At 64.0% G+C, this 55287-nt stretch carries 56 protein-coding genes (2 of these 56 only partly in view); 26 read left to right on the forward strand and 30 right to left on the reverse strand.

The features are described from left to right. Positions 1–206, forward strand: partial view of a tautomerase family protein gene (locus AC1RRE_RS00845; protein WP_492979150.1) — the 3' portion only. 202 nt of this gene lie to the left of the window's left edge; the window shows 206 of its 408 coding nt (coding positions 203–408); the start codon falls outside the window, past its left edge; its stop codon occupies positions 204–206. 36 nt (positions 207–242) lie between these two features. Here the strand turns inward: AC1RRE_RS00845 and AC1RRE_RS00850 are convergent, their stop codons facing one another. From AC1RRE_RS00850 to AC1RRE_RS00870, 5 genes are all read right to left on the reverse strand, one after another. Next, a complete protein-coding gene (locus AC1RRE_RS00850; protein WP_492979151.1) occupies positions 243–1205 on the reverse strand; it encodes a DUF2333 family protein in 963 nt (320 codons plus the stop codon). 79 nt (positions 1206–1284) lie between these two features. Then, positions 1285–2295 carry a tryptophan--tRNA ligase gene (gene trpS / locus AC1RRE_RS00855; protein ID WP_492979152.1) on the reverse strand — a complete coding sequence of 337 codons (1011 nt, stop codon included), beginning with the start codon at positions 2293–2295 and terminating at the stop codon, positions 1285–1287. A 117-nt stretch (positions 2296–2412) separates the two neighbouring features. Continuing rightward, the gene (gene murJ / locus AC1RRE_RS00860) at positions 2413–3981 is read right to left on the reverse strand and encodes a murein biosynthesis integral membrane protein MurJ (protein WP_492979153.1); all 1569 of its coding nucleotides are present in this window, start codon (positions 3979–3981) and stop codon (positions 2413–2415) included. A 31-nt stretch (positions 3982–4012) separates the two neighbouring features. After that, the gene (locus tag AC1RRE_RS00865) at positions 4013–6814 is read right to left on the reverse strand and encodes a [protein-PII] uridylyltransferase (protein WP_492979154.1); all 2802 of its coding nucleotides are present in this window, start codon (positions 6812–6814) and stop codon (positions 4013–4015) included. A gap of 39 nt (positions 6815–6853) precedes the next feature. Further along, complete coding sequence (locus AC1RRE_RS00870) at positions 6854–7651, reverse strand: SDR family NAD(P)-dependent oxidoreductase (RefSeq protein ID WP_492979155.1); 798 nt, start codon at positions 7649–7651, stop codon at positions 6854–6856. Between the two features lie 116 nt (positions 7652–7767). Between AC1RRE_RS00870 and AC1RRE_RS00875 the strand changes: the two genes are divergently transcribed. Together AC1RRE_RS00875 and AC1RRE_RS00880 are read left to right on the forward strand one after the other, a co-directional pair. Next, the gene (locus AC1RRE_RS00875) at positions 7768–8256 is read left to right on the forward strand and encodes a hypothetical protein (RefSeq protein WP_492979156.1); all 489 of its coding nucleotides are present in this window, start codon (positions 7768–7770) and stop codon (positions 8254–8256) included. Positions 8257–8397: 141 nt separating this feature from the next. Further along, positions 8398–8907: a hypothetical protein gene (locus AC1RRE_RS00880; RefSeq protein WP_492979157.1), complete on the forward strand. Its 510-nt coding sequence runs from the start codon at positions 8398–8400 to the stop codon at positions 8905–8907. 220 nt (positions 8908–9127) lie between these two features. On the opposite strand, the gene AC1RRE_RS00885 is transcribed toward AC1RRE_RS00880, so the two are convergent. Next, on the reverse strand, positions 9128–9757 hold the full coding sequence (locus tag AC1RRE_RS00885; RefSeq protein WP_492979158.1) for a LysE family translocator: 630 nt from the start codon (positions 9755–9757) through the stop codon (positions 9128–9130). Positions 9758–9896: 139 nt separating this feature from the next. Between AC1RRE_RS00885 and AC1RRE_RS00890 the strand changes: the two genes are divergently transcribed. The 6 genes from AC1RRE_RS00890 to AC1RRE_RS00915 all read left to right on the forward strand — a co-directional run bounded on the left by AC1RRE_RS00890 (position 9897) and on the right by AC1RRE_RS00915 (position 15477). Beyond that, positions 9897–10496, forward strand: coding sequence for a TetR/AcrR family transcriptional regulator (locus tag AC1RRE_RS00890; protein ID WP_492979159.1), 600 nt, complete (start codon positions 9897–9899; stop codon positions 10494–10496). A 46-nt stretch (positions 10497–10542) separates the two neighbouring features. Beyond that, positions 10543–10965 carry a DUF1127 domain-containing protein gene (locus AC1RRE_RS00895; protein WP_492979160.1) on the forward strand — a complete coding sequence of 141 codons (423 nt, stop codon included), beginning with the start codon at positions 10543–10545 and terminating at the stop codon, positions 10963–10965. A 264-nt stretch (positions 10966–11229) separates the two neighbouring features. Further along, entirely contained in the window at positions 11230–13284 is a 2055-nt protein-coding gene (locus tag AC1RRE_RS00900; protein WP_492979161.1) for a TRAP transporter permease, read from the forward strand. Positions 13285–13318: 34 nt separating this feature from the next. After that, on the forward strand, positions 13319–14473 hold the full coding sequence (locus AC1RRE_RS00905) for a TAXI family TRAP transporter solute-binding subunit (protein ID WP_492979162.1): 1155 nt from the start codon (positions 13319–13321) through the stop codon (positions 14471–14473). A gap of 76 nt (positions 14474–14549) precedes the next feature. Further along, positions 14550–14891: a bleomycin resistance protein gene (locus tag AC1RRE_RS00910; protein WP_492979163.1), complete on the forward strand. Its 342-nt coding sequence runs from the start codon at positions 14550–14552 to the stop codon at positions 14889–14891. A 73-nt stretch (positions 14892–14964) separates the two neighbouring features. After that, complete coding sequence (locus AC1RRE_RS00915; protein WP_492979164.1) at positions 14965–15477, forward strand: DinB family protein; 513 nt, start codon at positions 14965–14967, stop codon at positions 15475–15477. On the opposite strand, the gene AC1RRE_RS00920 is transcribed toward AC1RRE_RS00915, so the two are convergent. The 4 genes from AC1RRE_RS00920 to AC1RRE_RS00935 all read right to left on the reverse strand — a co-directional run bounded on the left by AC1RRE_RS00920 (position 15458) and on the right by AC1RRE_RS00935 (position 18298). Next, positions 15458–15901: a PaaI family thioesterase gene (locus AC1RRE_RS00920; protein WP_492979165.1), complete on the reverse strand. Its 444-nt coding sequence runs from the start codon at positions 15899–15901 to the stop codon at positions 15458–15460. The genes AC1RRE_RS00915 and AC1RRE_RS00920 overlap by 20 nt on opposite strands. A 77-nt stretch (positions 15902–15978) precedes the next feature. After that, entirely contained in the window at positions 15979–16482 is a 504-nt protein-coding gene (locus tag AC1RRE_RS00925; RefSeq protein ID WP_492979166.1) for a PAS domain-containing protein, read from the reverse strand. Between the two features lie 40 nt (positions 16483–16522). Then, entirely contained in the window at positions 16523–17026 is a 504-nt protein-coding gene (locus tag AC1RRE_RS00930) for a hypothetical protein (protein ID WP_492979167.1), read from the reverse strand. 21 nt (positions 17027–17047) lie between these two features. Further along, positions 17048–18298 carry a threonine synthase gene (locus tag AC1RRE_RS00935; RefSeq protein ID WP_492979168.1) on the reverse strand — a complete coding sequence of 417 codons (1251 nt, stop codon included), beginning with the start codon at positions 18296–18298 and terminating at the stop codon, positions 17048–17050. A 192-nt stretch (positions 18299–18490) separates the two neighbouring features. On the opposite strand from AC1RRE_RS00935, the gene AC1RRE_RS00940 reads away from it, so the two are divergent. The 3 genes from AC1RRE_RS00940 to AC1RRE_RS00950 all read left to right on the forward strand — a co-directional run bounded on the left by AC1RRE_RS00940 (position 18491) and on the right by AC1RRE_RS00950 (position 19815). Further along, entirely contained in the window at positions 18491–18850 is a 360-nt protein-coding gene (locus AC1RRE_RS00940; protein WP_492979169.1) for a hypothetical protein, read from the forward strand. Beyond that, positions 18847–19359: a hypothetical protein gene (locus AC1RRE_RS00945; RefSeq protein WP_492979170.1), complete on the forward strand. Its 513-nt coding sequence runs from the start codon at positions 18847–18849 to the stop codon at positions 19357–19359. The genes AC1RRE_RS00940 and AC1RRE_RS00945 overlap by 4 nt, the downstream gene beginning before the upstream one ends. A 90-nt stretch (positions 19360–19449) precedes the next feature. Next, on the forward strand, positions 19450–19815 hold the full coding sequence (locus tag AC1RRE_RS00950; RefSeq protein WP_492979171.1) for a GFA family protein: 366 nt from the start codon (positions 19450–19452) through the stop codon (positions 19813–19815). Here AC1RRE_RS00950 and AC1RRE_RS00955 read toward each other — a convergent pair. Together AC1RRE_RS00955 and AC1RRE_RS00960 are read right to left on the reverse strand one after the other, a co-directional pair. Continuing rightward, a complete protein-coding gene (locus tag AC1RRE_RS00955; RefSeq protein WP_492979172.1) occupies positions 19812–20108 on the reverse strand; it encodes a YkgJ family cysteine cluster protein in 297 nt (98 codons plus the stop codon). The two genes, AC1RRE_RS00950 and AC1RRE_RS00955, sit on opposite strands and share 4 nt — an antisense overlap. A gap of 20 nt (positions 20109–20128) precedes the next feature. Beyond that, complete coding sequence (locus AC1RRE_RS00960) at positions 20129–20338, reverse strand: cold-shock protein (protein WP_492979173.1); 210 nt, start codon at positions 20336–20338, stop codon at positions 20129–20131. A gap of 228 nt (positions 20339–20566) precedes the next feature. On the opposite strand from AC1RRE_RS00960, the gene AC1RRE_RS00965 reads away from it, so the two are divergent. Beyond that, a complete protein-coding gene (locus AC1RRE_RS00965) occupies positions 20567–21094 on the forward strand; it encodes a mismatch-specific DNA-glycosylase (RefSeq protein WP_492979174.1) in 528 nt (175 codons plus the stop codon). 3 nt (positions 21095–21097) lie between these two features. Here AC1RRE_RS00965 and mutS read toward each other — a convergent pair whose 3' ends face one another. Continuing rightward, positions 21098–23707 (reverse strand): DNA mismatch repair protein MutS, encoded by a 2610-nt coding sequence (mutS, locus tag AC1RRE_RS00970; RefSeq protein ID WP_492979175.1) that lies wholly within the window; start codon positions 23705–23707, stop codon positions 21098–21100. A gap of 193 nt (positions 23708–23900) precedes the next feature. On the opposite strand from mutS, the gene AC1RRE_RS00975 reads away from it, so the two are divergent. The 3 genes from AC1RRE_RS00975 to AC1RRE_RS00985 all read left to right on the forward strand — a co-directional run bounded on the left by AC1RRE_RS00975 (position 23901) and on the right by AC1RRE_RS00985 (position 28669). Beyond that, positions 23901–26177, forward strand: coding sequence for an NADP-dependent malic enzyme (locus tag AC1RRE_RS00975; RefSeq protein WP_492979176.1), 2277 nt, complete (start codon positions 23901–23903; stop codon positions 26175–26177). A 99-nt stretch (positions 26178–26276) separates the two neighbouring features. Then, positions 26277–27401, forward strand: coding sequence for a serine hydrolase domain-containing protein (locus AC1RRE_RS00980; protein WP_492979177.1), 1125 nt, complete (start codon positions 26277–26279; stop codon positions 27399–27401). 74 nt (positions 27402–27475) lie between these two features. Next, positions 27476–28669 carry a branched-chain amino acid ABC transporter substrate-binding protein gene (locus AC1RRE_RS00985; protein ID WP_492979178.1) on the forward strand — a complete coding sequence of 398 codons (1194 nt, stop codon included), beginning with the start codon at positions 27476–27478 and terminating at the stop codon, positions 28667–28669. 15 nt (positions 28670–28684) lie between these two features. On the opposite strand, the gene AC1RRE_RS00990 is transcribed toward AC1RRE_RS00985, so the two are convergent. Further along, positions 28685–29437 carry a FadR/GntR family transcriptional regulator gene (locus AC1RRE_RS00990; protein WP_492979179.1) on the reverse strand — a complete coding sequence of 251 codons (753 nt, stop codon included), beginning with the start codon at positions 29435–29437 and terminating at the stop codon, positions 28685–28687. Positions 29438–29640: 203 nt separating this feature from the next. On the opposite strand from AC1RRE_RS00990, the gene AC1RRE_RS00995 reads away from it, so the two are divergent. The 6 genes from AC1RRE_RS00995 (at position 29641) to AC1RRE_RS01020 (ending at position 36254) form a co-directional block, all read left to right on the forward strand. Further along, positions 29641–30921, forward strand: coding sequence for a serine hydrolase domain-containing protein (locus AC1RRE_RS00995; protein WP_492979180.1), 1281 nt, complete (start codon positions 29641–29643; stop codon positions 30919–30921). Positions 30922–31131: 210 nt separating this feature from the next. Continuing rightward, positions 31132–32385, forward strand: a complete 1254-nt coding sequence (locus tag AC1RRE_RS01000) for a branched-chain amino acid ABC transporter substrate-binding protein (RefSeq protein WP_492979181.1) — start codon at positions 31132–31134, stop codon at positions 32383–32385. A gap of 132 nt (positions 32386–32517) precedes the next feature. Beyond that, positions 32518–33468, forward strand: coding sequence for a branched-chain amino acid ABC transporter permease (locus AC1RRE_RS01005; protein ID WP_492979182.1), 951 nt, complete (start codon positions 32518–32520; stop codon positions 33466–33468). Positions 33469–33472: 4 nt separating this feature from the next. Beyond that, positions 33473–34777 (forward strand): branched-chain amino acid ABC transporter permease, encoded by a 1305-nt coding sequence (locus AC1RRE_RS01010; protein ID WP_492979183.1) that lies wholly within the window; start codon positions 33473–33475, stop codon positions 34775–34777. After that, on the forward strand, positions 34774–35544 hold the full coding sequence (locus AC1RRE_RS01015; RefSeq protein ID WP_492979184.1) for an ABC transporter ATP-binding protein: 771 nt from the start codon (positions 34774–34776) through the stop codon (positions 35542–35544). Before AC1RRE_RS01010 ends, AC1RRE_RS01015 begins: the two co-directional genes overlap by 4 nt. 2 nt (positions 35545–35546) lie before the next feature. Further along, positions 35547–36254 (forward strand): ABC transporter ATP-binding protein, encoded by a 708-nt coding sequence (locus AC1RRE_RS01020; protein WP_492979185.1) that lies wholly within the window; start codon positions 35547–35549, stop codon positions 36252–36254. 9 nt (positions 36255–36263) lie between these two features. Here the strand turns inward: AC1RRE_RS01020 and sugE are convergent, their stop codons facing one another. From sugE to AC1RRE_RS01040, 4 genes are all read right to left on the reverse strand, one after another. Further along, positions 36264–36584, reverse strand: coding sequence for a quaternary ammonium compound efflux SMR transporter SugE (sugE, locus tag AC1RRE_RS01025; RefSeq protein ID WP_492979186.1), 321 nt, complete (start codon positions 36582–36584; stop codon positions 36264–36266). Positions 36585–36728: 144 nt separating this feature from the next. Then, positions 36729–39272 (reverse strand): methyl-accepting chemotaxis protein, encoded by a 2544-nt coding sequence (locus tag AC1RRE_RS01030; protein ID WP_492979187.1) that lies wholly within the window; start codon positions 39270–39272, stop codon positions 36729–36731. Positions 39273–39607: 335 nt separating this feature from the next. Next, positions 39608–40174, reverse strand: coding sequence for an alkylhydroperoxidase, AhpD family (ahpD, locus tag AC1RRE_RS01035; protein ID WP_492979188.1), 567 nt, complete (start codon positions 40172–40174; stop codon positions 39608–39610). A gap of 70 nt (positions 40175–40244) precedes the next feature. Next, complete coding sequence (locus AC1RRE_RS01040) at positions 40245–40787, reverse strand: peroxiredoxin (RefSeq protein ID WP_492979189.1); 543 nt, start codon at positions 40785–40787, stop codon at positions 40245–40247. A gap of 204 nt (positions 40788–40991) precedes the next feature. Here AC1RRE_RS01040 and AC1RRE_RS01045 point away from each other — a divergent pair, with 204 nt between their 5' ends. The 3 genes from AC1RRE_RS01045 (at position 40992) to AC1RRE_RS01055 (ending at position 44676) form a co-directional block, all read left to right on the forward strand. Beyond that, a complete protein-coding gene (locus tag AC1RRE_RS01045) occupies positions 40992–41939 on the forward strand; it encodes a hydrogen peroxide-inducible genes activator (protein WP_492979190.1) in 948 nt (315 codons plus the stop codon). 6 nt (positions 41940–41945) lie between these two features. Then, entirely contained in the window at positions 41946–42461 is a 516-nt protein-coding gene (locus AC1RRE_RS01050) for a GNAT family N-acetyltransferase (protein WP_492979191.1), read from the forward strand. 172 nt (positions 42462–42633) lie between these two features. Further along, positions 42634–44676 (forward strand): ATP-binding protein, encoded by a 2043-nt coding sequence (locus tag AC1RRE_RS01055; protein WP_492979192.1) that lies wholly within the window; start codon positions 42634–42636, stop codon positions 44674–44676. Between the two features lie 77 nt (positions 44677–44753). Here AC1RRE_RS01055 and AC1RRE_RS01060 read toward each other — a convergent pair whose 3' ends face one another. The 7 genes from AC1RRE_RS01060 to AC1RRE_RS01090 all read right to left on the reverse strand — a co-directional run bounded on the left by AC1RRE_RS01060 (position 44754) and on the right by AC1RRE_RS01090 (position 50619). After that, the gene (locus AC1RRE_RS01060; protein WP_492979193.1) at positions 44754–45596 is read right to left on the reverse strand and encodes an MlaA family lipoprotein; all 843 of its coding nucleotides are present in this window, start codon (positions 45594–45596) and stop codon (positions 44754–44756) included. A 210-nt stretch (positions 45597–45806) separates the two neighbouring features. Then, positions 45807–46022 carry a DNA gyrase inhibitor YacG gene (gene yacG / locus AC1RRE_RS01065; RefSeq protein WP_492979194.1) on the reverse strand — a complete coding sequence of 72 codons (216 nt, stop codon included), beginning with the start codon at positions 46020–46022 and terminating at the stop codon, positions 45807–45809. Between the two features lie 10 nt (positions 46023–46032). Continuing rightward, entirely contained in the window at positions 46033–47604 is a 1572-nt protein-coding gene (locus AC1RRE_RS01070) for a ribonuclease E/G (protein WP_492979195.1), read from the reverse strand. An 8-nt stretch (positions 47605–47612) separates the two neighbouring features. Then, positions 47613–48203 (reverse strand): Maf family protein, encoded by a 591-nt coding sequence (locus AC1RRE_RS01075; protein WP_492979196.1) that lies wholly within the window; start codon positions 48201–48203, stop codon positions 47613–47615. A 15-nt stretch (positions 48204–48218) separates the two neighbouring features. After that, on the reverse strand, positions 48219–48437 hold the full coding sequence (infA, locus tag AC1RRE_RS01080; protein WP_492972493.1) for a translation initiation factor IF-1: 219 nt from the start codon (positions 48435–48437) through the stop codon (positions 48219–48221). A gap of 257 nt (positions 48438–48694) precedes the next feature. Continuing rightward, positions 48695–49264, reverse strand: coding sequence for a putative pterin-binding protein (locus tag AC1RRE_RS01085; RefSeq protein ID WP_492979197.1), 570 nt, complete (start codon positions 49262–49264; stop codon positions 48695–48697). A gap of 128 nt (positions 49265–49392) precedes the next feature. Then, on the reverse strand, positions 49393–50619 hold the full coding sequence (locus AC1RRE_RS01090; protein WP_492979198.1) for a GAF domain-containing sensor histidine kinase: 1227 nt from the start codon (positions 50617–50619) through the stop codon (positions 49393–49395). Between the two features lie 316 nt (positions 50620–50935). Between AC1RRE_RS01090 and AC1RRE_RS01095 the strand changes: the two genes are divergently transcribed. Beyond that, positions 50936–51574 (forward strand): VOC family protein, encoded by a 639-nt coding sequence (locus AC1RRE_RS01095; protein ID WP_492979199.1) that lies wholly within the window; start codon positions 50936–50938, stop codon positions 51572–51574. On the opposite strand, the gene AC1RRE_RS01100 is transcribed toward AC1RRE_RS01095, so the two are convergent. From AC1RRE_RS01100 to hisG, 5 genes are all read right to left on the reverse strand, one after another. Beyond that, positions 51571–52320 carry an SIMPL domain-containing protein gene (locus AC1RRE_RS01100; protein WP_492979200.1) on the reverse strand — a complete coding sequence of 250 codons (750 nt, stop codon included), beginning with the start codon at positions 52318–52320 and terminating at the stop codon, positions 51571–51573. The genes AC1RRE_RS01095 and AC1RRE_RS01100 overlap by 4 nt on opposite strands. Positions 52321–52389: 69 nt before the next feature. Further along, positions 52390–52821: an arsenate reductase ArsC gene (locus AC1RRE_RS01105; RefSeq protein WP_492979201.1), complete on the reverse strand. Its 432-nt coding sequence runs from the start codon at positions 52819–52821 to the stop codon at positions 52390–52392. A gap of 5 nt (positions 52822–52826) precedes the next feature. Then, positions 52827–53318, reverse strand: coding sequence for a UPF0262 family protein (locus tag AC1RRE_RS01110; protein WP_492979202.1), 492 nt, complete (start codon positions 53316–53318; stop codon positions 52827–52829). Further along, entirely contained in the window at positions 53315–54610 is a 1296-nt protein-coding gene (gene hisD, locus AC1RRE_RS01115; protein ID WP_492979203.1) for a histidinol dehydrogenase, read from the reverse strand. Before hisD ends, AC1RRE_RS01110 begins: the two co-directional genes overlap by 4 nt. Continuing rightward, positions 54610–55287, reverse strand: partial view of an ATP phosphoribosyltransferase gene (gene hisG / locus AC1RRE_RS01120; RefSeq protein ID WP_492979204.1) — the 3' portion only. Its footprint extends 39 nt past the window's final position; only the last 678 of its 717 coding nucleotides appear in the window; the start codon falls outside the window, past its right edge; its stop codon occupies positions 54610–54612. The genes hisD and hisG overlap by 1 nt, the downstream gene beginning before the upstream one ends.

Below are 55287 nucleotides of genomic sequence, written 5' to 3' on the forward strand. Positions count from 1 at the left end.
TGGTGGAACTGACCATGCGGCGGGGCCGCTCTGACGCGATGAAGCGCGACCTGTACGCGGCCATCGCCGCCAACCTGGAACGGGACGCCAAGGTTAGCCCGCGCGACATCTTCATCTTCACGCATGAAAACGACTATTCCGACTGGTCGGTCGGCAACGGCAAGTTCGCCATGGCGATCGCGCAGCAACGCGGCACCGATAACTGAGGTGAGCCGACGCGGATCGCGCCCCCGCGATCCGCGTTACTTCTGCAGGATATTGATGATCTCGTAGATCTGGGTGCGGGCGCGCTCGACATAGAAGCCCATCGAGGCGAGGTGATTGGGCAGGATCACCGCATCAGGCTTGGCATTCGAGACGATCAGTGGCTTCAGGCTGGCGCCGGCTGCAAACGACTCCAGCATCTGATCCCAGGTCGCGCCCATCTCGCGGTCGCGCACCAGGTTGGGATAATCCTGCTTCAGCTCGCGCAGGATCATGTAATAGGCATAAAGCTGGCCCTTCACGCTGTGGAAGACGTCGTCGCCTTCCCAGTCGAGGAAGGCATTGCTGCCGTCCTGGATGCGGCGATCCAGCGCCGCAGCACTGGAACCGATGTCCAATGCAATGCGATCTAGCGTTGCCTGAAGGTTGTCGGCGCGGCGCTCGAATACCGCCTGGCCGGCGGAGAGACGCTGGTTGTAGGCGAGCAGCGAGGCGCGGGCCTTGCGATACTGCTCTTCCGATTTCGCGGTCGGCAGCAGCGAGGTCGAGAAATCGAAAATCCACTTGGTGCCGGAATACTGCAGCAGGCCGGCGGCCTCCTGCAGGTCGCGGTCGGTCTGGCTGGAGCCGCGCGTGCGGCCAATCTGGTCGACAAGCTGGAAGGCAAACCGCCCCATGGCATGGATCATGCCGAGCTGGTAGTTCGGCATGTTGTCGAGCATCGAGCCCGGCATGAAGAAGGGATCGTTGGCGACCCAGCCGTTGCGGTTGACTTCGCGGTCGATCAGCGCGGCGGCCATCGCCACGGTGCGGCTGCCGCCCGGCGGCATGTCGGGGGCCGCGATCTGGTAATCGAGGCGATCATCGATCTTATGCGCCAGCAGCATGCCGACCGGATAATACAGGCCGAAGATCAGGATGACGGCGATCACGCCGACCGGCAGCCAGCGGGCGCGCAGCCAGGCCTTGATGGAAGCGCCGGTATTCGCGTCGTCGAGCATGGGATCACTGCCGTTCAGAAAAAAAGGCGGGCCCCTAATGTGGGCCCGCCCGGTTACGCATTCAAGATGTCAGTGCTGATTACGGACGCAGGAAGCCGACCGTGTCGTAAACGTCGCGGATGATCGGCGCCGACAGCGCGCGCGCCTTTTCGCCGCCCTCGCGCAGGATGCCGTCGACATAGGCCTGATCGTCCATCAGGCGGCGCATCTCGGCCGTGATGGGCCCCAGCACGGACACCGCCGTCTCGGTCAGCATCTTCTTGAAATCGCCCCAGCCCTTGCCGGCGGTGGCAGCGACAGCCTGTTCCAGCGTCTGGCCCGACAGCGCGGCAAAGATACCCATCAGGTTCTGCGCCTCCGGACGGCTTTCCAGACCCTCGATGGTCTCGGGCAGCAATTCCGGATCGGTCTTGGCGCGCTTGATCTTGTCGGCGATCTGCTCGGCCGTATCGGTCAGGTTGATGCGCGACTGGTCCGAGGCATCGGACTTCGACATCTTCTTGGCGCCATCACGGAGCGACATCACGCGCGTCGCCGTGCCGAAGATCAGCGGCTCGGTCAGCGGGAAGAACTCCTGGCCGTAATCGTGGTTGAACTTCTGCGCGATGTCGCGCGTCAGCTCCAGATGCTGCTTCTGGTCTTCGCCGACCGGCACATGGGTCGCCTTGTAGGCAAGAATATCTGCAGCCATCAAAGCGGGGTATGCATAGAGACCGAGCGAGGCATTCTCGCGGTCCTTGCCGGCCTTTTCCTTGAACTGCGTCATGCGGTTCATCCAGCCCAGGCGGGCGACGCAGTTGAAGATCCAGGCCAGCGTGGCGTGATCGGGATTCTGCGACTGGTTGAACAGGATGTTCTTCTTCGGGTCGATCCCCGAGGCGATCATGGCGGCGGCCAGTTCGCGCGTGCTGCGGCGCAGCTCGTCGGCATCCTGCAGCGATGCCGTGATGGCGTGCATATCCACCATGCAGAAGATGCACTCGTATTCGTTCTGCAGCGCGACCCAGTTGCGCACCGCGCCGAGATAGTTGCCGAGATGGAGATTGCCGGTGGGCTGGATGCCCGAGAAGATGCGCCGTTGGAAGGCCATGAAGGTCCCTGATGATGTGGGGCGGTGGAAGGCCCCGGTTATGGGAATGTCCCACATGTGGGACGATAAGGCGGCCGGTTATCGCCGGAGCCGCCCCGAGACGTCAATAGCCGGCCATCAGGCAGGCGGCAGTGATTTCGGCGGCTTGCGCAGCATGGCTTTCCATTCCGCCGGCCGGGTGGCGCGGACGGCCAGCGCCGCCAGCAGGAAGGTGAGCCCGCCGCCCAGCACCAGCACCACCAGCGCCAGAAGCCGCAATGTCTCGCCGCCGGCATACCAGGGCGGCAGCAGGAAGCGGTCGAGGCCCCAGAGCACCAGCGCCATGGCCAGGGCTGCGGCAAGAATGCGCCAGGCCCGGCTTTTCAGCCGCGCATCCGGCCGCCAGTGGCCGCGCCTGTGCAGCAGCCAGCCAAGCAGCAGCGTGTTGACGATGGCGGCGATGGCGGTGGCCAGCGCCAGACCGACATGCTGCATCGGACTCATCAGCGCCGCGCCAAGGCCAAGATTGACGGCGATGGTGACAAGGGCGATGCGCACCGGGGTTTTCGTATCCTGGCGCGCATAGAAGCTGGGCGTCAGGCTGCGCGACAGCACATAGCCCGGCAGGCCGACCGAATACGCGAGCAGCGCCGCCGCCGTGGCCTGCGCCGAGGCCAGATCGAATTCACCGCGCTGGAACAGGATTGAGATGATCGGGAACGGCACAACGATCAGCGCGGTGGCCGCCGGCAGCGACAGCAGCAGGCCGAATTCCAGCGCGCGGTTCTGATTGGCGATGGCGGCTTCGGTTTCACCGCGCGCCAGCTGCGCCGAGATGGTGGGCAGCAAAGCCGTGGCGATGGCAACGCCGACGACGCCGACGGTGAGCTGGTTGATGCGGTCGGCATAGAACAGGAATGACACCGCGCCGGCCGGCAGCAGGGATGCCAACATCAGGCCGACGATCAGGTTGACCTGCGTCGCGCCGGCACCGATGGCGACAGGCAGCGTGAGGCGGAACAGCTCGCGCACCTTCGGGCTGAGCACCGGCAGGCGCAGCGGCAGGCTTAAGCCCGCGCGATGCGCCTCCCAGGCGAGCCAGAGGAACTGCACGATGCCGCCGATCAGTACCGACCAGGCCAGTGCATAGCCCGGCCCGCCGACATGGGCGTTCATCAGCGGCAGGCCGGCGATCATCACCAGATTGAGCAGGATCGGCGTCGCCGCCATCGCGGCGAAACGCCCGATGCTGTTCAGCATGGCGCCATAGAGGGCCGCGAGGCTGACAAAAACCAGATACGGGAAGGTGATGACGGTGAGCGCGACGGCGAGATTGAAGCGCGCGGCATCAGCCGCGAAGCCTGGCGCCAGCACGAAGATCACCGCCGGCATGGCGATCTGCGCCAGCACCGAGAAGAGCAGCGTCGCCGGCAGCAGGATGCCGAGCGCCTGCTCGGCGAAGGTCTTTGCCGCAGTTCGGCCTTCACTGGCCTCGGTGCGGGCGAAGATCGGCAGGAAGCCCGCCGTGAAGGCACCCTCGGCGAACAGCGAGCGGAAGAAGTTTGGCAGGCGCAGCGCGACGAAGAAGGCATCGGCCAGCGGCCCGGTGCCGAGATAGCGCGCGATCAGCAGATCACGCACAAAGCCGGCGATGCGACTGACCATGGTCAGGCCGCCGACAGTGGCGATGGCGCGGAAGAGAGACATGCGGGCGGGATTCGCTGTGACGATGCAGTCGCTACGCCGCCCTGGCGGCGGCGGCAGCAGTCTTGCCAGCAGGCTTTTCCTCGGCGCCGGGCGTGATCTTCTTGAGCAGATGCTTCTCGACCTGCTGCAGCCGGCGCTTGTCGGTCAGCTTCATGCCGGTGAGATCCTGCACATAGAAGACGTCGACGGCGCGTTCGCCATAGGTCGCGATATGGGCCGAGCCGATAGTGAGGTTGAGATCATACAGCCCGCGCGTCACGTCATAGAGGAAACCCGGCCGGTCGCGGCCGTTCACCTCGATGACGGTGTAGCGGTTGGATGCCGTGTTATCGACCAGCACGCGCGGCGCCACCTTGAAGACGCGGGTGCGGCTGTTCTGGCCTGGCTTCTCCAGCGCGATGGCCGAGCGCAGCTTGAGGTCACCCGACAGCGCGCGCTCGATGGCGGTGCTGAGCTTTTTCAGACGGTCGGGCTTCTCGAAGGCTGCCCCTTCCATATCCTGGATATAGAAGCTGTCGAGCGCCATACCGTCATTGGTGGTGAAGACCTTGGCGTCCACGATATTGGCGCCGGCCGCCGCCATCGCGCCGGCGACGCGGGCAAACAAACCCGGATGGTCAGGCGCATAGAGCGTGAATTCGGTGACCGAGCGGAACTTGTCAGACCGCGTGGTGGTGGTCAGCGTACGGTTGGCGGCATCGGCCTCGCGCATCATCTGCGCATGGCGCAGGATCGCGTCGGCCTCGTTCGAATACCAGTAATTTTCGTAATGGCGCTTGAGCAGGCGGTCGGCCTCGGCCTTGCTCCAGCCGCTCAGACCCGCACGCACCTTTTCCTTGGTCTCGGCGATGCGCTGGTCGCGACCACGGCCGGTGAAGCCGCCCGACAGATATTCCTCGGCGCGATAATACAGTTCGCGCAGCAGCTGGCCTTTCCAGCCGTTCCAGATCGTCGGCCCGACGGCGCGGATATCGGCAACCGTGAGGCAGAGCAGCAAGCGCAAACGTTCCGGGCTCTGCACCAGCTGCGAGAAATCGACGACGGTCTTGGCATCGCCCAGATCGCGCTTGAAGGCGGTGGCCGACATGGCGAGATGCTGGCGCACCAGCCAGGCCACGGTTTCGGTTTCGCCGGCATTGAGGCCGAAGCGCGGCCCGAGCTTCTCGGCCACCTTCTCGCCCAGCATGGAATGATCGCCGCCGCGGCCCTTGGCGATGTCGTGCAGCAGCACCGCGACATACAGCACGCGACGCGAGATCACTTCCTTGATCACGTTGACCGAAAGCGGATGATCCTCTTTCAGTTCACCGCTCTCGATCTTCGACAAGAGGCCGATGGCGCGGATGGTGTGCTCGTCCACCGTATAGGTGTGATACATGTCGTGCTGGGTCTGCGCCACCACGCGGCCGAAATCGGGCACGAAGCGCCCGAGCACGCCGGCCTCGTTCAGGCGACGCAGGGTCGTTTCCGGATCGTGCGTCGAGCAGAGCATGTCCATGAACAGCTGGTTGGCGTCCGGGTTGTTGCGCATCTTGCCGTCGATCAGCTTGAGATGGCGACGCACCAGCCGCAGTGCTTCGGGATGGATGTCCAGCCCGTGTTCCTGCGCCACATGGAAGAGCTGCAGCATCTTCATCGGCTGCGTCTCGAACAGGTCGGCCTTGCCGGCATTCAGACGGCCGTTGTCGACCTCGAAGCCGTCGAGCTGCTTGGGCCGCTTGATCTTGGCGCGGATGGCGGCCAGCGGTTTCTTCTTCTTGTGGCGTTCTTCCAGGGCGGCGGCGAAGATGCGCGTCAGGTCGCCGACTTCCTTGGCGACCAGATAATATTTCTTCATGAAGCGTTCGACGTCGCTGCGACCCGGGCGGTCGGCATAGCCCATGGCCTTGGCGATCTCGACCTGCATGTCGAAGGTCAGTCGCTCTTCCGGCCGGTTGGCCAGGTAGTGCAGGTGGATGCGCACGGTCCAGAGGAATTCCATCGCCTGCACATAAGAGCGCTGCTCTTCGGGCAGCAGCAGGCCGCGCACCACCAGCTCGCTGGCGTCATCGATGCCGTAGACATACTTGTTGATCCAGACCAGCGTGTGCAGGTCGCGCAACCCGCCCTTGCCTTCCTTCACATTGGGCTCGACGACATAACGACTGTCGCCCATGCGGCGGTGGCGCTCGTCGCGCTCGGCCAGCTTCTTCTCGATGAACTCCGGCCCGGTCTTGGTCACCACGTCGCTCTGGAAGCGCGTCTTGAGTTGCACCGCCAGGTCCTGGTCGCCCCAGATCCAGCGCTGTTCCAGGATCGCCGTGCGGATGGTGATGTCGCTTAAAGAGAGGCGGATGCATTCATCCACCGAGCGCGTGGCATGGCCGACCTTCAGGCCGAGATCCCACAGCAGGTAGAGCATGTATTCCACCACCTGCTCGCCCCAGGGGGTCTGCTTGTAGGGAAACAGGAACAGCAGGTCGACATCGGAGAACGGCGCCATCTCGCCGCGGCCATAGCCGCCGACGGCGACGACCGACAGCTTCTCGGCCGCCGTGGGATTGGGCAGGCGATAGACGCGGTTGACGGTGAAGTCATGCGCCAGCCGGATGATCTGGTCGGTGAGGAAGGCCAGCGACTGGCGCGTGGCCAGGGCGGGAGCGCCAGCCTCGAAACGCGCGCGCACCACCTGCCGGCCCTGGTTGAGCGCGGCCTTCAGCAGCACCAGCGCCTGGGTGCGCTGTTCCTTGGTGCCATGGGTCCCCTCGCCGCCCAGCGCATCAAGCTGCAGCGTCAGCGCCTTGCGGTCGATGATCTGGCGCGGATCGGGAATGAGGGGTCGGAACGAGTTCATGCCCTTCTATATAAGGCTTTTCCTTACCGATCCCTATATTCAGACCGACTGGAAATTCACCATGCCGCCGCCATCGATCACCATGGTCTGGCCGGTCATGAAGCGGCCCGCGGCGGAGCCGAGGAATACCGCCGCCCCGGCGATCTCGTCGGGCTCGCCGATGCGGCGCAGCGCATAGCCCTTGGTCGCCTTCTTGGCGATATCGGGGTTCTCCCACAGCGCCCGGGCGAAATCGGTGCGGATCAGGCCCGGGGCGATGCAATTGGCCCGCACATTCTGCGGTCCCCATTCCACGGCCAGATTCCGGACCAGCTGCATGTCGGCGGCCTTGGAGATGGCATAGGCGCCCAACGTGTTGGAACCGAACAGCCCGCCCACCGACGAGATCACGATAATCGCACCGTCGCCGCGCTCGGCCATGCCCGGCGCCACCATGTTGGCCAGCCAATGGTTCGACTTGATGTTGACGGCCATGATCTTGTCGAAGGCATCGTCGGGGATGTCCTTCGAGGGACCGAAGAAGGGATTCACGGCGGCGTTGCAGACCAGGATGTCGACACGGCCCCACTGCTTCACGGTGGCATCCACCAGCGCCTGCAGCTGTGCCTTGTCCGACACGTTGCAGGGCACGACGATGGCCTGTCCCGATTCTCCATGAATAGTTTTGGCGGCCTTGATCTCGTTGGCCACGGTCTCGCAGGCATCCGCCTTGCGGCTCGACACCACCACTTTCGCGCCCTGCTCGGCCATGCGCAGCGCGATGGCGCGGCCGATGCCCCGGCTGGAACCAGTGATGATCGCGACCTTGTCCTTGAGATCGAACAGCGTGCCAGACATGACGTTTCCCTTGGTTTTTCCCAGTGGGTATGGGGTTTTTTGAGGATTAAGGCCGCAGCTTAAACACAGCGTGAGGGCTCTGGGAACCCGCGGGCGGAGCCCCTATATAGGATGTCATGACCTTCCGTAGCGTCCTCGCAGTCTTGTCACTGGTTGCCCTGGCCGCCTGCTCCAAGCCCGAGCCGGTACCGCCGCGCGTGGCCGTGTGGCAGGGCGAGCAGAGCGGCCTCCTGTTCATGCGGGTGATCTCTGAACAGCCGCTGCGCGACGCCCGCCTGACCATGCCGGACGGCCGCCATATCCTGACCCAGCGCCTGAGCCAGCCCGAGAGCGTGATGGCGGCGGGCAGCGACAGCTGGAACCGGCCAACGGTCGGCGTCGGCGGCTCGACCGGATCGAGTGGCGGCTTCGGCACCGGGGTCGGCATCAGCTTTCCCTTCGGCGCCGGCGGCGGCGCCCGCCCGGTCGGCCAGTCAACCCAGGCCGAATTCGCCCTGATGCCGGACCAGATCGCGCAGTATCGCGCCCGGACCAAGGACTGGGTGCTGGAACTGCGCTTCGACAACCGGATCGCCAGCATGCCGGCGCCGGCCCTTGTCCCGTAATGCCCCTCCTGTCCGGCAGAATCTGCCGCCGGGCCGGCCAAGCCTCAGAAAATAATCTCAGAAATCCGCCATTTTAACCATGGCACGCGGCTTGCTCCGTCCTGACTGCAGAAGTCAGATCGGGATTGAGGAGCTGTTGTCATGGGAATTGCCTTGTTGTCGTTGCGCCAGGCCGAGAAGGCCGAACCCCAGCTCCGCGCCGCCCTCAAATCGGCCGCCGATGCCATCCCGCAAAAGATGGCCAGCGCCAAATCGATGGCCGAAGCCGGCCTGAGCGCCCGCGAACGCCTCGCGCTCCGCGAAGGTCCGGTCGAGGCCGTCACCGCCGCGCTGAATGCGCGCCAGTATGTGCAGCAGATTTGCCTGCGCGAGAAAGAGATCACCCGCGCGCAGATGGTCTGGGCGCTGGGCCGCATCGAACCCAATGAAATCGAGACCATGCTGAAGTCGCTGGCCAAGATGCGCGGCCGCTATGCCAGCCTGGTGCTGGAATATGCGCAGAGCGAGCGCCCGATCGGTGCCGTGGCGCTGGACGAGCTGCGCGGCCTGCGCGAGCGCATCGAGGAATTCGAACATGGCCTGGAGACCATCAAGGCCGCCATTCTCGATGGCAATGCGGAAGTCTCCGGGATCAAGGCGGCGCGCCTCTGAGCGGCTGTGACCGTGGCAGGTCTGCAACACCGGCAGAGAGGTTGAAGAGGTAGCCGGAAAGTTACTACTCGGTGCCGCAACGATGCGTATGATCGCCGCATGCTTAGCACACCGCTCCGCTTCGCCGTCTTTGCGCTGCTGGTCATCATGACCGGCATGGCGCTGATCGCGCTGCCGGTAAAGTTCTGAAAAAGCCGCGCCCTGCGCGGCTTTTCCGCATCTAGCGCCGGTCGAGAGCCAGACGCAGCGCGAGCGATGCGAAGACACCGCCAAGCAGGCGGTTCTGCCAGCGCACAAAACCCGGGCGCCGCGACAGCCACTCGCCCAGACGGCCCGCCACCAGCACGATGCCGCCATTGAGCAGGCCACCCACCACGTTCAGCACGCTGGCGAGGATCAGCGCCTGCGCCAGCGCCGTCTGCGGATCGGGCCGCATGAATTGCGGGAACAGCGCCAGGAAGAACAACGCCACTTTCGGATTGAGGATGTTGGTCAGCAGGCCCTGGCGGAACAACGTCATCAGCGGCAGCGCCGGCACACCGGCATCGGGCTGCTGGAAACCGCCGGCACCACGGAAGGCCTGTACGGCCAGATACAGCAGATAGGCCGCCCCGACCCAGCGGACGATATCGAACATCACCGGCGCCATCAGCAGCACGCCGCTTAAGGAAAGGCCTGCGATGACGGCATGGAAATAGCAGCCGACCGAAATGCCGGCCAGCGTGACCATGCCGGCAAGGCGCCCCTGCGCCACGCTGCGGGTCATCACCAGCAGCATGTCGGGGCCGGGGGTGGCGGCCAGCGCGAAGGCGGCCGCGGCGAAGGTGAGCAGGGTGGCGAGGTCCATCATGAGCGGAATCATGGGGAAACCGGCCGACCGGATCAAGCCGGGCTTCCCACCCCTTGTCCGCATCGGATTGTGTGCCCCGTCACGCCCGGCTGGCCAATCTGGCTTTGACTTTCCGTACGACCGTTCGTATATTCAGGGCATGAGCAAAGGCCAACAAACCCGTGCCGTCATTATTTCCGAGGCCCTCCGCGCCGCCAGCGTGGACGGTTTTCAGGGAATTTCCATCGGCATGCTGGCCGACCGGCTCAAGATGTCCAAGTCCGGCCTGTTCGCCCATTTCGGCTCCAAGGAGGAGTTGGAAAAGGCCCTGCTGGATGAAGCTGCCCAGCGGTTCATGACCGCGATCTGGCAGCCGGCCATGCGTGCTGCGCGCGGCCGGCCCCGCATCGAGGTGCTGTTCCACGAATGGCTGCAGTGGACCGTGGATAACGACGACCTGCCCGGCGGCTGTCTGTTCGTGACGCTGTCGGCGGAATATGACGACAAGCCCGGCCCGGTGCGCGATTACCTCGCCACCATGCAGGGCCAGTGGATGGCGACCCTGGCGCGCAGCGCCAAGATTGCCATGGAGGAAGGCCATTTCCGCACTGATCTGGATCCGCGGCAGTTCGCCTACGATCTGCAGGGCATCTTCCTCAGTCTGACCTATTTCCGACGCCTGTTGCGCGACCCCTCGGCTATCGAGCGCGCCCAGGCCTCGTTCAACAGCCTGCTTGATCGCTCGGCGGCGACCAACTGATTTAGTTTTTCAGTACCCCCAGACCCTAAAAAGAAAAGAGCCTCCCATGACCCAGATCGCACAGAAGTCTCCCCAGACTGTCTCAAAAAAGCACGATCGTTCCGGTGCAGTGCAAAATCAGCCTGCCCCGCTCGCCACCGTATTGCAGCCGACCGGTGAACGCCCGACCTGGCTCGGCCCCAAGCTGGTGCTGCAGCCGACCAAGTCCGACCTGCGCTGGCTCGACGGCGTGTCCACACCCGCCGTCTTCGATCAACTCGACCTGCCCTGGTGGAAGCTGGTGCTGCCGGTGATGAAGCAGACGCTGGCAACCTGGAAGCAGCGCGCCGCCACGCGTCGTGCGCTGGCTCAAGTCGACGCCGCCACATTGCGCGACGCCGGCATCTCGCCCGGCATGGCGCAGTTCGAAGCCTCGCAGCCGTTCTGGCAGGCGCCGGTGGTGCTGCGCGACATCGCCAGCAGCAAGTAAGTCCCGCTCACGACGCCGACGGATTCCTGTCATGATGACAGGGTCTGTCGGTATCTGTGCATCGTCACGTTGACGCACGCGTCAACGCATGTTGCTTGCAATGAGCGACATCTATTCCATTCCTGATGCGCGCTTCACTCCAGTGTGAAGCTGATCCATTCCCCGGACCAATGCGCAGGATTGATTACCTCGCGTTTATCCCTAGGATGTCTGTCCGACAATCCGACCGATGAGTATGCATCGGCGCAGGGAGGGGTAATCAGAATGCAGCAGGGTAACGGCGCCCAGGGTAATGATTCCTTGGCGCGCGCCGATCAGGACAAACACGTCCAGACGGATCTGCCGCCGGTGCCGGATGTTTCGGCCGCCGAGAAGATGACCGAAGAACTGGTCTATCGCGACGTCACCGGCCTGCCGCGCCTGGTGATGGTGGTGCTGACGGTCCTGTCGCTGCTGCTGGTGCTGTATGTGCAGTTCAATGTGAAGCTGTTCGGCATCACGTTGATCGAGAACCGCTATCTCTTCCTGCTCGCTTTCCTCACTCTGCCAGTCGTCTTCCTGGTCTATCCCTTCGATCCCAAGCGCGCCGCGCCCGGCACGCCCTGGTATGACTGGCTGATCGCGCTGGCTTCGATGGCGATGATCGCCTGGTTCAGCCTCAAGGCCGATGTGATCCTGAGCGCCGGCTGGGAATTCGCCGCACCGATCGAAGCCAAGATCCTCGGTGCACTGCTCTGCATCATCATCCTGGAAGCCACGCGCCGCACCGGCGGCCTGACGCTCACCATCATCATCCTGGTGATGGCGCTGTATCCGATCATCGCCGACGACCTGCCCGGCGTATTCCGCGGCATCGGCCAGACGTTTGGCGACACTGCCGCCTATCACATCGTTTCGGCCGAGAGCGCGTTTGGCATCCCGATGCGCGCCTTTGGCGAGATCGTCGTCGGCTTCATCGTCTTCGGCGTGGCGCTGAACCACACTGGCGGCGGCAAGTTCTTCAACGATATCGCGTTTGCCATGGTCGGCCGCTGGCGCGGCGGCGCGGCGCAGGTCGGCGTGATCTCCTCGGCACTGCAGGGCTCGATCTCGGGCAGCGTCATTTCCAACGTGATCTCGTCGGGCGTCGTCACCATTCCGGCGATGAAGCGTACCGGCTTCCGCGCTGACTATGCCGGCGGCGTCGAGGCCGTGGCGTCCACTGGTGCCGTGCTGATGCCGCCGGTGATGGGCTCGACCGCTTTCGTGATGGCGAGCTTCCTTGGCATTCCCTATGCCGAGATCGCGCTGGCCGCCGCCATCCCCGGCCTGCTGTTCTATTTCGCATTGATGGTGCAGATCGATTCTTATGCGGCCCGCCTGGGCCTCAAGGGCATGAAGAAGGAAGAGCTGCCGTCAGTGCGCGCGACGCTAAAGGAAGGCTGGCTCTACATCCTGGTCTTCGCCGTACTGATCTATCTCATGCTGGAAGAACAGCGCGAAGCCAGTGCGCCTTTCTTCGCCACGGCGCTGCTGCTGGTCATCAACCAGTTCCTGCCCTCGCACCGGCTGAACCTGAAAGGCTGGCTCGACCTGGGCACCGCTGTCGGCCGCGCGCTGGCGGAACTGGTCGCGATCCTGCTGGGCTCCGGCCTTATCATCGGCGCCTTCTCGGTCACCGGTCTGGCCGGCACGCTGGCCACCGACCTGGTCTATCTGGCCGGCGACAAGCCCATCATTCTTTTGATCATGGGCGCCATCACCAGTTTCATCTTCGGTCTCGGGATGACGGTGACGGCCTGCTACATCTTCCTCGCCATCGTACTGGCGCCGCCGCTGGTGAAGGCCGGCCTCGATCCGCTGGGCGTACATCTGTTCATCATGTACTGGGGCATGATCTCCTACATCACGCCGCCGGTGGCGCTGGCCGCCTTTGCCGCCGCACCGATCGCACGCGTCAACCAGATGGCGATCGGCATGCAGGCGATGCGGCTGGGTGCTGTCGTCTACATCGTGCCGTTCTTCTTCGCGCTCAATCCCGCGCTGATCCTGCGCGGTGATCCCTGGGAGGTCACGATCGTGATCCTCACCGCCTTCCCCGGCGTGGCATTCGTTGCTTCAGCACTGCAGGGCTATCTCGTCGGCGCGGGACGACTGGACGGATCGCCCACACGCCTGCTCGCGCGCGCCATGCTGCTGCTCGGTGGCATCGCGCTGGCCTCGCCCGGCGGCAGCCTGATCGCGATGAGCAACACAACTCTGGAGATCACGGGAGCGCTACTGGCGCTCGGCGCTTTCCTGTTGCTGAAATTCAGCAACCGCGACACACTGGCCGCATAAACAACACATAAACTTTTATCAGGAGGAACCACAGATGCGTCACGTCACCCATGCCCTGCTCGGCGCAGTCGCCGCTGTCGCCATTGCCGGCGCAGCGCACGCCCAGAAGCTGCCCGACCAGCTGACCTGGACCGCCTATGACGTCGGTTCGGGCGGCTACAACCAGGCCGTCGCCGTCGGCAACGCGCTGAAGAACAAGCAGAACATCACGCTGCGCGTGCTGCCCGGCAAGAACGACGTGTCACGCACCGTGCCACTGCGCGAAGGCAAGGTGCCCTTCTCCGCCAATGGCGTGGGCGGCACCTATATGGCGCAGGAAGCGGTCTATGAATTCGGCGCCAAGGACTGGGGTCCGCAGCCGGTGCGCTCGCTGCTGCTGAACAATTCAGACGCGCTGCTCACCATCATGACGGCGAAAGACGCCAACATCAAAACCATGGCCGACCTGAAGGGCAAGCGCGTTGCCTGGGTGATCGGCGCGCCGTCGCTGAACCAGAACATCACGGCGCTGCTGGCCTTTGCCAATCTCGAATGGAAAGACGTGCAGCGCGTGGAATTCGGCGGCTTCGGCCAGGCCATGCAGGGCATGATCAACGGCCAGGTGGATGCCGCCTTCGGCTCGTCGATCTCAGGTCCCGCCTACCAGCTCGCCTCCAGCCCGCGCGGCATCCAGTATCCGACCGTGCCGCATGGCGACAAGGCCGGCTGGGCACGCCTGAAAGGCAAGGCACCGTTCTTCGTGCCCTTCATGGGCGCCGAAGGTCCGGAACTGGCCGCCAACAAGACGGTGGAAGCCGCGACCTATCCCTATCCGGTACTGATGACCTATGAAAACATCGATGCCGGCATGGTCTATGCGATGACCAAGGCGATGGTCGAACTCTTCCCCGAGTACAAGGATGCGGCGCCGGGCAACGGCGGCTGGGACATCAAGCGCCAGGTCTTCGACTGGGTGGTGCCGGTGCATGAAGGCGCGATCAAGTACTTCAAGGAGATCGGCGTCTGGAAGCCGGAGTATGACAAGAGCAATGCCGCGCTGATCCAGCGCCAGAAGGTTCTGGCCGACGCCTGGGCCGCCCATACCAAGGGCAGCCATGCCGACGAGGACGCCTTCATGAAGGCCTGGATGAAGGCCCGCAGCGGTGCGCTGACCGCGGCGAAGATGGAGCCCGTTCTCACCGAGTGGTAACCCGCATAGACCTTGGTTAAAGTTGAACGGCCCGCCAGTGAAAACCGGCGGGCCGTTTTCATTCCAGGGGCGCGCGATGACTGCGATTCCGGTCTTTCCCGTTGGCGATCTCGACCGCACAGCCAACTTCTACCGCCGGCTCGGCTTCACGCAGCAGCAGCGCTATCCCGCCTATCTGGTGGCCGTGCGCGACGATATCGAACTGCATTTCTCTGCCGTGCCAAACATGCCGCCACCGGAGCAAAGCCTGTCGGCCTGCTATATCCGCACGCCCCACGCCGACGCCCTGCATGCCGAATGGCAGCCGTTAAATCTGCCGATCTTCAGTCCGATTGAAGATCGCCCCTGGGGCATGCGCGAATTCCACCTGATCGACCCGGACGGCAATCTGGTGAAGGTCGGCTACCCCTTGGGGTGACTTGAGATTCCCGCGATTGCAGCGTGACAATTCCGCGCTTTGTGGCCACGCGGCCGGGATTTAAACTCCCGCCATGCCCGATGATCTTCTGCTCCAGCATATCCGCCGACTCAGCCGCTATAACCGCTGGGCCAACCAGCGCCTCTATGGCGCCTGTGCCGCACTGCCGCCCGATGCGTATTACGCCCAGCGCCCCAGCTTTTTCGGCAGCATCCATGCCACGCTGAACCACATCCTGGTCGGCGACAGCATCTGGGTCGGCCGCTTTGTCGGCAAACTGGCCACGCATGTCACGAAACTCGACCAGATCCTGCATGAGGATTTCGCATCCTTACGCGCCGCACGCGAGGCGAAGGACGCCGAGATCATCGGGTTCTGCGATTCTCTGACCGCGGATGGCATCGGCACCACCTTCACCTACACCAACACGCGCAACGAGACCTTCACCGATCCGTTGCTGCCGCCGCTGATGCATTTCTTCAATCACCAGACCCATCATCGCGGCCAGGCGCATGGCCTGCTCAGCCATGCGGGCGGCGATCCGCCGCCGCTGGACCTGATCCACTTCATCCGCGAGACGGCATAGGCACCGGCACCATCGTCGCCAGCGCCATGGCGCAGAGCGATTCCTCGCCGGTATCCTTCACGGCGTAAACACGGCTTTCCACTGCGATCAGCGACTTGCCGGGCTTCAGTACCTGACCGACAGCGCGCAAGGATTTTCCCGCGCCCGGCGCGACGAAGTTGATCTTGTATTCCGCCGTCACCGTCACCTTCTCGGGCAGTGTCAGCGTGCCGGCGGCAGCGCCCGCCGCATTGTCGGCCAGCGCGCCGATCACGCCGCCATGGGCAACGCCGCCGTGCTGGGTCAGCTCGGGCCTGAGATCGACCAGCAATTCGACGCGGCCCTCGGAAACCTCGCCAAGCGTCACGCCCAGCATCTGCATGAAAGGCTGACGCAGCAACACGCCGCCGATCAGCTTGCGTGCGATATCAAGAGTGTCAGACATGCAGGCCTCCCTGTTTTCAGGAAACCTGCCACAGGCCGGGCGAGGGAAACAGTATGACCCTACGTCACACCCTTACGTCACGTGCCTTCGCCTGCCGGGGTGAACAGCTGCGCTACAAACAGGAAGTCGACGCCGCCGCTGGCACCGTTGACCGGCAGCACCAGGAATTCAATGGTGAAGTCGCGGCCGTTCATCTCGCGCTTGATGCGTGCATGCACCGGGCGTCTGGTTTCCACCACCAGCGTGCAGGCCCGGATGGCAATCTCGGCAAAGGCCGGCTCGGGATGCTCGTCCAGGTGCATGCCGGTGGGATCGGCGCCGATATAGGCGCGGACATGGCTGCCGACATGACGGTAGCGGAAACGCAGGCGGTCTTCGGCCCGCTCCACGTCGAGGACCATCTGCATGCCGGCCAGATAGGAATGCTGCTGCGGATCGATGAAGCCGGCCCCCGGCGGCAGGCTTTCGACCAGCGCCTCGCGCCATTCGCGATAGAGCCGGTTCAGCCGCATGGTGCCAAGCTGCTCCTCGGCAACCAGAATGGTGAAATCGGGCTCGCGACTGGTAAAGGGGGTACTCATAGGCCTGAAGATAGGTCAGGTGTGGCAAACCGGCAAATGTCTAGCCGACGTCGGTCACCGGCGAGAACAGCTGGGCCCCGAACAGCACGGCGACCCGGCCATCGGCCACCAGTGGCAGGATCAGGAATTCCATCAGGTAGGGCTGGCCATCCACCAGACGGTTGACGCGGGCATGGATCGGCCGGCGCGTCTCCACCACCAGTTCGAAGGCCCGGGTGGTGTTCTCGGCAAAATAGGCTTCGGCATGCTGGTCGACGTACAGCCCGGTCATGTCGCGCGGACTGTAGTCGAGGATCTGCTGGTCGATGCGGCGATAGCGATACCGGCGGTTATCGCCGTCCTGCTCGACATCGAAGATCAGCCGCGTGCCGGCCAGGTAGTCGCAAGGGTGGCTGTCGAGGAAATCCGCCGGAGGCGGACCGTCATTCTGCATCGCCTTGCGCCAGTCGCGATAGAAGCGCGCCAGCTTCATCGTCTCCAGCTGCTCGTCACCCATCAGCATCGTGAAGGCGGCCTGGCTGCTGCTGGTGATGGATGGCGTCATGCCGTCCGCGCTCTCCGGGCTTCAGAGACTGGCGTAGTCGATGCTGCCGTGGCGGTCGAGCGGCTTGCCGCCATCGGGCATCGGGTATTTCAGCCCGGCAGCACAGTTCCACAGCACCACGCGATCACTCTTCTTCACCTTGCCCTCGCCCAGCGCCTGCTTGTAGGCCGCATAGGTGGCCGCGCCCTCGGGGCACATCAGGAAGCCCTCTTCCTTCGCCACCTCGTCGAGCGCTGCGGTGATGGCGTTGTCTTCCACCGCCATGGCGAAACCGCTGGAATTGCGCACGGCATCCAGGATCAGGAAATCGCCGATCGCAGCCGGCACACGGATACCGGCAGCCACCGTATGGGCATTCTCCCACAGCTTGGCGTGGCGCTCGTTGCCCTCGAAGGCGCACACGATCGGCGCGCAGCCTGCCGCCTGCACCGCGATCATCTTCGGACGCTTGGAGCCGATGAAGCCGATGGCCTCCAGTTCCTCGAAGGCCTTCCACATGCCGATCAGGCCGGTGCCGCCGCCGGTGGGATAGAAGATCGCATCGGGGAGTTCCCAGCCGAGCTGCTCAGCCAGCTCCAGGCCCATCGTCTTCTTGCCTTCGATGCGATAGGGCTCCTTCAGCGTGGAGGTATCGAACCAGCCGGCTGCTTCCTTGCCGGCGCCGACGATCTTGCCGCAATCGTTGATCAGGCCGTTGACCTTGTAGAGCCGTGCGCCCTGCAGCACGATCTCGTTCATGTTGACCTGCGGCGTATCATCGGGACAGAAGACCACCGTCTCGATGCCGGCGCGCGACGCATAGGCCGCCAATGCCGCGCCCGCATTGCCGTTGGTCGGCATCGCCATCTTTGTCACGCCGAGTTCCTTGGCCATGCAGACGGCCATTGCCAGTCCGCGCGCCTTGAACGATCCAGTCGGCAGGCGGCCCTCGTCCTTGACGATGACCTCGCCGTTCCCGCTCAGACCCAAGGCCTTCGCCAGACGCGGCAGTGACAGCACCGGCGTCATCACCTCGCCCAGCGACACCACATTCTCGGTCTTGCGCACCGGCAGCAGTTCGCGATAGCGCCACCAATTGGGCGCGCGCGCCGCGATCTTGTCCTTGGTCAGCGCCTTTTTCACGGCAGCGAGATCGTAGCGCACCAGGATCGGATATCCCTTGGGCGACAGGTTATGCAGCGTATCGGCCGGCAGCCTTTCGCCGGTCATGCCGCATTCCAGATGCGTGACGAAGGTGGATGTCTCGGGAATCAGGCGCTGTTCGATGGTCATGCTGCCACGTGCTGAAAGGGTGAATCGTCAGACGTGAGCATAAGCGCCTGAAACTGCGGGCTCAATCTTCTGGAGGCGGGCCAATGACGTCCGGACCGAACCAATGTCGAACTGGCGGAATCAGCCCCGGGGTTTGGTCCTGCCGGGGAGTTTTTCCTGCGCGCGGCGTTTCACCCCCACAGGAGGACCACCATGGACGAGACCCGGAAAGCCCTCACCCCAACCATTGCGCGTATCTGGCGTGGCCGCACCACGCGCGCCAAGGCCGACGCCTATGCCGCCTATCTGTATGAGCATGGTATCCGGCCGCTGGAGCAAAAGGCGCTGGGGGTGCAGCTGATGCGCGAGGACCGCGACACTGAAAGTGAATTCGTCACCATTTCCTACTGGGAGTCGATCGAGGCGATGTCACGCTTCGCCGGCCCCGATCCGCGCAAGATCCATCATCTGGAGCGGGACGAGGAATTCCTGATCGAGCTGCCGCAGGGCGTGCAGGTGCTGCAGTTCGTCAGCAGCCATGGCCGTACCGGCCGCGACGGACCGCCGGCATGACACTCCTTTCCGCATCCGCATCCACGCCGGCGTCTCCTGCCCTTGCGCCGGCCAGCCCGGTGACGGCATCATGCCCAACCCTGTTTTCGAATGCGGCGGTGATGAACGGCGACTGGAATCTGACACAAGCCTGGGCCTGGATCCGCTGGCGCGATGCCGCCAAGGTCGCAGCCTATGCGGCCGAGACCCATTTGGGGATTGCCGAGGAAATCGTGCATCCCGATGGCACGGCGGTGATTGCAGATGACCATCGCGGCCTGCTGCTGCAGGCCCTGCAGGATGGACGACTGGTCAGCCGGGGCTTGCCCGCCGCAGACAGCAGCGTGACAGCAGCGATTGCCGTGCCGACCGCCGACTGGCAGGGACTGGTGCCCGTGGCGCCCTCCGAGGCCCGCCATACTGTCGGCCGCAAGGTGGCCTGGCGAGCCCTGGCCTTTCCCGCTGCCGATCTGTTGCGCCTGTGGCCCGGTCCGCGGCAGACATCGGAGGCATTGTCCCTCTCTGTGTAAATCCCTGTCTGTGTAAATCCGCCACGGCATGGCAAGGCACCGGCAGCGGTGCTAGATACCGGGCCGTGGCCATATCATGCGCGAGGAATCATGTCGGAACAGAAGAACACCTATAACGGCGGCTGCCATTGCGGTGCGGTGCGCTATTCCGTCGTCACCGGGCATAATCCGCCGGTGATTTCCTGCAACTGTTCGATCTGTTCGAAAAAAGGTTCGCTGCTGTCCTTCGTGCCGGCCGATGATTTCAAGCTGATGGGCGGCAAGGACAACGTGACGGACTACCAGTTCAACACAATGAACATCCACCACCTGTTTTGCAAAACCTGTGGCGTGGAATCTTTTGCCACCGGCACGGCGCCGAACGGCACCAAGATGGTGGCGATCAACGTGCGCTGTCTGGAAGGGTTTGATCTGGAGTCGCTGGAGCCGATGCCCTACGACGGGAAAAGCGCCTAGGCCGTAACGGGCAGGCCGTAATGGGCGCGCGCCATGGTGCAGGCGTCATCGCCGGGCTGGCATGCGTGGCAGACATCGGGACGCACAGCATAGACGCTGCAGGATGTCTGCGTGCCGACCGTGCCTATGAGTGCGGAGCAGCGGTCGCCATCGCAGCGCATCCGGCCCGCCTCGTCATCGACGAAACGGGCCGGGATGCGCGCGAGCGCGGCATCGTCTTCGAGCGAGAAACGGGGCCAGTCACGCGAATACGCGCAGCAGGCGCCACAGCTCTGGCAATCGAAGGACGCCACGCCCTGAACCAAGGCCTAGATTAGGCGGCCTGGATGGTACGCACGGCAACCTTGCCGGAACGGCTGTCCTGCTCGGTGTCGAAAGAGACCTTCTGGCCTTCATTCAGCGAATGCATGCCAGCGCGCTCCAGAGCCGACACATGGACGAAGACGTCCTTGCTGCCGTCTTCCGGCTGAATGAAACCGAAGCCCTTGGTGGTGTTGAAGAACTTGACGATACCCGTCTGCATGGGATTTTCCTTGGTTTGTCGTATGCATGATGAGAACAGGCCGCAGAAAAACTGCGACCGGTGCCCGGTTGTCGATTTTTTGGAGAGAAAGTCGGAGATGCGCCCGGCAATGAAGCAAAGGCGTACAGCCAGAAGGTCCGGCCAAAATGTCGATGGCGCGGACCCTAGGCTTTAAATAGGGCGAATACAAGGCCAATTGCCGCCAGGACACCGCTATATGAGCGTCATATGACCCTGCGTGACGACCGCTACATCATCCCCGACCTGCTGAAACCCGGCCTGAAGCTGGTTTTCTGCGGTTCGGCGCTGGGCGCAGCATCCGCCCAGGCCAAAGCCTTTTACGCCAAGCCCGGCAACAAGTTCTGGCCGACGCTGCATGCGGTGGGGTTCACGCCGCATCGCTTTGCGCCGGCAGACTACCGGAATCTGCTGGCTTTGGGCATCGGACTGACCGACATCAACAAGACACAGTCGGGCAATGATGACGCGCTGACGCCCGAACATGACGATCCGGCCGCGCTGACCAAAAAGATCGCAAGATACAAACCGGCGATCCTGGCCTTCACAGCCAAGCGCCCGGCGCAGGTGTTTCTCAGGCATCAATTCGGCATGACCAAACCGCCAGCCTATGGCCTGCAGACGCATAGCCTGGGCGAGACGCAGCTTTTCGTATTGCCCTCAACCTCAGGCCTTGCCGGCAGCTTCTGGGACATCCGGCCATGGCAGCAGCTCAAGCTGCTGATGGATGGACTGTGACAATCAGGATTTCAGTAGCGCCTTGAGCTGATAGAGCAGGTCGAGCGCCTGCTTGGGTGAGAGCGCGTCGATATCCGCCTTCTTCAGCGCGCCTTCGACTTCCGACGGCACAGCGACAGCCGCTTTCGGTGGCGCGGCCAGCGAGAAGAGCGGCAGATCGTCGATCAGCTTGGCCGATTTACCAGTCTGGTCGGATTGCTCCAGCTTGTGCAGCACTTCGCTCGCGCGCTGCAGCACGCCATCGGGCAGGCCGGCCAGCTTGGCCACCTGGATGCCGTAGGAGCGGTCGGCAAAGCCGGCGCCGACCTCGTGCAGGAAGACCAGCTCGCCTTCCCATTCCTTGACCTTCAGCGTGTGATTGGAAAGCTGCGGCAGTTTTTCGGCCAGTGCGGTCAGCTCGTGGTAATGCGTGGCGAACAGCCCGCGGCAGCGGTTCTTCTCGTGCAGGTATTCCACCACGGCCCAGGCGATCGACAGGCCGTCAAACGTCGCCGTGCCGCGACCGATCTCGTCCAGGATCACCAGCGCGCGGTTGCCCGACTGATGCAGGATCGCGGCAGTTTCCACCATCTCGACCATGAAAGTCGAACGGCCGCGCGCCAGATCGTCGGCGGCGCCGACGCGGCTGAACAGGCGATCCACCATGCCGAGCTTGGCTGACGCTGCCGGCACGAAGCTGCCCATCTGGGCCAGCACCGCGATCAGCGCATTCTGGCGCAGGAAGGTCGATTTACCGGCCATGTTCGGGCCGGTGAGCAGCCACAGCCGCTGGCCATCGGAGAGATCGCAGTCGTTGGCGACAAAGCGTTCACCCTGGCCGTTGCGCTCCAATGCCGCTTCCACCACGGGATGGCGGCCGCCGGTGATGTTGAAATCGAGGCTGTCGTCGATCTGCGGCCGCACCCAGCGCCGCTGGATGCCAAGCTGCGCGAGGCTGGCCGAGACATCGAGCGCGGCGAGTGCCTGCGCGGCGCGGGTGATCGGCTGTGCGTTGGACAGCACGTCGCTGCACAGGCGCTCGAAGATTTCCAGCTCCATGGCGAGCGCGCGATCGCCAGCCTGCGAAATCTTGGCTTCCAGCTCGCCCAGTTCCGGCGTGGCGTAGCGCACCGCATTCGCCATGGTCTGGCGATGGATATACTGCGCGCCCATCTTGGACATATGCGTGGGCGTGACCTCGATGTAATAACCCAGCACGTTGTTGTGCCGGATTTTCAGTCCGCTGATGCCGGTATCCTGCGCATACTTGTCCTGAAGCTGCGCGATATGGCGACGGCTTTCATCACGCAGCACGCGCAGTTCATCCAGCGGTGCATGATGGCCGGCGCGCACGAAATTGCCGTCGCGCTGCATGAGCGGCAGCTCTTCCGCCAGCGCCTCGGCCAGAGAACCGACCAGCACAGCATGATCGCCCAGCGCATCGCGCAAGCCGGCCAGTTCGGCTGGGAGGGCGTTTTCGGCAGCCAAGCGTTTGCGCAGGTCGCCAGCCTGGGCCAAGCCATCGCGCATGGAACTCAGATCGCGCGGACCGCCACGGCCCAACGAAATGCGCGACAGCGCACGCGCCAGATCAGGCACTTTGCCCAGTGCTGCGCGGATATCATCACGCAACCGCGTATTGTCGGTCAGCGTGGCCACCGCATCATGGCGCGCAGCAATCGCAGCCGGGTCCGTCAGCGGCGCCTGCAGGCGTTGCGCGAGCAGCCGCGCGCCGGCACCTGTCAGCGTGGCGTCAATGCAGGCCAGCAGCGCGCCCTCGCGGTTGCCCGACGTGGTTTCCACCAGTTCGAGATTGCGGCGCGTCGCCGGATCGATGGCCATGACGCTGAGCGGCGGCTGCTTCACCGGCGGATCAAGCCGGGGCACCTTGCCGCACTGGGTGATCTCGACATAATCGAGCAGGGCCCCGGCGGCGCAGAATTCCGCCCGGCTGAAATCGCCGAAGGCTTCCAGGGCTGCGACGCCCAGCGCCGCTTTCAGCCGCCGTTCACCGGCGACAGAATCGAACCGGGCCGAGGGCAGTGGCGAGAGCGCGGTTTCAAGCTGTTCGAAAATCGCCCGCAGCTCAGCCTTGGCCAGCATTCCTTCGGGCAGCACCAGTTCGCGGGGTGACACTCGCGCCAGATCGGCGCCCAAGCCCGCCTGCGTTGTTTCGGTCAGGCCGAATTCCCCGGTGGAGAGGTCGAGCCAGGCCAGCGCCAGCACGCCATCCGAACCGCCGGACTGAGCAAGTGCAGCAAGATAATTGTTGCGCCGCGCATCGAGGAGGCTGTCCTCGGTGATGGTGCCGGGTGTAACCACGCGCACGACGTCGCGTTTGACCACGGATTTCGAGCCGCGCTTCTTCGCTTCTGCGGGATCTTCGACCTGTTCGCAGACCGCGACCTTGAAACCCTGGCGGATCAGGCGCGACAGATAGGCTTCGGCTGCATGCACCGGCACGCCGCACATCGCGATCGGCTGGCCGTCATGCTCGCCACGCTTGGTCAGCGCAATATCGAGCGCACGCGCGGCCTGGACCGAGTCGTCGAAGAACAGTTCGTAAAAATCCCCCATCCGATAGAACAGCAGGCAATCGGGATATGCCGCCTTGATGGTCAAATATTGGGCCATCAGCGGGGAAGTGCCGGGGGGAAGAGCGGGTGTTGTCGTGTTCATGGCGGTAAAAATTATCTTCTGAACGCAGACATACCACAGCCGACGGGGCTTTTAACCCCTCTGGCCTTGGCCTTATGATGCCGGACGGGAGCAAAAACCCGTGTTCTCACCGGAAGAACACCCGCCTCACAACGAAGCACAGAGAAAAATGAGCGACTCGAAAAGCCCGTCTCTTTACGACGACGCCCTCGAATTCCACAAAATGGGTCAGCCCGGCAAGCTTGAGGTCGTGCCGACCAAGCCGATGGCGACGACTCGCGATCTCAGCCTGGCCTACAGCCCGGGCGTCGCTGCTCCCTGCCTGGCCATCGAGAAAGACCCTGACACCGCCTACGACTATACGTCGCGCGGCAACATGGTGGCGGTGATCTCGAACGGCACGGCCGTTCTGGGCCTTGGCAATCTCGGTGCGCTCGCCTCCAAGCCGGTGATGGAAGGCAAGGCGGTGCTGTTCAAGCGCTTCGCCGATGTCGATTCGATCGATCTGGAAATCGACACCGAAGAGGTGGATGCCTTCATCAACGCGGTGCGCTATCTGGGCCCCAGCTTCGGCGGCATCAACCTGGAAGACATCAAGGCGCCGGAATGCTTCGTGATCGAGCAGCGCCTGCGCGAGCTGATGGACATTCCGATCTTCCATGACGACCAGCACGGCACGGCCATCATCTCGGCCGCCGGCATGATCAATGCGCTGCACCTCACCGGCCGCGACTTCAAGAATGCCAAGATGGTAGTGAACGGCGCTGGCGCCGCCGGCATCGCCTGCACCGAGCTGGTGAAGGCGATGGGGATGAAGAACGAGAATGTCATCCTCTGCGACACCAAGGGCGTGGTCTATCAGGGCCGCACCGAAGGCATGAACCAGTGGAAGTCGGCGCATGCGGTGAAGACCGATGCCCGCACGCTGGCTGAGGCGCTGAAAGGCGCCGACATTTTCTTCGGCCTGTCGGTGAAGGGCGCGCTGACGCCCGAGATGCTGAAATCGATGGGGCCGAATCCCATTGTCTTCGCCATGGCCAATCCCGATCCGGAAATTACCCCGGAAGATGCCGCCGCCGCGCGCAGCGACGTGATCATGGCCACGGGCCGCTCGGACTATCCGAACCAGGTCAACAACGTGCTGGGCTTCCCTTACATCTTCCGCGGCGCGCTGGACGTGCGCGCCAGTACTATCAACGACGAGATGAAGATCGCGGCCGCCGAAGCCATCGCCATGCTGGCGCGTGAAGACGTGCCCGATGAAGTCGCTGCCGCCTACAAGGGCGAACGTCCGAAATACGGCCCGGGCTACATCATTCCCTCGCCCTTCGATCCTCGCCTGATCGTCGATATCCCGCTGGCGGTGGCAAAAGCCGCCGTGAAGTCGGGTGTGGCGCGCAAGCCGATCGAGAACTGGGCCGCCTATGCCGCCAAGCTGCGGGCGCGGCTCAATCCGACCGTCGGTTCGCTGCAGATCTTCTTCGACCAGGTGGTGCAGAACCCCAAGCGCGTCGTCTTCGCCGAGGGCGAGGAAGAGACGGTGATCCGCGCTGCCCTGCAGTTCCGCGATGCCGGCTACGGCACGCCGATCCTGATCGGCCGCAACGAACGCATCGCCGCCACCATGGCCGCCATCGGCCTGACCAATCTGGATGGCTGCGAAATCCACAATGCCCGCATCAGCGAGCATAACGCCGATTACGCCAACTTCCTGTACAAGCGGCAGCAGCGCCGCGGCCTGCTGCATCGCGACGCGCAGCGCTTCGTCAATCTCGACCGCAATGTCTTCGGCGCCTGCATGGTCGCCAATGGCCATGCCGATGCGATGATCACCGGCGTGACCCGCACCTACTCGGTCTCGTATGACGGCGTGCGTATGGCGATCGATGCCCAGCGCGGCCAGCGCGTCATGGGCCTGAGCATCGTGGTCGCCAAGGGCCGCACGGTGTTCATCGCCGATACCAGCGTGGCCGAATTGCCCGAGCCCAAGGACATCTGCCAGATCGCGATCCAGGCCGCTGCCGTTGCCCGGCAGATGGGTCATGAGCCGCGCGTGGCGCTGGTGTCGCATTCCAACTTCGGCAATGCGCCGGGTGGCGTGGTCGACAAGGTGCGCGAAGCCGTGATGGAGCTGGATGCCCGCGATGCCGGCGGCCAGGGCCTGGGCTTTGAATATGACGGCGAAATCTCCGCCCGCGTGGCGCTCAACCCGGACCTGATGAAAATCTATCCGTTCAGCCGCCTGTCGGGTCCCGCCAATGTGCTGATCATGCCGGGTCTGCACTCGGCGCTGATCTCGGCGCAGCTGCTGCAGGAACTGGGCGGCGGCACCGTGATCGGTCCGCTGCTGGTCGGCCTGGAAAAGCCGGTGCAGATTGCCGAGATGGGCGCCAGCGTCAGCGACATCGTCAACCTCGCCGCACTGGCCGCCTACAGCGCACGTTAAATCTTCATCAAAATCAGATGAGAGAAGGCCCGGGGCAATCCCGGGCCTTTTTCTTTGTGCTAGGCTGCGCCGGCCGAAGACCCATGGCCAGGGGAAACCATGATCGTCCGCATCGCCTGTCTTGTCGCCCTGCTGTTCGCCGCTTCGGCGAAAGCACAGGATTGCGCCCCGCCAGCCGATCTGCGTGATGGCTGGACGATTGCCGCACCCGCAAGCCAGGGCCTTGATGCAGCGCTGCTCTGCGATATCGGCACCCGCTTCGAGGCATGGAAAGAGGCCAATGCCCATGCGGTGCTGCTGCTGCGCCATGGCAAGCTGGTCTATGAAAAGTATTTCGCCGGCGAAGATCAGGAATGGGGCAAGTGGTCGGTCGGTGCGATCCAGCATGAGCCTGGGCGCAAGCACGATGTGCGCTCGATCAGCAAAAGCGTGGTGTCGCTGCTGACCGGTGTCGCCGTCGACCGCGGCTGGCTGACCATCGACCAGTCCATCTTCGCCTTCTTCCCCGAACATGCCGACCTGCGCACGCCGGAGAAAGACCGCATCACCGTGCGCCATCTGCTCACCATGTCATCGAGCCTCGCCTGGGACGAGAGCCTGCCCTACAGCGACCATCGCAACAGCGAGACGGCGATGAACCTTGCGCCCGACGCCGTACGTTACGTGCTGGAACAGCCGATGTGGCGCAGCGCGCCGGGAGAGAACTACAATTACAGCGGCGGGTCGGCTGTGGTGCTGGCGGCGATCCTGCAGAAGGTCTCCGGTGGCATGGACATCAACACCCTGTCGAAGACGCTGCTGTTCGATCCGCTCGGGATTTCAGACTTCGAATGGGCGATCTGGCAGGGGCGCCCGGTGATCGCCTCAGGCCTGCGCCTGCGCGCCCGCGATCTGGCAAAGATCGGCCAGATGGTGCTGGATAAAGGCCGCTGGCAGGACCGGCAGATCGTATCGGAGAAATGGATCACCGAGAGCATCGCCCCGCAGATCAACGGCCAGAGCCCGTATTTCTACGGCTACCAGTGGTGGCTGGGGCGCTCGCTGCTCAAAGGCCGACAGATCGACTGGGCGGCCGGCTTTGGCGAGGGCGGCCAACGCGTCTTCGTCATTCCGGAACTGGATATCGTGGTGGTGCTGAACTTCGGGTTGTATGGCAAGGGACTGCAGGGCTATGTCGGCCCGGCCATTCTCAACCAGCATGTCCTGCCGGCGGTGACGCGCTGACATTTGAACACGCCGTGGCTTGCAACCCGGCGACTTTTTCTTAGGCTGCGCGCCAGTATTCCCGCGGAGCCGTCATGCGCCTTTTCACCATTCTCGCTGTTATTTGCTTCAGCCTGTCTGCCCGCGCCGAGACGATCCGCATCGCCTTCATCGATCCGCTGTCGGGTCCGGCCGCAGCCGTCACCGAGAATGCGCTGAATCATTTCCGTTTCATGGCGGCACGACTGTCAGATGCGAAAACGACCTATGAAGTCACCGGCTATGACAACCGGCTGATCCCGCAGGAAAGCGTGATCCAGGCGCAGAAGGCCATCGATGCCGGCATCCGGATCATCGCGGCTGGCAACGGCTCGGCCGCCGCCGGCGCGCTCTCGGATTTCATCGAGAAGCATAACGAACGCAATCCCGACAAGGCCGCGCTGTTCCTGAACTACGCCGCCATTGATCCGGCGCTGACCAATGACAAATGCACGGCGGCGCATTTCCGCTTCGATGCCCATGCCGACATGAAGATGGTGGCGCTGGTGAAGTTCATCGCCACGCAACCGCAGATCAAAAAAGTGTATCTGATCAACCAGGATTATTCCTTCGGCCAGGCCGTGCGCGCCTCGGCACTGGCGATGCTGAAAAAGGAACGCCCCGATATCCAGATCGTCGGCGATGATCTGCACCAGATGGCCAAGCTAACCGACTTTTCGCCCTACGTGGCCAAGATCAAGGCCGGTGGTGCAGACAGCGTCATCACCGGCAACTGGGGCAGCGATCTGGCACTGCTGCTGAAATCGGCGGCCGAGGCCAACCTTAAGACCGACTGGTATACCTATTACGCCAGCGGTATCGGCAGCCCGACGGCGGTGCGCCAGACCGGCCTCGCCCATCGCGTGTTCGCGGTGATCGAGGGCCATGCCAACATGACGATGACCGACGGCATCGAGGACGAGTATCGCGCGCGTTTCGGCGGCAGCTTCAACGTGCCGCGCATCCGTCTGCTGATGGAAATGCTGCACAATAGCGTGGTGAAGGCGAAAAGCGGCGAACCCAGACTGATCGTTGCTGCCATGGCCGGCGCGCAGGCGAAGACCATGTATGGCGCCACCGCCACGATGCCGGCGCAGGATCACCAGGTGCTGCAGGACCTCTACGTGACGTCCTTCGGTCCAGGCATGAAGTATGACGAGGAAAAGACCGGCTGGGGCTGGAAAACGGCTGGCATGGTAAAGGCTGCCGACACCGCATTGCCGACGACCTGCAAAATGCCGGCGTTCTGATTATTCGACCGTCAATTAATCGACCGACGTCACCAGATCGACCGGCTGGTCGAGATCCATGCCGGCCTTCTCGAAACCCTTGCGCCAGTCGTTGAGATGGCGACGCGTCCACAGCCGCGCCATCTCCACATCGCGGCGCCGCATCGCCTCCACCAGCATCTTATGCGCCTCGATCAGGCGCTGCGTCCCTTCCGGGGTGCCGCGCACCGCGACATTGGTGGTCGGATAGATCAGCATGTTGGATGGCTCGCGCGCGAGTTCCAGCACGCGGTTGCGCGCGCATTTTTCGAGCAGCAGATGAAATTCACTGTCATGGGCGGCGACCATGGCCGGATCATCCTGGTCACGCTCGGTGGCGGCGATGTTGGCGTCCAGCACCGCAATCTCTTCCGGCGTCGCGCGTTCGACCGCCAGCTCGATCGAGGCCAGACTCAGTGCGATGGTGGCTTCCCACAATTCACGGAATGTTACCTGGTGCAGGATCAGCGCGCGGCTGGCGCGCGTGGCGAGGCGGTCGTAATGCGGCAGGCCGACGGCGAGACGACGGCTGGAAGCGCGATGCACCAGGCCGCTGTGTTCGAGCAGACGGATGCCCTCACGCACGGTGGAGCGATTGACACCGAATTGACGCACCAGCTCGGCCTCGGTGCCGATCGGATCGCCTGGCCGCAGGCGGCCGGACAGAATTTCGCGCTCGATCGCCTCGGCCACCATCTGGTAGGCCGGCACCGGCGTCAGGCGCGTAAATTTCTCAGCCGCTTCAGACATTTAACCCCAGAACTGTGTGAAACCACACTGATTCGTCACAATTGTTGCTGCGCCGATGATCGGCATTTCCTTCGCCCAGGTCCAGCGATGGCAGTGACCCCGCACAGTATGTTTGACTCACGTCTGATTGTCCGACAATCATGGTGGTGAAGCCAAACAAAAAATTGGCTCAAAACAAATCGGCCTATAGGGAGGCCTCCGGAATGACTCTGATGCTGCCGCGGTCGGCTGTGCTGACCGGTCTGATCGTCACGTTCCTGTATGCGCCGCTCGCGCAGGCAGCCGAATTGCTGCCACGCACCGATCCCGCCAGTGTCGGCTTCGCGCCCGATCGGCTGGAGCGTATCAGCACGAGGTTGAAAGCCGACAGCGCGGCGAAGACCATTCCCGGTGCGGTATTGCTGATCGCGCGCAATGGCAAGCTCGCCTATTTCGAAGCCTTCGGCGACCGCGATCCGCAGACCAAGGCGCCGATGACGCGCGACACCATCTTCCGCATCTATTCGATGACCAAGCCGATCGTCACCCTGGCGGCGATGATGCAGGTAGAGGAAGGCCGCTATCACATCAGCGACCCAGTGGCGAAATTCATTCCCTCCTACGCAAAAGTGCAGGTGGGCGTGGAAAAGCCGGCAACGGAAGCCGGCGGCAAGCCGACGCTCGAGCTTGTGCCGCCGCGGCGCGCGATGTCGGTGCAGGACCTGATGCGCCACACCTCGGGTATTACCTACGGCTTCTTTGGTGAAGGCGCGGTGAAGGCAATGTACCGCGACGTGCTGACCGGTGACTTCGACAATGCCGAATTCGCCGAACGCGTTGCCACGCTGCCGCTCGCCTATCAGCCCGGCACCACTTGGGACTACAGCCATTCGACCGACATCCTCGGTCGCGTGGTCGAGATCACCGACAAGAAGCCGCTGAGCGCGGCGCTGAAAGACCGCCTGCTCGGCCCACTGGGCATGGCGGATACTGCCTTTTACGTGAATGACACGAACAAGCATCCGCGCGTGGCCGAACCTTTCGAGAATGACCGCAGCCTCGGTGGCGGCGTCGAATTCTTCGATCCGCGCAAGCCCGGAAAATTCGAGGGCGGCGGTGGCGGCCTGACCGGCACCGCGATGGATTACGCGAAATTCCTGCAGATGCTGCTGGATGGCGGCACGCAGAACGGCAAACGCTATATCAGCCCGAGAATCCTGGCTTATATGACCGCGGACCATATGGGCAGCGCGGTGCCGGGCCCCTATTTCCTCCCCGGCCCCGGCTATGGTTTCGGCCTGGGGTTCGGCGTGCGCAAGGATGCCGGCGTCTCGGCCGATCCGGGTTCGCCGGGCGACTATTACTGGGGCGGCGCCGGTGGCACCTATTTCTGGGTCGACCCCAAGGAAAAGATGTTTGTCGTCTTCATGATGCAGTCGCCCAAGCAGCGCCTGACCTATCGCGCGCTGATGCGCGACATGGTCTATGCCGCACTTGTGAAGTGACGATGCCACAGGCAGTCGCCACGCTTTGGTTAAAATTTCAGCGCGCAAGACACGTCGGTATGAGGAGCATGAACACACTATAACCGACACGACGGATTGGCTTGACACTCACGAGCCACCCCGTCACGCTTTGTGCGATAAACGAATTCGCCGTTGAACGGCGGATCGGCGGACCGGAAGCCGCCGTGACATAACAGGATGGAGGAAAGAATGCCCACTCGTTACGGGACAGGCATGGCCGTAGCCGCACTCGCGGCCGCCGTCGGCATCAGCATGACAGCGCCCGCCATGGCGCAGGTGAAAGTGGCCTTTATCGATCCGCTGTCCGGCGCCATGGCGCCGATCGGCGAGCATGGCGTGAAGCATTTCCAGTACATGATGGACAAGATCAACGCCAAGGGCGGGGTCAATGGCCAGAAGATGGAATTGCTGACCTATGACAACAAGCTCTCGCCCCAGGAAACCGTGATCGCGGCGCAGAAGGCCATCGATGCCGGTGCCCGCATCCTCACGCTGGGCAACGGCTCGGGCGCTGCGGCGGCGATGATCGACTTCGTCAACAAGCACAACGAGCGCAATCCCGGCAAGGAAGTGGTGTATCTGAACTACGCCGCCGTCGATCCGGCCTTCACCAACGACAAGTGCAGCTACTGGCACTTCCGTTGGGATGCCCATAGCGACATCAAGATGCAGGCGTTAACCAGCTACATCAAAACCCAGCCGGGCATCAAGAAAGTCTACCTGATCAATCAGGACTATTCCTTCGGCCAGGCCGTGCGCAAGGCCGCCAACGAGATGCTGAAGGCCAAGCGCCCCGACATCCAGATCGTCGGCGACGAACTGCATCCGCTGGCCAAGATCACCGACTTCTCGCCCTATATCGCCAAGATCAAGGCAAGCGGCGCGGATAGCGTGATCACCGGCAACTGGGGCAGCGACATCGCGCTGCTGCTCAAGGCCTCGGCCGATGCCGGCCTGCAGGTGAACTACTATACCTACTATGCCGGCGGCGCCGGTGGCCCGACGGCGGTCAAGCAGACCGGCCTGAAGGACAAGGTGTTCCAGATCACCGAAGGCCATGCCAACGTCAACACCAAGGAAAACTACGCCTGGGAAGAAGAATTCCGCAAGAAGAGCGCCGGCCAGGGCTGGTGGTATCCGCGCGTGCGTAACGAGATGGAAATGCTCGCCAACGCCATGAACGAAGCCAAGTCGAACGACCCCAAGGTCTTCGCCGAAAAGCTGCGCGGCATGAAGTACAAGCTGATCTACGGCACGGAATCCTACATGCGCGCCGAGGATCATCAGTTCTTCCAGGACATCTACATCTCCGCGCTCACCCCGGTGGCCGGCGACATGAAGTTCGACGAAGAGAATACCGGCTGGGGTTGGAAGACCATGGCCAAGGTGCCGATGGGCGAAACCGACGTCGCCACCACCTGCAAGATGGCTAAGCCGAGCTGACATCGACTGCAAGACGAGGGCGGCCCCGGGTCACACCGGGGCCGTTTCTTGACTGAAGACCCGTCACACCCGTTTCACGAGGCGTGACGAAAAAAGACTGACGGGGACATCTGTTTTCAACGGGGTCGTACAGTGCTGGAACTGGTTATTTTCTCGACGCTGAACGGCGTGCTCTACGGCATGCTGCTGTTTCTTCTGGCCAGCGGCCTCACTCTGATCTTTTCCATGATGGGCGTGCTGAACTTCGCCCATGCCAGCTTCTACATGCTGGGTGCCTATTTTGGCTTCCAGATCAGCCAATGGATGAACTTCTGGGTCGCGCTCTTCGTCGCGCCCGTGGTCGTCGGCGTGATCGGCGCGCTGGTCGAGCGCTGGGGCCTGCGCACTGTCCATAAATGGGGCCATGTCGCCGAACTGCTGTTTACCTTCGGCCTCGCCTTCGTGATCGAGGAATTGGTGCAGATGATCTGGGGCAAGCTGCCCGCCGATTATCGCGTGCCGCCGCAGCTCGACTTCGCCGCCTTCGAACTCTTCGGCACCACCTATCCCGCCTTCCGCATGTTCATGCTGCTCACCTCGGTGGCGATCTTCCTCGTCCTGCTGGTGATCATGACGCGCTCGCGCATCGGCCTGATCATCCAGGCAGCGCTGACCCATCCCAACATGGTGGCCATGCTGGGCCATAACGTGCCCAAGGTCTTCATGCTGGTCTTCGGCGTAGGCTGCGGTCTCGCCGGCATCGCCGGCGTGATCGCCGGTCCCGCGCTGGTGACGCAGCCGAGCATGGCGCATGTGCTGGGCCCGATCCTGTTCGTGGTGGTGGTCTTCGGCGGCCTGGGCTCGCTGCCCGGCGCGTTCATCGCCTCGCTGATGATCGGCCTGATCCAGACCTTCGCCATCGCCATCAACTATTCCTTCGGCGACATGCTGTCCTCGCTGGGCATGGCGCGGCCGATCAGCGGCCTGTTCAGCGACCTGTGGCAGGTCACCGTGGCCCAGGTGGGCCCGGTGGTGCCGTATCTGATGCTGGTTCTTATCCTGATCTTCCGGCCCACCGGATTGATGGGCACGCGGGAGACCTGATACCATGACCACCACCGCCCTTTCCGTTGCCCAGCCGGGCTCCGCCCTCGATCTCGCCAAGCGCTACGGCATCTGGCTGATCGCCGCCATCATCATGCTGGTGATGCCCAAGATCTTCACCTCGGGTGCGGCGCTCACCACCATGTGCCTGATCGGCATCATGATCGTCTTCTCGCTCAGCTATAACATGCTGCTGGGTCAGACCGGCATGCTGAGCTTCGGCCATGCCGTCTATTACGGTCTGGGCGGCTTCATCGCCGTGCATGCGATGAACACTGTCGCCGCCGACAAGCTGCCGATCCCGCTGCCGGTGCTGCCGCTGGTCGGCGGCCTGATGGGCCTGCTGTTCGGCTTCATCTTCGGTGCCGTCTCGACCAAGCGCGCCGGCACGGCATTCGCCATGATCTCGCTTGGTCTGGGCGAACTGATCGCCTCGCTGTCGCTGATCCTGCGCGGCTTTTTCGGTGGCGAGGAAGGCATCAATGCCAACCGCACCAAGATGATGACGCTGTGGGGTGTGCGCTTCGGCCCGCAGATCGAGGTCTATTACCTGATCGCCGGCTGGTGCCTGATCTGCATGGCGCTGATGTTCGCCTTCACCCGCACGCCGCTGGGCCGCATGTGCAATGCGGTGCGCGAAAACCCGGAGCGCGCCGAGTTCATCGGCTATTCCACGCAGACCGTGCGCTTTATCGTCTTCTGCATTTCCGGTTTCTTCGCCGGCATTGCCGGCGGCCTGGCCGCGATCAACTTCGAGCTGATGAATGCCGTCAACATTTCCGGTGCACAGTCGGGCAGCGTGCTGCTGATGGCCTTCATCGGCGGCGTCGGCCATTTCATGGGGCCCATCCTGGGCGCCATCCTGGTCGTGCTGCTGCAGGTGTTCCTCAGCGACATCACCGGCGCCTGGATGCTGTATTTCGGCCTGATCTTCATCGGCATGGTGATCTTCGCGCCCGGTGGCATGGCCGGCCTGATCATGCTGCATCTGCCGCTGGTGCGCCGGCGCAGCCTGCATCACGTGTTGCCGCATTATGCGGTGATGGCGGTGCCCGCCGTGCTGGGCATTGCCGGACTGATCACACTGATCGAGACCGCGCATCACCAGATGGTCAAGACCGCCACCGATGGCCCGGCCATGAAGCTGTTCGGCATCGCCTATAACTCCAACAGCCTGCTGCCCTGGATTGCGGCGGTGGTGCTGATCGCCGCCAGCCTGGGGATCGGCCGCTGGTACGGCCCGCGCTTCGTCGCCGCCTTCTCCGATGCCGCCCATGGCCCTGCCTCCGCACAGGAGGGCGCGCGATGAGCAACGCTTCGGCAGCAGCACTTGAGCTGCAGGACCTGCACAAGAGCTTCGGCGTCACCCCCATCATCCGCGGCGTGTCACTGAAGGTCGGCAAAGGCGAGCGCCATGCCATCATCGGGCCAAACGGCGCCGGCAAATCGACGCTGTTCCACCTGATCTCGGGCCGCTTCGGCTTGACCGAGGGCAGCATCGCGCTGAACGGCGAGGACATCACCGGGCTGAAGCCTTACGAGATCAACCGGCGCGGCCTGTCGCGCAGCTTCCAGGTGACCAACATCTTCCCCAAGCTCAGCGTCTTCGAGAATGTGCGCTGCGCCGTTCTGTATCATCTGGGTTACCGCTATTCCTTCTGGCACAACACCCGCAAGCTGAAGGACGCCAACGAGCGCGCCGACGCGATCCTGCAGCAGATCGGCCTGCTGGAACGCCGCGACTTCCCGGCCGGCATGCTGACCTATGCCGAACAGCGCGCGCTGGAAATCGGCATCACCATTGCCGGCGGCGCCGGGGTCGTGATGCTGGACGAGCCGACGGCGGGCATGAGCCGCTCCGAGACCTCGCATTTCGTCAACCTGATCCGCAAGGTCACCGAGGGCCGCACGCTGATCATGGTGGAACACGACATGGGCGTGGTCTTCGACCTGGCTGACCGCATCTCGGTGCTGGTCTACGGCCAGATCATCGCGTCTGACACGCCAGCCAATATCCGCGGCAACAAGGCGGTCCAGGAAGCCTATCTGGGCCAGGCCATGGAAGCGGAGCACTGATCATGAGTGAGATTATGCTGCAAGTCCGCGACCTGCACGCCTATTACGGCAAGAGCCACATCCTGCATGGCGTCACCTTCGACGTGAAGGCCGGCGAGATCGTCTCGCTGCTGGGCCGCAACGGCGTCGGCCGCTCGACCACCATCAAGGCCATCATGGGTGACGTGCCGCCGCAGGGCTCGATCGTCTTCAAGGGCGAGGAGATCGCCGGCCGCAAGCCGCATGAGATCGCGCGTCGTGGTCTGGGCTATGTGCCCGAGAACCGTGACATCTTCCCGGCACTGACGGTGCGCGAGAATCTCTATCTCGGCCAGAAGGACAGCAAGACCGCCGGCCGCTGGTCGATGCAGGATATGTTCGACATATTTCCGCGCCTGGCCGAACGCGCCGACACCGCCGCCGGCGTGCTGTCGGGCGGCGAACAGCAGATGCTGACCATGTGCCGCACGCTGATGGGCGACCCTGACCTGATCATGGTGGACGAGCCGACGGAAGGCCTTTCCCCCATGATGGTGGAAAAGGTCGGCGTGCTGCTGGAACGCATTGCTGCGCGCGGCGTCTCGATCCTGCTGGTCGAGCAGAAACTGACCATCGCACTCAAGATCTGCCAGCGGCTCTATGTGATGGGTCACGGTCACATGGTCTTCGAGGGCACACCCAAGCAGCTGATGGACGACACCGCCATCCGCAAGGAATGGCTGGAGGTCTGATCCCGCCGCTTACGCCGGACTGACCAGCTTCAGTCCGACGATGCCGGCGACAATCAGCGCAATGCAGGCCAGCCGCAGCACGGCGGCGCTTTCGCCAAACAGCCAGATGCCGAGCACGGCTGTGCCGATGGTGCCGATGCCGGTCCAGATCGCGTAAGCCGTGCCCAGCGGCAGGGTCTTCAGCGCCAGGCCGAGCAGCAGCAGGCTGACGATCATGGCAGTGACCGTGCCGATGCTGGGCCACAGCCTGGTGAAGCCTTCGGTGTATTTCAGACCGACGGCCCAGCCGATTTCGGCGATGCCGGCGAACAGCAGAATGATCCATGCCATGGCGAATTTCCCTTTCGCTCTGTGAGCGCTTTTACGGCGCTCTGCTGACAGGGTCGTCCCCGCCGATCCAATGCTCAAAAAGAAAAAGGCCGGGTCGTCCCGGCCTTTTCCCATATGGAGCTGATCAGCGCCGAAGGCAAGTGATCAGAATTCCTGCCAGTCGTCGTCATTCTGGGCCTGCGCTGCCGGCGCAGCGGCCGGGCGCGGGGCAGGGCGTGGCGCAGGTTTGGCGGCTGCGGCGGCTGCACCACCGCCGGTTTTCATCGGTGCAGGTTTCGCGGCAGTCATCGGCTTAGCGGCCGGCTTGGCGGCCGGTTGCAGTTTCACGACCGGGGCCGGCGCGGCAGCAGGAACCGCTGCAGCGGCAGCGGGCTTCGCGGCGGCCCGCGGCGCGGTGACGGCGCCGGTCTTGAAGAAGGCGACCAGTTCGGCGATCTCGCGGCCCTGGTTGGCCAGCGACTGCGCCGAGGCCGAAGTCTCTTCGACCAACGCGCCGTTGCGCTGGGTCATCTCGTCCATGGTGCCGACGGCGGTATTGACCTGATCGAGGCCCGTAGCCTGCTCGCGCGACGCCGCCGCGATCTCGGCCACGATATCCGAGACCTTCTTGATGGCGGCGACGATGTCGGTCAGCGATTGACCGGTCTGGTTGACCAGCGAGGCGCCGGTCTTCACCTGCGTATTCGATTCCGAGATCAGCGCCTTGATGTCCTTCGAGGCATTGGCCGAGCGTTGAGCCAGTGCGCGCACTTCCTGCGCCACCACGGCAAAACCCTTACCGGCCTCGCCGGCACGGGCCGCCTCGACCGAGGCATTCAGCGCCAGCAGGTTGGTCTGGAAGGCGATCTCGTCGATCAGGCCGACGATGTCGCTGATCTTCTGCGCGCTGGCCTCGATCTTCGTCACGGCGGTGACGGCATCCGAAACCACGCTGCCGCCCTTCTCGGCGGTGTCGCGGGCGGCAGTCGCCAGCTGGTTGGCGGCCTGCGCGTTATCGGCATTCTGCTTCACGGTTGCGGTGATTTCATGCATCGAGGCAGCCGTCTCTTCGATGCTGGCGGCCTGTGATTCCGTGCGGCTGGCCAGGTCCTGGCTACCGGTGGAGATTTCACTCGAGGCGTCGCGCACGGTGGCCGCGCTTTCGGCCAGCCGGGCAGCGACATCGCGCAGACGCAGGATGGTCTCGCGCGCCGCTTCCGCCAGGGTGCCGAACGAGCCCTGATACTGGCCGGTCGTATTGACGGTGAGGTCGCCATGGGACAGCCCGCGCAGCACGCCGCTCAGGTCATCCAGCACGCCCTGCATGGTATCGGCCAGGCCGTTCATCTGCTGCGACAGTTCGCGGAAGACGCCATCCTTGTTGGCGAGATCGATGCGGCGTGAGAAATCGCCATTGCCGACGGCGGCGCAGAACTGCGCAATCTCGCGGCTGACGGCTTCCTCAAGCTGGCGCTGTTCAGTCAGACGGGCGCGTTCAGCCTCGACGCGGTTGCGCTCCTCGGCTTCCAGTCGGGTCTTTTCCTCGGCGTTGCGCTGGAAGATGCCCAGTGCGCGCGCCATGTCGCCCACTTCATCCTTGCGATCGGCATGACCGATCTCGGCCGAGCGGCCTTCGGCGATGCTGGTCATCGCACCGGTCATCGCGCCCAGCGGGCTAACCACGCGGCGCAGGAAGAAGATCGCGCCACCGAGCAGCGCCAATACACCGATGCAGGTCAGCACGGATTCGATCAGCAGCAGGCGCGTGCGCTCGGCGATCAGGCTGTCGGCGACCGCCAGGCCATCAGCGATGGCGGCATCGCGCAGATAGCCGGCGGTATAGAGCAACGGATTCTGCTTGCTGCGGAATTCTGCCATGGCGAAAGGATAGGCCTCGCCCTTGTCGCTGGCATTGCGGATCGCCGTGTACATGGCCGGCAGGTCGGCATAGAAGGCCTTGCGGGTCTCCTCCACCTTGGCCAGCAGGTTGGGCGACGGATCGAGCGTGCCCAGATTCATGGTGATGCGGGTCCAGATCGCATCGACCTTGCCGGCCTGCTCGGACAGCATGATCTGGGTATTCGGCGGAATCGGCTTGCCCGAGGCAATGATGTTCACCGTGGCGGTGCCGCGTATGCTGGCCTCGGCACGCATGTCGGCGGCCAGACGCGCCAGCTCCATCGGGCCGGCGACATCGTCATCAGCGCGACTGATCGCGGCATTGATGGTGTTGAGCAGCGGCGTGATCGCATTGACCTGCTCGGTCATGCCCGGCACATAGCCGTTCATCACATCGGCCGGGCGCTCGGCCATCGGCTTGGTGATGGCGGCCTCGGCGCGGCGGCGCCAGTCGGCCAGCACGGTCTTCATGGTCTCGATGCGACGGATATCGATGGCCGGATGGCCGGAAATCTTGGCCGCAGCCAGCGCGGCGGCGATGGTGTCGTCGGTGGTCTTGCGCGGCTTGGCGATAAAATCGCCGGCAGGATCAGTGGTCTTGTCGTCGCGGAGCGCCGCGTTATAGGCACCGCGCTCGATGCCAAGCAGTTCGACAATGCGCAGCAGCTCGCCCTGCGTGGCGGCAAGGCCGCGGGCATCGACGGCATTGCGGCGATCACTGTAGACGTCGCTGATGACCTGCCAGGCAAGACCCAGCACGATGACGCCGATCACGGCGACGAACAGCAAGAAACTGGCGCGGATACGCATGGATCATTTCCCCTACGAATGGCGCATACGGAGCGCCGATGCAGGGACGTTAGTCCAACGGGGTTAGCCTCACTACGTAGATTTTTCCCATGTTACCGCGAATTAACATGCCAGATGGTCCTTCACACCTGCGCCACTCGCGCAGCGCGAAGTTTTCGCGCTTAGGTACCTGTGGCTGCAACCTGAAGAAGGCCACCCGGGCAGAGAGCCGGCGGTCCTGTTCGGCAAGGCCGGCATAAAAACGGCCGCCATCTTGCGATGGCGGCCGTGACATCCGTCCAGGCGGAGGGGCAGGAGCCTGGAGGGAATACTCGTCCGGGGAGGATCGAGACCAGTTACTCGGCCGCAGCGGCAAGCGTGCTGTTGAGCGCCGCTTCACCATCCAGTGCAGCGGCCACTGCATGCACCACGGCGGCGATGCGCACGGCCTGCTGCACCTGTTCAGCACTCAGGCCGCCCTTGCGCAGCTCATGTTCATGCGCGGTCAGGCACATGCCGCAGCCATTCACGGCCGAAACGGCGAGCGACCACAGCTCGAAATCCACCTTGTCGACGCCGGGCTTGCCGATGATGTTCATGCGCAGCTTCGCCGGCAGGGTCTTGTACTGATTGTCGGCGTTGCCCTCGCCCATCAGATGGACGAAGCGGTAATAGATATTGTTCATACCCATGATCGCGGCGGCGGCCTTGGCGGCTTCCAGCGCTTCCGGCGACAGCTTGGATGCAAATTCGGCGGTGATCGCCTGGATCACGCTGGCCTCGCGTGAGGCGAGCGCCGAGGCGATGAAGGTGCCGGCGCGCTGCTGCTCGGTCAGGCCCGGCTCGGTGGCGAGCGAACCCAAGTTGAGCTTCAGGTCGCGGGCGTATTCGGGCAGGCGGGTCTTCAGGCTTTCGAGGCTCATGGGGGACTCCTTTTTATTTCGGTGCGAGATGGACTGCCGCACCGCGATGAGTGCGGCAGTCCGGTCTTGCTTAGGCGGCCGGCTTGAGGACGTCTTCGCCCTTCTGCCAGTTGCAGGGGCAGAGCTCGTCGGTCTGCAGCGCGTCGAGCACGCGCAGCACTTCCGCCGGGTTGCGGCCGACGCTGAGGTCGTTCACCGAGACGAAGCGGATGATGCCTTCCGGATCGACGATGAAGGTGGCACGCAGGCAGACGCCCTCGTTCTTGTCGAGGATGCCGAGTTCCTGGCTGAGCTCGCGCTTGATGTCGGCCAGCATGGCGAACGGCAGATCCTTCAGATCGGCATGGTTGTTGCGCCAGGCCAGATGGACGAATTCACTGTCGGTCGACACGCCGTAGACGACGGTGTCGCGATCCTTGAAGTCGCCGTTGATCTTGCCGAAGGCGGCGATCTCGGTCGGGCAGACGAAGGTGAAGTCCTTCGGCCAGAAGAACACGACCTTCCATTTGCCCTTGTCGCTGGTCGAGCTGATGTCGGTGAAGGCTTTCTTCGGGTCGGTCGAGACAACGGCCTTCAGATTGAACTGGGGAAACTTGTCGCCAATGGTCAGCATGAAAATGCTCCTCTCTTACGGTTTTCAAAGTCTGGGGCAGCGGGCTGGTCTCGCGACCCTGTCGCCTCCCCTTCAAGGACTGCTCCTTTCAAGTACAGGCGGCGGGGTCCGTTCCCACTGCGAGTGATACTTAGATATCTTCTAATATTGTTCAAACAGATAATTCCGTTGAAACTAATCGATCCACCCGATTATATTAATCCCATGCTGAACCTCCCCACCCTGCGGCAGTGGCGTTATCTGGTAACTCTGGCGGAAAACTGCCATTTCGGACGCGCTGCCGAGGCCTGTTCCGTCACCCAGTCGACGCTTTCGGCCGGCATCCAGGAGCTGGAAACCCAGCTTGGCGCTGCCCTGGTCGACCGCACCAAGCGGAAAGTGGTGCTGACGCCACTGGGCGAGGAGATGGCCGGGCGGGCGCGCGAGCTGCTGGCCGATGCGGAAGACATGGTGCTGCTGGCGCGCGCCGCGGCTGCCCCCTTGAGCGGTCCCTTAAGGCTGGGCGTGATCCCGACCATCTCGCCTTTCCTGCTGCCGCGCGTGCTGCCCAATCTGCGCAAGCGCTTTCCCGACCTGCGGCTGTTCCTGCGCGAGGACCTGACCGGGCGCCTGGTCGAGCAGCTCGCGGCCGGCAAGCTCGACCTGCTGCTGCTGGCGCTGCCCTATGAAGGTGGCTCGCTGGATACGCTGACGCTGTTCGACGATGACTTTCAGGTCGCCAGCCGCAGTGACCATGCGCTGGCCAAACGCAGCAGCGTGAAGCTGGACGACCTCACCGATGTGCCCCTGCTGCTGCTCGAAGACGGCCATTGCCTGCGCGACCATGCACTGGCGGCTTGCCGCCTTCCGCCATCACCGCGCAGAGACGGCTTCGCCGCCACCTCGCTGCACACGCTGGTCCAGATGGTCGACAGCGGCCTCGGCATCACGCTGTTGCCGCAGCTCGCGCTCGATGCCGGCATCCTGCGCGGCACCGATGTGGTGGCACGACCACTGGGTGGCGACAGCACCGCGCGCCATATCGGTCTTGCCTGGCGACGCGGCACCCAGCGCGCCAAGGAATTCACGCTGTTCGGCGAGGCGCTGGTGGCAGCGCTGCGCCAGACCGATGCAAACACTGCCGATCCGTCTCCCGCCAAGAAGAAAGCCTGAGTGACCATGAGCAAGACCCTGATCCGCGCGGCCACCGCCGATGATGCCGACACCATCGTTGCACTGGTGCAGGCGCTGGCGATCTATGAGAAAGAACCGCTGACCAGCGTGAAGATCACGGCCGAGGATGTGCGTCGCGACGGCTTCGGGCCCGTGCCGCGTTTCGAGGCACTGATCGCTGAACTGGATGGCGAACCTGTCGGCTTCGCGCTCTACTATCACAACTACTCGACTTGGGAGGGCCGTGCCGGCCTGTTCATCGAGGACCTGTTCGTGCTCGAGCGCGCCCGCGGCCATGGCCTGGGCCGACAGCTCATCACCGCCCTGGCCGCCATTGCCAATACACGCGGCTGCAAGCGGCTCGACCTCAACGTGCTGGACTGGAATCCGACGCGCGATTTCTATCATCGCCTCGGCATCCTTCATAAGACCGAGTGGCTGCCCTATCGCATCGCCCAGCCCGCCCTCGCCCGTCTGGGCGATCAGGCCGATCCCGCCTGGTTCCCGGTCACACCGGCATAACCAATTCTCAACGCCGACAGGGCGCAAAACCTTTGTCGCCGGTGCAGGGACTGTGACAGACTATCAGTCAAGCGCCTGATTTCAGGCCACGAATTCCAGTATCGAATTCGCGTATGGGCTGACACGTATGACGATATCCGGGGGTACGACTGGCAGACCGGGCCGCAGCGGAATGCCGCGCGGCTTCACGGTGCTTGTCATCGCCGTGATGCTGCTGTTGCTGGCCACCGGCGGCGTGTCACTGTCGCTGGTGCTCAATCTGCGGAACAACGAACAGGAGCGCGTCACCCTGCAGGCCGAGGGCCTGACCCGCACGCTGGCCGATTCCGCCCAGCGCCAGATCGATGTTGCAGACCTGCTGCTGCAATTCGCCGCCGCCGAGACCAGCGAGCGGATGAGCCGCGGCCTGACGCCCAGCGACGCCATCATCTCCCTGCTCAATACCCGTATCGAAAGCATGCCGCAGGTGAAGGCCGTGCATGTCTATGACGAGCGCGGCCGCTACTGGTTCGCGGTCGGCTCCGTCGCCATGCCGCTGGAGATCGGCTGGCATCCGGGTTTCGCCGCCCATCGCGACGGGCTGCCGCAGCAGATCACCGCGGCGCTGCTCGGCAACGCGCCGGATGCCGAGAACGCGCGCATCTGGCTGACGCGCCGCATCGGCCAACCGGGTGAGCCCTTTGCCGGCGTGCTGATCGCCACGCTGGACATTGCCGTAAACGACCTGATCGATCCTGCCTATTTCACCCTGCCCCCCGCCGCCATGGCGCTGGTGCATGACGAAGGCCGCCTGATCGCCGGCTGGCCGCGTGACGAGGCCGAACGGCTGACCGGCATGACCGGATTCATCAGCGGCCCACATGGCCATGCACCGACCCAGCATGACACGCTGTACTGGTCGCGGCTGGCCGATCTGCCGGTGACCCTGCTGATGCAGCTGGATCGCACGCGCATCGAAAGCACCTGGCAGCGCGCCGCCTTCGGCTATGGCGGTCTGTTCGGCCTGGCGACACTGGGCGCCATCACGGCGCTGTGGAGCAACTGGCGGCAGCAGCGCCGCCGCGCCGCCACCGAGGCGCTACTGCGCGGCCTGATGGACAATCCGCCGCTGATCATGGCGCTGCAGGACGCCCATGGCCGCTACCTGATGGTCAACCGGCATTACGGTGAGCAGATGGGCCGCGATCCCGCCGCGATGGTCGGACATGTGCCGCATGACTTCTATCCGCCCGCCATGGCCGACGAGCTGATGCAGCAGATCGAGGACACGCTGGCCGCCGGCAAGGCGCTGGTCTTCGATGCTTCGGCCAAACGGGGCCAGAGCATACTCGACTATATCGTCGTGCGCTTTCCCATCTATGACGCCGACCAGATGCTGCTGGCAGTGGGCAGCATCGCCACCGACATCACCGAGCGCAAACAGCTGGAAGCCGCGCTGCGCGAGCAGGCCGAGGTGCGCGAGCGTCTGGCCGAGAATTATGCGCACCAGCGCGAGGTAGCCGAGACCGCCAACCGGGCGAAGAGCGAGTTCCTCGCCCATATGAGTCACGAATTGCGCACGCCGCTGAACGCCATCATCGGTTTTTCCGACATGATCGCCGGCCGCCTGCTCGGCACCCAGTCAGACAAGTATTTCGAATATGCGAAAGACATCAGCGGCAGCGCCCATCACCTGCTAGGGGTGATCAACGACATCCTGGATGTGTCCAAGATCGAAAGCGGCCGCTTTGTGCTGGAGCTGGGCGCGCACGACCCTTACGACCTGGTGGAAGACAGCATGCGGCTGGTGAAGGGACGCGCCCGCGAAGCCAACCTGACGCTGTCAAACCGCCTGCCCCAGGATCTGCCGCTGCTGCTGGTGGATGCGCGCGCGGTGAAGCAGATTCTGATCAACCTGCTGGGCAATGCCGTGAAGTTCACGCCCGGCGGCGGCGCGATCAGCATCGGAGGCAGGCTGCTGCCCGATGGCGGCTTCGCGATGACGGTGGCCGATACCGGCATCGGCATCGCGGAAGAAAATCTGGAGCGGGTCTTCGAACCCTTCTGGCAGGCAGATGCCGGCATCCGTCGCAGCGAGGGCAGCGGCCTGGGGCTGAACATCTGCCGCAAGCTGATCGAGCTGCATCAGGGCAGTGTCAGCGTCGAGTCCGTGCCGCAGAAGGGCACCCGCGTCACGCTGCTGTTCCCGGCAAGCTGCGTGTCCCGTCACACATAAGACAACGGCACGCCCAAAAGAAAACGGCGCGTCTTGCGACGCGCCGTCTGGTCTTTGATATGTCGAAAGCCTGCCGCTTACTGCTTGACCGGCTGCGTCTCGATCTGGCTGCCGGCATCGGCGGCGCGGCTGATCGAGGTGGGCGACACGTTCGGCTGCTTCGAGGCGCGGTTGGCGATCTCGTCGGCGCGGCGCTGGCGATAGACCGTGCGCAGCGTCACGTAATAGTCGAGCGAGGTCTTTTCCAGGTTGTCGAGGGTCTCGAGCAGCTGGGCGCGCGCGTCGATACCGGTGGCGGCGGCGCGGGCGAAAATCCACTCGTCGCGATCGGTGTTGCGCAGATACCAGTTCAGCGGATCGGCGACCGAGTCGACCACGAAGCCGGTCAGGTCGCGCGGGTTCGAGGGCCCAAGGATCGGCACGAAAAGATACGGGCCTTCGCCGGTGCCCCAGGTGGCCAGTGTCTGGCCGAAGTCTTCGGTATGCGGCGGGATGCCGAACCACTTGTCGGCGGCGTCATACACGCCGAGCACGCCGATGGTGGAGTTGATGGCGAAGCGCGACACGGTATCGCCGGCACGGCCGGTCTCACCCTGCAGCAGGTCGTTCGCCAGGAAGATCGGGCTCTTCAGATTGAGCAGCGCGCTGCGGATGCCGGTCTGGATCGGCGGCGGCACGAAGGTCGAATAGAAGAAAGCGACCGGCTTCAGCAGCAGGTCGTCGATCACGTTGTGGAATTCGAACATCGCGCGATTGACCGGCTCCAGCGGGTCGTTCACGGCATCGAAATCGGCCTTGGCCTGAGGATCGGTCGGCGCCGAAGCGCAGCCAACGAGGAGTCCGGTGGATAACAGCGCAACCGCGGCAAGGGTCTTCCACTGGGACGGGCGCGAGTCAGAAACGCGCAGGGCAACAGACATGGTGCTGGGACCTCGTTATAATTCTTAAGGTTACCTTATCAGGCATCCCCCCCGGAGGCGCAAGCCGAATCCCGGGACTTGTGACCGCCGTCGGCACAACCGGGCCGGGCGACATATTTTTGCCGGGCGGTGTTGCAGAACTGCATCACTGCGTAACCGCCACCGGCGGTCATCGACTCGGGAATGACAACTTAGGGTCAGGGCGCCGGGTCAGTGCAACCGGCCGGACGGCGAGCGGGAACCGGGCGCCGGGTCATCGCCGCCGCCCTCCTCGCCATCCTCTTCGTCGGTTTCCACCACCGGAATGGCATAAGACCCCTTGAGCCAGCGATTGAGATCGACATCGGCGCAGCGCGGCGAGCAGAAGGGCGCGGTCTTGTCCGCGCCGGGCTTGCCGCAGATGGGGCAGGGTTTTGCAGCCGTCATGCGGGGAGCCTCAGCGTCCCAGTTTGGCCACTGAGAACGATTCGCGGCGCCGGCCGGTCTCCGGCTTCACATGCACCATGGCACCGATCTGGCGTTCAAGCCGGGTGCGCAGGTCGGCATCGAACATGGCCGCCACATCGGGGGCACAGGCGATCTCCAGCTTGCCGCCCGGGCTGGCCGAAGCCTCACGCCCGGCCCGCCGCAACACTTCGGCCAGCACAGCCGGCAGCGAGGGCAGCCGCCCGTCGCCGTCGCAGGTGGGGCAATTCTCGAACAGGCGGGCGGCCAGCGGCTCGCCCACCCGCTTGCGGGTCATCTCGACCAGGCCGAGCGCCGACATGCCCAGCACCTTGTGCGGCGCCGGGTCACGCTTCAGCGCCTCGCGCAGGGCGTTCACCGTGCGGGCGCGATAGGCGGCGTTTTCCATATGCAGGAAGTCGATCACCACGATGCCGCCGATGCCGCGCAGGCGCAGCTGGCGCGCGATCTCGATGGCGGCTTCCTCGTTGATCTTGAGCGCCTGCTCTTCAAAAGCATGGCCGCGCGCCGAGGCGCGGCCGGAATCGACGTCGATGGCGGTGAGCGCTTCGGTCTCGCCGAAGATGACCGCGCCACCCCCAGGCAGTTCGACGCGACGACCCAATGCGGCCGCGATGTCCTGCTCGATATCGAAGAGTTCGAACAACTCGGCCGGATCGTCGAAGCGCTGCAGGCGCGCGACATGGTTGGGCGCATGTTCGAACAGCCAGGCTCGGGCCTCGGCAAAACCGGCGGCCGCATTGACGCGGATCGCATCCAGACGCGCGCCGACATAGTCGCGCAGCGCGCGGCCGACCGGGCCCATCTCGCGCCAGAGTTCGGCCGGCACATTGCCGGCTTCGGATGCCTTGTCGCGGCGCTCCTCGATGGCGATCCAGCGCGAGCGCAGGCGATCCAGATCGGCCAGCAGTTCTTCTTTTGCCACGCCGTCGGCATTGGCGTTCAGCACACAGCCCATATGCTTGCGGCGCTCGCCCTCGCGGCGTTCCTGCTCCACCACCTTCTCGACGCTGCGGCGGTCACCGGCGCGGCGCTTCAGGCGCGCGGTGACTTCCAGCGGCGTATCGGCGGCCAGCCCCAGCAGGCTCTGCATCACGGCAGCGAGCCGCATGCGTTCGGCATCCTGCACGATGCGCTTGGTGACGCGCACGGCGGCATCATAGGGCGTGAAAGACAGGAAGCGGCCGGGCAGCGCGACATGGCAGCTGAGCTTGACGCCCTTGTCGCCGATCGGATCGCGGATCACCTGGACGAGGATCGTCTCGCCTTCGTGAATGCACTGCTCGATCGGCTTGTCGCTCCCCTTCTTGTCATCGGGGTCGATGAGATCGTCGCGGCCGAGGAAGCCGTCGCGGCTGAGGCCGATATCGACATAGGCCGCCTGCAGGCCCTTTTCGATGCGGCGCACGCGGCCGAGGAAGATCGCGCCCAGCGCGGAGTCGCGCTCGGGCCGTTCCAGATCCAGGTGAACCAGGCGGTCATCCTCGACCAGCGCGACGCGCGTCTCGGTCAGTCCGACATCGATCAGAAGCTCGTTGGCCATCGAATCGACTATACCCGAACTTCGGGCCAGAGCGGATAGCCGAAGCCGCGCAGCAGCTTGGCGGTCTCGGCCAGCGGCAGGCCCACCACATTGGAATATGGCCCGCCCAGCCAGGTGACAAAGGCTTCGGCCCGGCCCTGGATGGCATAGCCGCCGGCCTTGCCCTGCCCTTCCCCGGTCGCGACATAGGCGGCGATCTCGGGCTGGCTCAGGTTCCGGAAGCGCACGATGGTCTCGACCAGCCGGCTGGCCCGGCGGCCATCGGGATGGATCAGGCACAGGCCCGTGGTGACGCGATGGCGGCGGCCCGACAGCAGGGTGAGGCAGTCGCGCACCTCGTCGGGGGTTTCGGCCTTGGGCAGGATGCGGCGGCCCAGACCCACCACCGTATCGGCGGCCAGCACCAGGGCATCGGGGCGCTGCTGCGCCACGAGGGCGGCCTTGGCGGCGCTCAGGCGTTCGGCCAGGGCGCGCGGCAATTCGGATTTCAGTGGGGTTTCGTCGAGGTCGGCGGCCAGGATCGCCGCCGGTTCGATGCCGATCTGCCGCAGCAGATCGCGGCGACGCGGCGAAGCCGAGGCCAGGATAAAGGGGGCCATCGGCAGCAGGTGACGTTACTTGAAGCGGAAGGTGACGCGGCCCTTGGTCAGGTCGTAGGGGGTCATTTCCACCATGACCTTGTCACCCGCCAGCACGCGGATGCGGTTCTTGCGCATCTTGCCCGAGGTATGCGCCAGCACTTCGTGGCCGTTGTCCAGCTTGACCCGGAAATTCGCGTTGGGGAGCAACTCCTCAACCACACCGGGGAACTCCAGCAATTCTTCCTTCGCCATTCAGCCTCTGTCTGGTGATCCGCACGCTTTAGTCAGCGCGGGTTCGGGCGCCGTCGACCGGCGCGGGCGAGAACATGCGCGCGGACCTTGCGAAAATCAAGCGGGCCCGGAGGATACTCTGGGCAGATGACCGCCGGTCTGCCCGGATCGGCCGGGACCGGAGCCGCACCCTTCCCGTCACCAGGCTTCATTCGCGTTCGTTTTACTTCGTTTCTATTTACACGAGTTTTTGTTAAATACTTATGCTCGTATAAATATCACTCAACCTCGATCCGGACCGCCGACCAGACCCATTTGGCGTCGTCATGGCTTTTCAGGGCCGGATGCTTGGCATCGCGCGGATAGACCACCCATGTAGGGCCCCGGCCGCCCAGGCCAAGATATTTGCCGTCAGCCTTCACGGCCAGCAGCACGTCATACTGCCGGATCTCGGCCAGCGGAATCTCGGCGCCATAGCCATCCAGCGCGTAGACCTTCACGCTTTTGCCTGTCGCGCCGACAGCCCTGAGTACATCGCGCAGCAGCGGGCCCTCGAAGGCATAAGCCTTCGGCCAGGTATCGTATTTCACCGTCAGCTTTTTCCTGCCCAGCCTTTCCAGCATGGCGAGATCGAAGCTGGCCGCCTTGTCGAAACTGACATTGCCGAACTTGAAGAAGGCATCGTCGAAATCGTTCAGCGCGCCACGATTGGTGTTGGTGATCTTGCCATGCACGGTGAGCACGATGGGGCCGGTCGGCCTGGCCAGATCGGCAGCCCAGGACGATGAAAGGGTGGCAGCGGTGACGAGGCAAAGGCCGACCATGACGGCGAGCAGCGAGCGCAGCATGCGGAATCTCCCCGGAATGAAAAGCGCAGGCATTTTCGTTACGCGTATCTTGGTTACGCGCATCAGAGCCGGGCTGTCCAGTTTTTTGACTGCCCTGTCGCAACGCATATCGCGATAGCCGCGCGGCGTCAGTCCTGCCGGAGTGGGAAGACCATGCTGGCGGCCGTGCCCTGCCCCAGTTCGCTCTTGATGCTGAGGCGGCCGCCATGCAGGGCCATCAGGCGATGGCTGATGGTGAGGCCAAGACCCGTGCCCTGCTGGCGCTGGTTTTTCGGGCCGGCCTGGTAGAAGGCCTCGCCCAGGCGATGCAGATCGGCCGGCGCAATGCCGGGGCCATCATCACGCACGGTGATGCGGAGATGGTTCGCCTCGGTCTGGCCGGTGACGACGACGCGGCCCTCGGCCGGCGTGAACTTGATGGCATTCGAGATGAGATTGAGCAGCACCTGGCGGAACGCGCTGCGATCCGCGCGCAACACCGGCAGATCGTGCAGCGAGGCATCCATCACCAGCGACAGTTCTTTCTGCCGCGCCTGGGTAAGCAGCAGCGAGATCACCGCATCAGCCTCGTCGACGACCTTCAGCTGATCGAGCGTCAGCGTCATCTTGCCGGCCTCGATGCGGCTGAGATCGAGGATGGAATTAATCACTTCCAGCAGATGCGATCCGGCCTGACGGATCAGGCCGGCATAGTCCTTGTACCGGATATCGCCGAGCGGACCGAAGGCTTCGGATTCCGTCATCTCGGCAAAGCCGATGACGGCATTGAGCGGCGTGCGCAGCTCGTGGCTCATGAAGGCGAGGAACTCGCCCTTGGAGCGCGAGGCGAGCTGGGCCTCCTCATGCGCGGCCTCGGTGCGGGCCAGCGACCGGTGCAGCTCCAGCGCATCGATCACCAGATCGGCGAAATCCTGCAACTGCTGGCGCTGCACTTCGGTGAAGATGCGCGGCACGGTATCGAGCAGTGCCAGCGTGCCGATGGTGAAACCGTCGGCCGTGGTCAGCGTGGCGCCGGCATAGAAGCGCGCCGCCTGTCCACCGATGATGATGGGATGATCGCAGAAGCGTTCGTCCTTTGCCGTGTCCTCGATGACGAAGACTTCCTTGCCCAGGATGGTCCAGCCGCAGAAGGCGAACTGGCGCGGCACCTCGGGCACATCGACGCCGGCGCTGGCCTTGAACCACAGGCGTTCGCTATCCATCAGCGCCACCGCCACGGCCTGCACGCCGAAGACACGCGCGGCCAGCTTCACCAGCCGGTCGAAGCGCGGATCACGCGGCGTGTCCAGAATGGCGAAGCTGCGCAGCGCGTCGAGGCGAGCGGCTTCATTGGGTGGCAAAGGTGCGGCTAGCAAGGGAGGTCTCGAAAAATCTGCGGCGGTATTTAGGGGGCTGCAGCCCCCGCGGGCAAGTCCTGTTACGCTGCCGATCACGCCAAGTTATGGTTAAGACACTGGGATGACGATTCCCGCGGCGATTTGCCGCTTCATGTTGCCCGCACAGGACGCAATTGCCCGCCGCCGTAGCATTTCTGGAACCAGCCGGAGGTTGCGCCTCGGCAGCGATCCCGATGACGGACATGTCATGCCGGCGCGGCGATGAGGGTCTGGACCCATACGGGGACCGGCCGTTATGACAGGCCATTAACAGATGCCGGAGGATCAAAGGCATATGCTGCAGCTCGACCACATCACGATCATCGCGCCGTCGCTGGCCGAGGGCGTGGCGCATGTGCGGGCCTGCCTCGATCTCGATGTGCCGTTTGGCCGGCGCCATGAAGACATGGACACACACAATCACCTGCTGCGGCTGGGTGACGCCGTCTATCTGGAAATCATCGCGGTCAACCCCGGGGCCCCGCGTCCCGCCCGTCCCCGCTGGTTCGGTCTCGACGACCAGGCGGCCGTGCGGGCGGCCTGGGATGACGGCCTACGCCTGCGCGGATGGGTGACGCGCACCACCGATATCGACGCTGTGCTGGCGCGGCATGAAGCCGTGCTGGGAAAGAAAGTGCGGATGATGTCGGGCGATGTGGTCTTCCACTTCGCGATCCCCGACGATGGTTCGCTGCCGGCCGGCGGCGTTGCACCGTCAGTGATCGACCGCGGCAACCGCCCGCCGCCGGTGGCCAGGATGGCTGATCTGGGCGCCAGCCTACAGTCCTTTGCGATCGAGCACCCCGAGCCGGCACAGGTCACGGCACTGTATGGCGCGCTGGACATCGATATGCCGCCCGACGTGCGCAAGGGCGACCGCCTGCGCTATCGCGCGCTGATCCGTACGCCGGGTGGTGTGAAGGACCTGTATTAGCGGCGGCGCAGGATCGCCTCGCCATCGACGGTGACGCTCACCGTCTGCTCGCCGGCGGCCGCCACCGGCGGGGCGGCGCGGCTCTCGGCCGCCATGCCCATGGCCTTCATCATTACCGGCCGCTGGATCATGCCGCCGTTGAGGCCGACGCGGGCCCAACCCTCGAAGCGCATGCCGAGCGCCTGTGCGGCTTTCTCGGCGCGTGCGGTGAGACGCTGCAGCGCCTCGGCGAACATGTCGTCCTGCAGGCTGCGCTGCTGCGCGCGCGACACGGTGTAACCCAGTTCCTGCAGCAGCAGGCCTTCGTTCTGCAACGCGCCAACGGCCTCAAGCAGCTTGGCATCTTCTTTCGTCGTAAGAATCAGGCTCTGCTGCGCGCGCCACACGGGCGCCGGCGGCTTGGCGCCCGGCGGCAGGCTGGCCGGACGCGGCGGCGATTCCTGATAGGTGTTGTAGCCGCCGGTCTCGACCTCGAGGCCGAGCGCCCTGGCGCGATCCAGCGCCTTGGCCATCGCGGCATTGACGCTGTTCTGCGCGGTGGCTGCCGATTCAGAGCTGGCCTGCGCCATCAGGCGGGCACGGATGGTGTCGGGCGTGACATCGCGGTCGGCGCTTTCGCTCAGATTCACCACGGTGGCGTCTTCAGGCAGCGTGCGCTGCACGGTCTGCGCCTTGGCGTTGTCGCAGGCGACCAAACCCAGCAGGAGGGCGACGGAGAAAAGGACAGGTGCAAGACGGCGGGTCATGGCGCGGACTCCGTGATTTATGATTGGCGGCAGACTAGCCGGAGAACCATGGCGGATTTGCGGCAAAGGTCACTTGGCGACGAAGCGTGCCCGGATTTTCTTGTTCAGGAAATCACGCACCTCGCGATAGGCGGCCAGGCGCTGTTCGCGGCTGCCTTCCACGATGGTGGGATCGAAGGTGTTCCAGAATTCGACGTCGCAGGCCATGGTGCGGGTCATGTCGACGGCGGTGTGCTGCGCTTCGGGCGACAGCGAGATGATCAGGTCAAACGAGCTGTCTTCCAGGTCGTCGAAGGTCTTGGAGCGGTGCTTGCCGATATCCAGCCCGATCTCGTCCATGACCTCGACCGCGAGCGGATCGACCTTTTCCTTGCGCACGCCGGCCGAGTCCACGAAGACCTGTTTGGGATACAGCGCCTTGAGGATGCCCTCGGCCATCGGGGACCGGACGCTGTTCATGGTGCAACAGAACAGCACGCTGCCGGGGAGCCGCTCGTTCATGCGGCTTACCGGATATGCAGGACGCAGATGAGGGTAAACAGCCGTCGCGCGGTGTCGAAGTCGCAGTCGATCTTGCCCTTCAGCCGTTCGCGCAGCAGCTCCGATCCTTCGTTATGCACGCCGCGCCGCGCCATATCGATGGTCTCGATCTGGGCCGGCGAGCTGCGCTTGATCGCCTGGTAGTAGCTGTCGCAGATCTCGAAATAGTCCTTCACGATCTTGCGGAAGGGCGACAGCGCCAGAATGATCTTGCCCAGCGCCACGGCATCCTCGCCGCGGATGTCGAAGACCAGGCGGTTGTCCTCGATCGCCAGCATCAGCTGGAACGGGCCCTGCTCGTCATGGGCGCCAACCGGCGAGAAGACATTCTGTTCCAGCAGGTCGAAGATCGCGACGCGCTGTTCATGCTCGATATCAGCGTTGCGCCGCACCACGCTGCGCTCGTCGAGATCGATCCCGATGAGACGGTGGTTGGCCGGCGGCGCCTTCTCGGTCATGCTTTCTTCAACCGGATAGAGACGGAAAGCGCATGGCCCTGCAGGCCCTCGGCTTCGGCCAGCGTCACCGCGGCCGGGCCGATTTTCTGCAGCGAGGCTTCGTCACATTGAACCAATGTGGTGCGCTTCATAAAATCGAGCAGGTTCAGCCCCGAGGCGAAGCGTGCAGCGCCGGCCGTGGGCAGCACATGGTTGGGCCCGGCGACATAATCGCCGATGGCTTCCGGGGTGTGGCGGCCGAGGAAGATCGCACCGGCATGGCGCACCCTGTCGGCCAGCACCTGCGGATTGTCGATGGCGAGTTCGAGATGCTCGGGCGCGATCGCATCGATCAGCGGCGCGGCATCGGCGAGGGTCTTCACCGTGATCAGCGCGCCGAACTTTTCCCAGCTTGCCGATGCAATGTCGGCACGCGGCATGGTCGAGAGCTGCTGGCGTACGGCGGCGCCGACCTGTTCGGCATAGGCGGCATCGTCGGTGATCAGCACCGACTGCGCCACTTCGTCATGCTCGGCCTGCGACAGGAGGTCGGCGGCGATCCAGGCCGGATCGTTCTTGTTGTCGGCGACGACCAGAATCTCGGACGGCCCGGCCGGATTATCGATGCCGACCTGGCCAAAGACCATGCGCTTGGCGGTCACGACATAGCTGTTGCCCGGGCCGGTGATCTTGTCGACCGGTGCGATGCTGTCGGTGCCATAGGCGAGAGCGGCAACCGCCTGCGCGCCACCGGTGCGGTAGGCCTCGGTCACGCCGGCAAGCTTCAGCGCCGCCATCACCAGCGGCTTCAATTCGCCGCCCGGCGTGGGCACGACGACGACGACGCGGCGCACGCCGGCGACGACCGCCGGCAGCGCATTCATCAGCACAGACGACGGATAGGCCGCCTTGCCGCCGGGCACATAGAGGCCGACGGCATCCAGCGGCGTCCAGCGATGGCCGAGCTTCACGCCCTGCGCATCGGTGTAGAAATCATCACCGGGCTTCTGGCGCGCATGGAAATCGCGGATGCGCGCGGCGGCGGTTTCCAGCGCGGCCATCGTGGCCCGATCGACCTGCGCCGCCGCCTTGTCGATCTCGGCCTGGCTGATGCGCAGGCCAAGCTTGGCGGAATCGACGTGATCGAATTTCTGGTTCAGCTCATGCAGCACGGCATCGCCGCGCTTGCGCACATCGGCGATGATCTGCGCGACGACACCCGAGACATCCGCCTCGGCATCGCGCTTGGCCTTCACCATCGCATCGAAGCGCCGGGTGAAATCTTGATCCGATGCATTGAGCGAAACGGGCATTACACGGCTTTCCTGGTCTTCTGGCCAACCTTGCCAGCAGCGGCCGCATCGACGGCGGCGCGGAATTTCTCCAGCCAGCCACCGACCTGGATCGGACGCGTTTTCAGCGCAGCGCGATTCACCACCAGACGCGAGGTCACCTGCGCGATCACTTCCACTTCCACCAGGCCGTTGGCCTTGAGCGTCGCACCGGTGGACACCAGATCGACGATGCGACGGCAAAGCCCCAGCGTCGGCGCCAGTTCCATGGCGCCATTCAGCTTGATGCATTCGGCCTGCACGCCGCGCGCGGCGAAATACTTCTGCGTCACATGCGGATATTTGGTGGCGACACGCACATGGCTCCAGCGCTTGGGGTCATCCGAGGCCGAGAGCTCGACCGGCTCGGCCACCGACAGCCGGCAATGGCCGATATCGAGATCGAGCGGCGCATAGATTTCAGGGAAATCAAACTCCATCAGCACGTCATTGCCGGCAACGCCGAGCTGCGCCGCGCCGAAAGCCACGAAGGTCGCGACATCGAAGCTGCGCACGCGGATCAGCTCGATATCAGGCTGGTTGGTGGCAAAACGCAGCTTGCGGCTGTTCTCGTCGGAGAATTCCGGCTCGGGTTCGATGCCGGCGCTTTTCAGCAGCGGCAGAACCTCTTTCAGGATGCGGCCCTTGGGCAGCGCCAT

Source organism: Ferrovibrio sp. GW821-FHT12D07, from assembly GCF_058807275.1.

Coding starts and splice junctions, on each gene's coding strand:
- trpS (WP_492979152.1), bottom strand. CDS start 2,295: ATGGCCTTCCAACGGCGCATCTTCTCGGGCATCCAGCCCACCGGCAAT.
- AC1RRE_RS00905 (WP_492979162.1), top strand. CDS start 13,319: ATGCGTCACGTCACCCATGCCCTGCTCGGCGCAGTCGCCGCTGTCGCC.
- AC1RRE_RS01030 (WP_492979187.1), bottom strand. CDS start 39,272: ATGCGTATCCGCGCCAGTTTCTTGCTGTTCGTCGCCGTGATCGGCGTC.
- AC1RRE_RS01110 (WP_492979202.1), bottom strand. CDS start 53,318: ATGACCGAGAAGGCGCCGCCGGCCAACCACCGTCTCATCGGGATCGAT.
- AC1RRE_RS00945 (WP_492979170.1), top strand. CDS start 18,847: ATGACACTCCTTTCCGCATCCGCATCCACGCCGGCGTCTCCTGCCCTT.
- ahpD (WP_492979188.1), bottom strand. CDS start 40,174: ATGAGCCTCGAAAGCCTGAAGACCCGCCTGCCCGAATACGCCCGCGAC.
- AC1RRE_RS01075 (WP_492979196.1), bottom strand. CDS start 48,203: ATGGCCCCCTTTATCCTGGCCTCGGCTTCGCCGCGTCGCCGCGATCTG.
- AC1RRE_RS01015 (WP_492979184.1), top strand. CDS start 34,774: ATGAGCAACGCTTCGGCAGCAGCACTTGAGCTGCAGGACCTGCACAAG.
- AC1RRE_RS01040 (WP_492979189.1), bottom strand. CDS start 40,787: ATGCTGACCATTGGCGACAAGTTTCCCCAGTTCAATCTGAAGGCCGTT.
- mutS (WP_492979175.1), bottom strand. CDS start 23,707: ATGGCCCAATATTTGACCATCAAGGCGGCATATCCCGATTGCCTGCTG.
- AC1RRE_RS01095 (WP_492979199.1), top strand. CDS start 50,936: ATGCTGCAGCTCGACCACATCACGATCATCGCGCCGTCGCTGGCCGAG.
- AC1RRE_RS01020 (WP_492979185.1), top strand. CDS start 35,547: ATGAGTGAGATTATGCTGCAAGTCCGCGACCTGCACGCCTATTACGGC.
- AC1RRE_RS00985 (WP_492979178.1), top strand. CDS start 27,476: ATGCGCCTTTTCACCATTCTCGCTGTTATTTGCTTCAGCCTGTCTGCC.
- AC1RRE_RS00850 (WP_492979151.1), bottom strand. CDS start 1,205: ATGCTCGACGACGCGAATACCGGCGCTTCCATCAAGGCCTGGCTGCGC.
- AC1RRE_RS01010 (WP_492979183.1), top strand. CDS start 33,473: ATGACCACCACCGCCCTTTCCGTTGCCCAGCCGGGCTCCGCCCTCGAT.
- AC1RRE_RS00980 (WP_492979177.1), top strand. CDS start 26,277: ATGATCGTCCGCATCGCCTGTCTTGTCGCCCTGCTGTTCGCCGCTTCG.
- AC1RRE_RS00935 (WP_492979168.1), bottom strand. CDS start 18,298: ATGACCATCGAACAGCGCCTGATTCCCGAGACATCCACCTTCGTCACG.
- AC1RRE_RS01000 (WP_492979181.1), top strand. CDS start 31,132: ATGCCCACTCGTTACGGGACAGGCATGGCCGTAGCCGCACTCGCGGCC.
- yacG (WP_492979194.1), bottom strand. CDS start 46,022: ATGACGGCTGCAAAACCCTGCCCCATCTGCGGCAAGCCCGGCGCGGAC.
- AC1RRE_RS00990 (WP_492979179.1), bottom strand. CDS start 29,437: ATGTCTGAAGCGGCTGAGAAATTTACGCGCCTGACGCCGGTGCCGGCC.
- murJ (WP_492979153.1), bottom strand. CDS start 3,981: ATGTCTCTCTTCCGCGCCATCGCCACTGTCGGCGGCCTGACCATGGTC.
- AC1RRE_RS01060 (WP_492979193.1), bottom strand. CDS start 45,596: ATGTCTGTTGCCCTGCGCGTTTCTGACTCGCGCCCGTCCCAGTGGAAG.
- AC1RRE_RS01045 (WP_492979190.1), top strand. CDS start 40,992: ATGCTGAACCTCCCCACCCTGCGGCAGTGGCGTTATCTGGTAACTCTG.
- AC1RRE_RS01085 (WP_492979197.1), bottom strand. CDS start 49,264: ATGCTGCGCTCGCTGCTCGCCGTCATGGTCGGCCTTTGCCTCGTCACC.
- AC1RRE_RS01070 (WP_492979195.1), bottom strand. CDS start 47,604: ATGGCCAACGAGCTTCTGATCGATGTCGGACTGACCGAGACGCGCGTC.
- AC1RRE_RS00965 (WP_492979174.1), top strand. CDS start 20,567: ATGACCCTGCGTGACGACCGCTACATCATCCCCGACCTGCTGAAACCC.
- AC1RRE_RS00870 (WP_492979155.1), bottom strand. CDS start 7,651: ATGTCTGGCACGCTGTTCGATCTCAAGGACAAGGTCGCGATCATCACT.
- AC1RRE_RS01105 (WP_492979201.1), bottom strand. CDS start 52,821: ATGAACGAGCGGCTCCCCGGCAGCGTGCTGTTCTGTTGCACCATGAAC.
- AC1RRE_RS00930 (WP_492979167.1), bottom strand. CDS start 17,026: ATGACGCCATCCATCACCAGCAGCAGCCAGGCCGCCTTCACGATGCTG.
- AC1RRE_RS00895 (WP_492979160.1), top strand. CDS start 10,543: ATGACCCAGATCGCACAGAAGTCTCCCCAGACTGTCTCAAAAAAGCAC.
- AC1RRE_RS01050 (WP_492979191.1), top strand. CDS start 41,946: ATGAGCAAGACCCTGATCCGCGCGGCCACCGCCGATGATGCCGACACC.
- AC1RRE_RS00875 (WP_492979156.1), top strand. CDS start 7,768: ATGACCTTCCGTAGCGTCCTCGCAGTCTTGTCACTGGTTGCCCTGGCC.
- AC1RRE_RS00880 (WP_492979157.1), top strand. CDS start 8,398: ATGGGAATTGCCTTGTTGTCGTTGCGCCAGGCCGAGAAGGCCGAACCC.
- AC1RRE_RS00925 (WP_492979166.1), bottom strand. CDS start 16,482: ATGAGTACCCCCTTTACCAGTCGCGAGCCCGATTTCACCATTCTGGTT.
- AC1RRE_RS00950 (WP_492979171.1), top strand. CDS start 19,450: ATGTCGGAACAGAAGAACACCTATAACGGCGGCTGCCATTGCGGTGCG.
- sugE (WP_492979186.1), bottom strand. CDS start 36,584: ATGGCATGGATCATTCTGCTGTTCGCCGGCATCGCCGAAATCGGCTGG.
- AC1RRE_RS00910 (WP_492979163.1), top strand. CDS start 14,550: ATGACTGCGATTCCGGTCTTTCCCGTTGGCGATCTCGACCGCACAGCC.
- infA (WP_492972493.1), bottom strand. CDS start 48,437: ATGGCGAAGGAAGAATTGCTGGAGTTCCCCGGTGTGGTTGAGGAGTTG.
- AC1RRE_RS00940 (WP_492979169.1), top strand. CDS start 18,491: ATGGACGAGACCCGGAAAGCCCTCACCCCAACCATTGCGCGTATCTGG.
- AC1RRE_RS00865 (WP_492979154.1), bottom strand. CDS start 6,814: ATGAACTCGTTCCGACCCCTCATTCCCGATCCGCGCCAGATCATCGAC.
- AC1RRE_RS00900 (WP_492979161.1), top strand. CDS start 11,230: ATGCAGCAGGGTAACGGCGCCCAGGGTAATGATTCCTTGGCGCGCGCC.
- AC1RRE_RS00890 (WP_492979159.1), top strand. CDS start 9,897: ATGAGCAAAGGCCAACAAACCCGTGCCGTCATTATTTCCGAGGCCCTC.
- AC1RRE_RS01055 (WP_492979192.1), top strand. CDS start 42,634: ATGCCGCGCGGCTTCACGGTGCTTGTCATCGCCGTGATGCTGCTGTTG.
- AC1RRE_RS00885 (WP_492979158.1), bottom strand. CDS start 9,757: ATGATGGACCTCGCCACCCTGCTCACCTTCGCCGCGGCCGCCTTCGCG.
- AC1RRE_RS00960 (WP_492979173.1), bottom strand. CDS start 20,338: ATGCAGACGGGTATCGTCAAGTTCTTCAACACCACCAAGGGCTTCGGT.
- hisD (WP_492979203.1), bottom strand. CDS start 54,610: ATGCCCGTTTCGCTCAATGCATCGGATCAAGATTTCACCCGGCGCTTC.
- AC1RRE_RS00995 (WP_492979180.1), top strand. CDS start 29,641: ATGACTCTGATGCTGCCGCGGTCGGCTGTGCTGACCGGTCTGATCGTC.
- AC1RRE_RS00915 (WP_492979164.1), top strand. CDS start 14,965: ATGCCCGATGATCTTCTGCTCCAGCATATCCGCCGACTCAGCCGCTAT.
- AC1RRE_RS01100 (WP_492979200.1), bottom strand. CDS start 52,320: ATGACCCGCCGTCTTGCACCTGTCCTTTTCTCCGTCGCCCTCCTGCTG.
- AC1RRE_RS00975 (WP_492979176.1), top strand. CDS start 23,901: ATGAGCGACTCGAAAAGCCCGTCTCTTTACGACGACGCCCTCGAATTC.
- AC1RRE_RS00920 (WP_492979165.1), bottom strand. CDS start 15,901: ATGTCTGACACTCTTGATATCGCACGCAAGCTGATCGGCGGCGTGTTG.